A 57,671-nucleotide genomic window follows, 5' to 3' on the forward strand; every position below is an offset into this window, starting at 1 on the left:
ATGAACATTCTTGCGCTTGGGCATAAGCGTCTAGCTGTAGGAATCACCTCCGTTTAAGGGAGGTGAGGATGTCAAGATCAATGCAAAATAAATGACTTCGGTATATGATGATGAAAAATTACGCCGAAACTCGGTGATCTGAAATTTCAGTGAAGCTTTTATGAACCAATCCCAAACCGTAACGACCAGCCAGATGAATATTTTTTCAAAACTTTACCTGTATTGCAAAAAAGTTAGTGCAGCGACGGTTGCGGTTTCTCAGGGATTTTATTTAGTCTATCGTCATCAACTGTATAAAAATCCCAACAATCCTCAAAATACCCGTTATGTACAGTATTTTTGCCGCAAGTTATGCAAGGTTTTTAATATTGATGTCAAAGTGCATGGCGACATTCCGCGCCAGCCGGCGCTTTGGGTCAGTAATCATATTTCTTGGTTAGATGTGGCGGTCTTGGGCTCTGGTGCGCGGGTATTCTTTTTGGCCAAAGCTGAAATTGAAAAATGGCCTGTAGTGGGTAATTTAGCCAAAGGGGGCGGTACTTTATTTATTCAGCGGGGTTCAGGCGATTCCATCAAAATTAAAGAACAAATCACCGACTTTTTAAAACAGGACAGCCCGGTATTGTTTTTCCCAGAAGCAACAACGACCGATGGCAGCAAAATTAAAAAAGTCCATGGCCGACTTTTAGGCGCTGCGATTGAAGCCAATCGTCCGGTACAAATTTGTTTGATTTGTTATGTAAATCAGGACGGACAACTGGATATGGTGGCTCCTTATATTGGCGAAATTAGTTTTGATCGACATGTGCGTAATGTCTTGGAAATGCCGCATGTCACTGCGCATTTAATGACTTTACCTGCAATTGATTCGACAGGGTATACAGTTGAATCTTTGACGCGTGAAGTGCAAGAGAAAATGACGGAAGGCTTAAAACAATTACATGCACGCGTTTTAAATACGCCTCTCGTCGATTAAGCGAAAGGTGTAATTTTACTCAATTACGCCTTTAGTCATTTTACATAAAGCCTTCAATTGGTAGCCATGAGATCACTTTGATTCCGGCTTTTTGCCACCATTTCATTTTAGGTTCATACATATAGGTACGAGTATTGCCATTGGAGAGTTTAATTTCCCAGTTAATATTTTGCTCGGCGTTTAATACCAGTTTATAGGCATATTTACTGAGATTTTCATCCATGGTGTAGTGCACGGCTTTGGCAAGACGTGGGCTATTCAGTAAGACCCCAATTTCAGTATTCAAATAAGCCGAGCGTGGATCGAAGTTAAATGAGCCAATAAACACCTGTTTTTCATCCAAAGCCATCAGTTTGGCATGTAAACTCGAACGGCTGAGCCCTTTCATACTGACTTTGGATTTTTCCGAAATTTCTTTGGTATTGGTATTCAGATTTTCTGAATCCGGTGTGGATAAAAACTCATATAATTGAACATCATGTTCCAATAAATCATGTCGGTATTTACTATAAAACGCATGCACCAAAGGCACGTCATTGGCCTGGAAAGAGTTGGTCAATACGCGAACTTGAACGCCATCTTCACTGAGTTTTTTTAGTCGATTGGCCCCGATTTTTTCAGGTACAAAATAGGCCGAGACAATATCAACACTCTGTTCCGGTTTATCTAATCGATTGAGCAGCTGAAAATTAAGATGTTCTTCCTTTTTAGCTTTGGCTTTAATTTTACTTGGGGAATCTTTGACCACTTCAGCTTTGACCCAGTCAAATTGAATTTGGTTATTTAACCAGTTTTCAAAGGCATGTGAGCGATTGGCTAAATCCAGATAATTCACTACCGTTGCTTCTTGGTTATAGTCTTCCAGTTGTTGCTTTAAGCTGTCATAACGCAAGGTGTAATGGCGTGGGTTGACCAGTTGGCGCACGGGATAGGCATGGTCATCATTCCAGTATTCATCAAAAGAATGAATAATTTCGTCAGAGGCTGCACCGACTAACATCACGTCCACATCAGAAAACTGATAATTGTCACTGACGTTATAATATTGGTTGCTCATATTGCGCCCACCAATCAGTGCAATCTGATTATCGGCAATAAAGCTTTTGTTGTGCATACGGCGGTTGATACGTTTTAAATCCAATACCATATCCATGGCACGAAAATGACGGAAACGGTAGGGGTTATAAAGTCTGACATCGATATTGGTATGTTGATCGAGCGCCATATAAATGCCTTCCATTTTCTTGGCATTATTATCATCCACCAATAAGCGAATTTTAACGCCACGATCTGCGGCTTGAATCATGGCATGTAGTGCCAAAGAACCGATTTTATCGTTATCCCAAATATAATATTGTAAATCGAGGCTTTTTTCGGCTTTGTTAATCAGTTCGATGCGTGCTGCCAAGGCTTCTAAGGGATCATACAGCAGGTGATAACCCGTCAAATCTGGATTTTGTTCACGCAGCGGCAGCACAATTTTAGCCAAAGTGGTTTGTTCTGTTGGGGTGTTGAATGCGTATTCGATAGGCTGAGGCTGCTGTTTCGGTAAGGTTGTACACGCCGGCAAAGTCAAAAAGAGACTACTGCTTAGCAAAATAGCTTTATAGTGGGGCTGAAGCAAAGGTATCTTTTGCTGAAACTTTGGGGCAGAGTTCATACTACAACGATACTGAAAAAATTGATTTGAGTATAAGTGTCAGCTGTGAAAAGATAAATATAGAGACAAAATTTCTAGTCAGATAAATTGTAGAGCAAATGTATGTGGGAATTAAATTCCGTAGTGATGTATTTTTATATTGGTCTGGCTGTGCTTGGGATTTGGGCCATTTCTCAAGCGTGGTTAAGCCAGTCGCGTACGGAAACCATTCATCCCTTTAAAGCCTTTGTTCACTTGTTGGCTTTTTATCTGTCTTATTTACTCATTCCATTGTTCTTCTTTAGTTTTTATGCTGGCTGGAGTGGTTATTACTCACTGCATGAGGCTGTATTTGTGGCATTGGTTACGGGCGTTTTATGTTATGCACGTTTTATCGAACCGCATTTTGTTCGGGTGCATAAGCTGCAATACAAGTTACATGAAGATCGCGCCTTATTAAAACCTGTACGTGTGGCCTTAATTGGTGATTTACATATTGGGTTATTTTCAGGCCATGAACGTCAACTGAAAATTATCGTTGAAAAAATTAATGCCCAAAATCCAGATCTTGTAGTCGTTGCAGGGGACTGGACTTATGAGCCTGAAAATAAACTGGTAGAAGAATTGGCGGTGCTGAAAAAAATTGTGGCACCCATTTATTCTGTCAATGGCAACCATGATGAACAGTATCCGGGACCACCGATTCAAGAACTGCTAAAAAATGCCCTGAGTTCTAACAACGTGGTTGATATTGAAGGGCAAGTGGTCGAATTTAATGAGTTTCGCTTACTCGGTGTTGGTGATTTATGGGCAGGTAAAGCTGATATGCGTTATTTACCTGAACTACCGCAAGATAAACCTTGGCTGATCCTTTCACATAATCCCGATACCGTGGATATGGTGCCTAAATTGCCGGGTCGTCCACTGATGTTGTCTGGGCATACCCATGGCGGGCAAGTCGAATTGCCATGGTTAACCGACTATGTGATGAAAAAAGTTTCCATTTTAGGTCACAAAAAGGGCTTATATCAGCATGAAAATGCCGATGTATTTGTGACGGTTGGGACTGGGATGGTTGGTGTGCCATTTCGTTTTCGTGTACCACCGACGATTGATATTATTGAATTAATTTAGCAAAAAACTATCTTGGAAATGCCAGAGAATTGTTTTTTGATTGAGATCATTGCATTTCAAAAAACGATATCCAAGCCATAAAAAAGCCAGCATCAATTTGCTGGCTTTTTTTGTATTAAATGAGAATTAAACCTGATTGTTTACATCATCATTTTTGGTTTCACGAATCAGCAAGAAGGCGAACAGTGAAAGAATCGATGCGGCTGTTAAGTAGTAACCTACTGCATATAAACCATAACCTGTTGCCAGTTTAGTCGCGATCAATGGAGCAAAAGACGCACCAAAAATACCCGCCAAGTTAAAGGTTAGAGCTGAGCCAGTATAACGTACTGAGGTCGGGAAGATCTCGGATAATACCGTACCAATTGGACCATAGGTTAAGCCCATAATCGCTAAACCGATACACAGGAACAAGAACACAAGGATGGTGCTGCCAGATTCAAGCATACTGGAGAATACCAGACCGAATAATGCTGATATGACGCAGACTGCAACAGATGTTGCTTTACGACCAAATTTTTCAGCAAATACCGCAGACAATGGAATAAATGCGGCAAAGCAAAGGGTAGCCACCAATTGAAGTTTTAAGAACTCTTCACGGGTGTAGCCTAACTCGGTTGTGCCCCATTGTAAGGCGAATACCGTGGTGAGATAGAACACAACGAAGGTACAAATCGCGGCAATCGTCCCGAGTATCAACATTCCCCAGTGTTTTACAATCACTTCTTTAAATGGAATGTTCACTTCTTTTTGCTTGTCCAAAACTTTTTGGAATGCCGGCGTTTCATGTAATTTTAAACGAATCCAAAGACCGATAATCACCAGTAAAGCACTAGAGATGAATGGAATACGCCAACCCCATTGCATGAATTCAGCTTCAGACATGAAGTGGCCGAGAGTCAAGAATGAACCAGTTGCAAGAATGAAGCCAATCGGTGCACCCAGTTGTGGGAACATGCCATACCAAGCGCGTTTACCTTCAGGCGCATTTTCAGTTGCTAGCAGGACGGCACCTGACCATTCGCCACCCAGACCTAAACCTTGGCCTAAACGACAAAGCGCAAGTAATAATGGTGCGGCGATACCAATTTGTGCATAAGTTGGAAGTAAACCAATACACACGGTGGAAATACCCATGGTGAGCAATGCGGCAACAAGGGTGGCTTTTCGACCAATCCGGTCACCGAGATGGCCGAAAAATGCAGCACCAATTGGACGGGCAATGAACGCGATCGCAAAAGTCGCCAGAGACTGAATAGTTGCTGTGGTTGGATCGGTACTTGCAGGGAAGAACAAATGTGGGAAGATAATGACTGCCGCAGTTGCATAAATATAGAAATCGAAGAACTCGATTGTTGTACCTACAAGACTTGCTGTAAGCACGCGGAATTTTGAATTTGTTGGTTGCTGTTCCGATACAGCAGCACTTGAAGACGCCATGGTAGACCTTACACTTACTAAAAATAATTGAACTTAGTTTTAATAGCGTAATCTTTTTAAAAAAGGCGTAATTTCTTAAAAAAACACGAAATACCTACTTACAGTCTGCGGAATTAGGGTCACTAAAGAATGCAGTGTGAGCGGTTTATATCACGTAGAGATAAATCGACAGGAAATGTGATCCTGCACCTATCAATACAAAAATATGCCAGATAGCGTGGGTATATCTTACCTTTTTTAGGGCATAAAACAATGCACCAATTGTATAAGATAGCCCACCAATGATCAGGTAGGTTAAAGCTTGATCGGATAAAAAGCGTTGCATATCATCGATGACTAGCACTGCAAGCCAACCCATAACCAAATAGGCGAGGAGTGAAATTTTCTGAAAACGATTAATGAATATTAACTTGAATAGTGTTCCAATTGCCGCAATCACCCAAAGTGCGATCAATAAATAGTGTGCTTTTGCGGTGGGAATGGCGATGGCCAAAAATGGGGTATAAGTACCAGCAATCAAATAATAAATGGCAGTATGATCCAGTTTTTTATATAAACCACGACGTTCAGGGGACTCGGCAAAGTGATATAAGCTCGAAGCTGAGAATAATAAAACCATACTCAGCGCATAGACCCACAGCGCAATCCATTGTCCAGTCGGTAAATAAGCACCTTTTATAATCAATAAGATACCTGCAATGACAGACAAGGCAGCACCGAAAGCATGGGTATAGAAATTCAGCTTTTCTTCAGCGGGATCATAGTGTGCAACAGGGGGAGAGTTCATACGGTCTCTTTTATAATAATCTAAATATACATGTGTATAGTAATTTAATTTTGCTTTTGGTGTAAGAAGATTTAAAATTGTTTTGCAAATTTATGTAGGTTTATATTATGTCATCTTTGGCTTCTCCCTCTACGCAAGAGCAGCAATTTTTAGCGGCCTTTCAGCAAGCCATTGAAACACAGCGTTTTGATCGCATGATCTTGAGTCAATATAAAGGTGAACTTGAGCATTTGGAAAAAATAACCTTGAGAGTCATTTCATTGCAAGGGGAGTCATTTTTAAGTTGTTTATATCGGTATAAGACTCAAGATATTACTAAAAATTACCCTATAGCTTCAGCCTTGTCACAGGTGGAGAGTCTGCTGGCATGTTGTAAGCAAGCCAATCTCATCACGGCCGATGAAGAGTTACAGCTAAAGAAAAATAAAAAGAAAGTCATGTTGACAGTCAGTAAAGTCAAACCTGTGCTGAGTAAAAATACCGTAACTGAGCATCAAGGACATGATCGTGCCAAACATCGTTATGTTGATCAAGACAGCTACTTTTTACAGCCGCTGGGTATTACCGATGCCAAAGCACAAATTATTCCGAGCATGGCACGTAAATGGAAACAGATTAATAAATTTGTCGAAATTTTCTCAGGTGCTTTAAATCAGATTCAACATGATCAGGCGTTGCGCATAGTCGATTTTGGTTCAGGCAAAGGTTATTTAACGTTTGCCTTGTATGATTATTTGGCCAAACAGGCTCAAACGCCGTTTGTGACTGGGGTTGAGCTCAATCCGAAAATGGTTGAGTTCTGCCAATCGGTTGCGGCACGTTCGCAGTTTACCCAACTGGACTTTTTCCAAGGAGATGTGCGGACCTATGCACCTGAACGTTTGGATGTGATGATTGCCTTACATGCCTGTGATGTGGCAACCGATTTTGCCATTCATACCGGTATCCGGCTGAATGCGCAAATGATCATGTGCGCGCCATGTTGTCATAAAGAATTACGCCCGCAGCTGACAGCACCGAAAGTATTGGCACCAATGTTGCAGTTTGGCATACATGCCGGGCAACAAGCGGAAATGCTGACCGATACCATTCGTGCCTTGTTACTCAAAGCCTACGGCTATGAAACCAAAGTCTTTGAATTTGTGGCATTGGAACATACCAGTAAAAATAAAATGATTTTGGCAACCAAACGTCAAGATTATCAACAACCTGATCAGGCTGTTTTGGCACAAATACAAGCATTGAAAGACATGTATGGCATTCAAAAACATTCCTTAGAGTTGTTGTTGAATGATCAATGGGATCAGCAAGATATTGGCTGTAAATGCTGATGGAGAGACAAATGCAACAGCTACAAATTCTTTCGGGCAGTTGGGAACAATTTGCACAAGATGCCAAACTGATTCGTGAGCAGGTCTTTATTCAGGAACAGCAAATTGCAGCTGAAGATGAATGGGACAGTGAAGATGCTGTGTCACTACATTTCATTGCCTATGATCAGGGGCAAGCCATTGCCACAGCACGTTTGCTTGAAAATAACAGTATTGGTCGCGTGGCTGTGCTCAAAGAGTATCGTGGGCAGGGTGTCGGTCGTGTATTGATGCAAAGCATTATTCAATTGGCTCAGCAACAAGGCAGATCGTTTGTCAAACTCTCCTCACAAGTTCATGCGCTGCCATTTTATGCCTCTCTTGGCTTTATAGCTGAGGGTGAGGAATATTTGGATTGTGGGATTCCACATATGGATATGCGATTGTGCTTTTAAATTAAATGCAACGATCAATCCTCTGGACATAAAAAAACGCTTAAATTATTAAGCGTTTTTTTATGCGTGGAAGCTTAGTGTTCGTTGCTTGATGTTGGCTCAGGGCTAGTATCATCCATATGTGCATGTTGCTCTGGCGTCATGTGCATGTCTTCAACTGCTGCTGCGTGACTTGCCGATTGTTCACGGGTCGCTTTATCTGCTTGGGCTTGTTGTAACGCTTCCTCTGACATCACTGGCGCATTTTTAAACGCATGCTGTTGGGTATTGTTTTTATTTTGCTGACTTGGCATATAGTCTGGTTCATTGGAGATTGCAAGCCAGAAAATAAACATAAACAGACCACCTAAAATACAAAAGATAATCAGTGCTTTCCAACCCCAAGGTGATTTTTCAGGAGAAGAATGATCAGTCATAACAACCTACCCAATTCAAAAGATAAATTAAAATAATGTTACTTTATAACATGAAATTACTGAAATAACGTGTAAATTTTAGACTTGTTGTCGATCAACAGGTTGAGACGTACGAAATAAGGAGCGCTCGGCTCCTTATTTAATTTGCATTGGATGGATCAGATCAACTCATTTTTTGCGACTTTATCTTTCAGCAATTGCGGTGCTTTAAAGCGTTCACCGTATTTCGCTTCCAGTGTATTTGCACGCTCAAGCGCTTTTTCCAAACCATATTGATTGAGGAATTGCAGCGCGCCACCTGTCCATGGGGCAAAGCCAATACCGAAAATTGAACCGACATTGCCATCTACAGTCGATTCCAACACGCCTTCTTCTAGGCAGCGCAGGGTATCTAAAGACTGCACAAACAGGAAGCGATCAATCATTTCCTGTTCAGAAATATGGGTATCCTTTTGCCATTTGCTTAAGCCTTCCCATAAATGCTTTTTGCCACCTTCAGGATAGTCATAGAAGCCTGCGCCCGCCGCTTTGCCTTTGCGGCCAAACTCATGAATCATGCTTTGAATCACTTCATCAGCGCCTGAGTACGGCAAGTCTTTGCCTTCTGCTTGCAGCGCTTTACGAGTCTCATGCGCAACATGTTCAGACAGCGTCAGCGAGACTTCGTCTTGAATGGCAAGCGGGCCGACGGGCATGCCAGCTTTCAGCGCTGCCATTTCAATCCTCGCAGGAGGAATGCCTTCGTGTAATAAGTGTAAACCTTCCTGCACAAAAGTGCCAAACACACGGCTAGTAAAGAAGCCGCGGCTATCATTGACCACAATTGGGGTTTTACCAATTTGCTGTACATAGTCATAGGCTTTGGACAAGGTTTCTGCCGAAGTATTTTTCCCTTTGATGATTTCTACCAGCTGCATTTTATCGACTGGACTAAAGAAATGCAGGCCAATGAAATGCGCTTGATCTTTTGATGCGTCCGCTAGACCTGAAATCGGCAAGGTTGAGGTATTAGATGCAAAAATGCCACCATCTGCCAAATAGGCTTCGGCTTCTTGAGTGACTTGGGCTTTCAGTTGCTGATTTTCAAACACAGCTTCAATGATCAGGTCACAGCCTTGCAAATCCGCTGCTTCCGCCGTGGTATGAATCAATCCTAAAACCTGATCACGCTGTTCTGCACTGAGGCGACCTTGCGAAACTTTTTTATCTAGCAATTTTTGACTATAGGCTTTGCCTTTTTCTGCATTTTCAAGTGATACATCTTTCAGCACAACGGCGATGCCTTTGGATGCAGTTGCATAGGCAATGCCTGCACCCATCATGCCTGCACCTAAAATGCCGACTTTAGTGGCTTTCCATTTCGCCACATCTTTGGGACGGCTGGCGCCTGATTTAATCGCATTGAGTCCATGCCAGAAGGTGCCGATCATATTTTTAGAAATTTGACCGGTGGCCAAATAGGTAAAATAGCGTGATTCAATGGTCAGTGCGGTATCTACATCAACCTGAGCGCCTTCAACAGCAGCAGCCATAATTGCTTCAGGTGCTGGGTAGCAGCCTTTGGTTTTATCGCGCAGTATTGCAGGGGCAATTGCCAGCATTTGCGCCACAGCAGGCGTAGACGGTGTACCGCCCGGAATCTTATAGCCTTTGACATCAAAAGGCTGTACCGATTTGGGATTGGCTTTGACCCAAGCCATAGCTTTATCCATTAGTTCTTGTTCGGTTTCTGCTGTGTCATGAATGAGGCCTAATGATTTGGCTTTTTCGACACCAAATTGTTTACCTTCCATCAAGAGTGGAAAGGCATTTTGCAGACCCAATAAACGCGTCATACGGACAATACCTCCACCGCCCGGCAGTAAGCCTAAGGTCACTTCAGGTAAGCCAAATTTTGCTTTAGGATCATTGAGTGCAATACGATAATGACAGCCAAGTGCCAGTTCCCAGCCACCGCCAAGCGCTGTTCCATTTAAAGCAGCGACAACTGGAATGCCGCGCGTTTCGATATAACGTAGTTTGGCTTTCATCTCTTCAATCATGTTGAAGAATTCGGTCGCATGTTCAGGTGTGGCTTGAATCAGTTCGTCTAAGTCACCGCCGGCAAAGAAGGTTTTTTTGTTCGAGCGGAAAATAATCCCTGCAATATTTTCATCGGCTTGCAGTTTTTCGACTGTTGCGCTCAGTGCCGTGCGGAAATCGGCATTCATGGTATTGGCAGACTGGTTTGGAGAATCCAGTGTCAGGATCACGATGTTGTCGGCATTTTTTTCAAATTGAATTGCGCTCATTTTTATTCTCCTTATACCAGCTCAATAATGGTGGCGATGCCCATGCCGCCGCCGACACACAGGGTAGCAAGGCCGCGTTTTTTGCCTTGGCGTTCCAGTTCATCCAACAGCGTGCCTAAAATCATTGCGCCTGTTGCCCCTAGTGGATGACCCATGGCAATTGCACCGCCATTGACGTTGACTTTGGCTGGATCCACTTGAAGCTCGTTAATGAAACACATCACTACCGCAGCAAAGGCTTCATTCACCTCAAACAGGTCAATATCCTCAATCGTCAGGCCAGCTTTGGCTAAGGCTTTACGCGCAGCGGGCGCAGGGCCGGTCAGCATGATGGTCGGATCTGCGCCGACCAATGCCGTTGCCAGTACTTTGGCGCGTGGTTTTAAACCTTGCTCTTTGATTGCTTTTTCAGATGCCAATAAAACCACGGCAGCACCATCGACAATACCGGATGAATTGCCCGCATGATGCACATGATGAATCGCGCCTACTTCAGGGTATTTTTGCAAGGCAATGGCATCAAAGCCCATTTGCCCCATCATGGCGAAACTTGGATTCAGTTTGCTGAGACCTTCTGTTGTCGTGCTTGGTTTAATAAATTCGTCTTGAGCTAAAATCGTCACGCCTGCTTTATCTTTGACAGGTACGACCGATTTATTGAAATAGCCATTGGCTTGGGCCGTAGCTGCTTTTCTCTGAGAATTTGCGGCAAAGGCATCGACATCAGCACGGCTATAGCTATCAATCGTGGCAATGAGATCGGCACCAATGCCTTGCGGCACAAAATGTGACTTTAAATTAGTTTCTGGATCCAGCGCCCAAGGCCCGCCATCAGAACCCATGGGTACACGCGACATGGATTCAACACCACCGGCAACCACTAAATCTTCCCAGCCTGAACGGACTTTTTGCGCAGCCAGATTTACCGCTTCCAAACCGGACGCGCAGAAACGGTTAATCTGAACACCCGCCACATCATTGTCCCAACCCGCAGCAATAGCTGCAGTTTTGGCAATGTCTGCCCCCTGATCGCCAATAGGTGTGACGCAGCCTAAAACAATGTCATCGACTGCAGAGGTGTCAAATTTATGACGGCTTCGCAGTTCATTCAGCAGGCCGGTGAGCAGGCTGATCGGTTTAACCTCATGCAATGAACCGTCTTTTTTCCCTTTGCCGCGCGGTGTGCGAATGGCATCAATGATGTAAGCCTCGCTCATAACTCTATCCCTTTATTTATGTATTAAAATTTTTATGTGTTTTTGAGTGTACGCATTAATTGGGCGAGTGCAATGACGAGAACGGGTCAGATCAAGTGATATTTTTAGCCAATAAAAAAGCCCAAGTTGTTCACTTGGGCGAGGATTAAAGAGCGATGTTTATTTCTATGCTTTACACAAATTAATGATAACCGTGTAATTGGCGATACAGGCCTGGGGTCACGCCTGTCCATTTTTTAAATGCACGGTGGAAGGTACTGGTTTCACTAAAGCCCACTTGTTGTGCTACATCTTCAAGAGTTAAATCTGGGTTGAGCAATAAATGAATCGCTGCATCACGACGCAATGCATCTTTTACACCTTGATAACTTTTTCCTTCGGCTGCGAGACGACGGCGAAGCGTTTGAGGGGATAGATACAACATTGATGCCACGTCATTTAGCGTTGGCATTTCTTCACCAATTTGACTCTTTAATACATCACGAATACGTGAAGTCAGTGAGTTGGTATTTTTAAACTTCACCAATAACTGTGCAGGTGCGGCTTTTAAGAACTCTTCTAAAGTTTCTTCATTTTGACGAATTGGAAGATCTAAATAGTCGGCTGCAAAGGTAATTTCGGTACGCGGCATATCGAATTGCATCACGGGTGCAAAGAATAATGCATCGTACTCATCGGCATGATCAGGGCGTGCATAACCAAAGTGTACGCGCTCAAGCGGCAGTCGGCGTTCAATCAGCCATGATGCCAAACCATGCCAAATCATCAACATACTTTCAGTAATGAAATGATCGGGATCCATAGTTTTTGGAATCTGTGGAACTAAACGCGCTTCGTGTTTATCACGTTCCAGCGTTACAGCCCAGTCATCACCAAATAATTTGTAGAATTGAGAAGATAATTCAAGTGCTTCACCCAAAGTTTTGGCATGAATAATCAATTGGCACATGATGGCAAACGTACCCAAACGACGTGGTTGAATATCAAAACCAACGTGTTCGTCTTGAGTCACCATCCACAACATTTTAATAAAACGTGTGTACTGTTCAGGTGAAATACGTGCTTTGGGTTGGCGTAAAAGTTCCGCCTCAATGCCAACGTGAGACAATAAAGTTTCGACATCCATGCCGAGACGTTTCACACCAGTTAAGGCTGCGTTGACGAAATGGATACTGATCGTATCACGACTCATGTTTAATCCTTCAGTCTCTTTAATGTTCACAAATGTTTGACCTAAATGACGCTAAAAAAGTAATTATGGCAATTTACAACAGGTATTTTACCATTTTTACATGGTAGATTGCCGAAACTATCAAGGTAAATGGCTGAACATGACATTGTTTTAATCTTTTTATATTTTTACCATGGATGAAAAATCAACACAATTAGAGAAAAACGACTTATGGATGCAGCTTTAAAAGGATTGAAAGTTCTCGATTTTTCGACATTATTACCTGGGCCTTTTGCAACAATGTACTTGGCGGACTTAGGTGCAGAAGTGATCCACATTGAGTCACCAACCCGACCAGACCTGATCCGTTTAATGCCGCCCTATGCCCATGGGCAGGCCACAGCACATAGTTATCTGAATCGAAACAAGCAGTCTGTTGCGTTGGACTTAAAAGATCCGGCCAATATTGAACTGATTAAAGCTAAAATTTCAGACTATGACATCGTGATTGAACAGTTTCGTCCCGGAGTGATGCAAAGACTGGGGTTGGACTATCCGACCTTATCTCAAATCAATCCGCGTTTGATTTATTGTTCCATTACTGGCTATGGGCAAACAGGTCATTATCAAAATAAGGCAGGGCACGATATCAATTATGTGGCTTTGTCAGGCATTGCTGGGCATAGTGGTCGACAACACGGTGGGCCACCACCGATGGGGATTCAAATTGCAGATATTGCCGGCGGCTCTTTACATAGCGTGATTGGTATATTGGCCGCAGTGATTGAAAGGCAACGTAGCGGACTTGGGCAATATATTGATATTTCGATGACCGACTGTGTGGTCGGACTCAACAGTATGGCTGCTGCGGCAAGTTTGGCAGGACAGGAAAAACAAGGGCCTGAGCAAAGCTATCTGAATGGCGCGACTTTTTATGACTACTATGAGACCCAAGATGGGCGTTATGTGTCGATTGGAAGTTTAGAGCCGCAGTTTCTGCAAGGGTTAGCACAGATTTTAGAGTTGCCGATTGTGGCTGAAAAGGGGGCATCACTCACGACTGAAGACCGTCAAGTCGTGAAACAAGCGATAAAAGATAAAATTAAAAGCCAAGATTTTGCGGTATGGAACACCATTTTTCAGCAACAAGATGTTTGCGTTGAGCCTGTATTAAAGTTGGACGAAGCACTTGATTCACAGTTGGCACAAGACCGCGCATGGGTAGTATCTGTGCCGTTAACCGAAGGGAACGCACAACATGAACAGCAATTGGCTTGCCCCATCAAGTTTTCGCGTTCAACTCTAAGATACGACTTTATCGGAAGGCCTTTGGGTGCTGATTCTTTATAAATGGCAGATATTTATGGTCCATTTGAGAACCAAATGGATAGAGTTTTGGCGGTGTATGCTGTATAGAGATAAATCGATGTATTGAAATTAAGGTGAAAAGAAGCCTAATTACTCAAGCTTCTTTTTATTATGAAAATAAATGCTAAGGAATGAATAAAATAATCAATATTGGTAAAAATAAAGTAAAAACCGCTGAAAGGCTTTATATCAGTGAACTCTACATCGCCTTATCAATAAAATCGTTATAAAGTATGTAAAAAACGCATTTTGTTGATAGATCAAATCTGGTTATGCTGTGCGCCGTTATAATAGAAATGACTAGCTGTACGCCATGTATTTATATACTGATTTTGACCAGCAACTGGTTAATGAACGTGTTGCACAGTTCCGCGATCAAACGGAACGTTATTTAGCAGGCAAATTGACGGAAGATGAGTACCGTCCACTGCGCCTTCAAAATGGTTTGTATGTTCAGCGCTATGCGCCGATGCTGCGTATTGCAGTGCCTTATGGTCTGATGAATTCCAAGCAGCTGCGTAAAGTTGCGGATTTGGCGCAAAAATTTGACCGCGGCTATGCGCACGTATCCACCCGTCAAAATATTCAGTTTAACTGGTCTGCACTAGAAAATGTACCGGACATGTTGCAAGAGCTTGCATCTGTTCAAATGCATTCGATTCAAACTTCAGGTAACTGTATCCGTAATACCACGACTGACCAATACTCAGGTGTAGTTGCGGGTGAAATTGCAGATCCGCGTCCAACGTGTGAATTGATTCGTCAGTGGTCAACTTTCCATCCTGAGTTTGCTTTCTTGCCACGTAAGTTCAAGATTGCAGTCTCAGCACTTGAAGAAACGGATCGTGCTGCAACCGCATTCCATGATATCGGTGTATATATCGTAAAAAATGAAGCGGGTGAAATTGGCTATAAAATTAAAGTCGGTGGTGGTTTAGGTCGTACCCCTGTAATTGGTAGTTTCATTCGCGACTTCTTGCCACGTGAAGATTTGATTGCCTACCTTGAAGCGGTGCTACGCGTCTATAACTTGCATGGTCGCCGTGACAACAAATACAAAGCACGTATTAAAATTTTAGTGAAAGCATTAACGCCAGCAGTATTTGCTGAAAAAGTTGAAGCTGAATTTGCGCATACCATCAAAACCTTAAAAGTTGATGCAGACACCTTGAAGAAAATGGATGAGAACTTCACGCCATTTGATTATCAAGATTATGCAGATGAAGATTTTACTACACAGTTCGCTGCGCATCCGAAATTCAAACAGTGGTTCAATATCAATACCAATGCGCATAAAGTGAAAGGCTACCGTATTGTGACGATTTCACTGAAACGTGCAGGGATTGCACCGGGTGACATGTCTACAGCAGAGATGAAGCTGATTGCAGACCTTGCAGACCAATATACTTTTGGTGAACTCCGCACCACGCATGAGCAAAATATTGCGTTGGTGGATGTGCCACAAAAAGACTTATTTGAGCTTTGGAGCATTCTTGAGAAAAATAACCTCGCGCGTGCACATATTGGTTTCTTAACCGATATTATTTGCTGCCCAGGCGGTGATTTCTGTTCATTGGCGAATGCGAAATCGATTCCAATTTCAGAAGCGCTTTCACGTCGTTTTGATGACTTGGATACTATTTATAACCTCGGCAAATTGGATTTGAATATTTCAGGTTGTATGAATGCCTGCGGTCATCACCATGTCGGCAACATTGGTATTTTGGGTGTGGACAAAAAAGGTGCTGAGTTCTACCAAATTACTTTGGGTGGGAATGCAGACCATGATGCTTCGATTGGTGACATCTTAGGTCCATCCTTTGCAGCGGATGTGGTTCCAGACATCGTTGAAGAAATTTTGAATACCTATCTTGACCTTCGAAATGACGGTGAAGAATTTATCGAAACCTATCGCCGTGTTGGCATTCAACCGTTTAAGGAGCGCGCATATGCTTAATCCAGCACGACAAGTCCTCTCTAAAGATGGCTCGATTGCAGACAATACCTATCAATTGGTCGGTGAAGATGGCGTGTTACCGCAAGGTGATGTGGTCTTAACGGCTGAACAATTAGATCAATTGGCTCAAGTTTCAGGTAAAAAAGCACTTTTGGTTACTGTTGATGTTTCACCTGAAACCCATGAATTTCCTCTAGATCAATTGGATGCCATCTTTATTGACTTTGCAGGCTTTAATGATGGCCGTGGTTATTCATTTGCAGCGTTATTACGTCGTCAAGGTTTCCAAGGTGAACTGCGCGCAACCGGCGATGTGTTTAAAGATGTCTTGAACTATATGAAACGTGCTGGCTTTGATAGTTTCGTGATCAAAGAAGGCAAGGATGTTCTTGAAGCTGCGGCAGGTTTGGGCGATTTTACCCATCCTTACCAAGCATCTACCGCAGTTGCGCAAGCTAGTTATCAAACGGGCGCTTAAGGTTTCAAGTAAATGAAAAGCTGGACTTCGGTCCAGCTTTTTTGTATTTATACGCAGCATTTTGATGAACAGATTTGAGACAAAGAGGAAGGTAAATTGGCGATGATGGCACTGTTTGCAAAAATTAATCCGGGTGTCATTTGGCTATTGGTCGCCATCGTCACAGATGTACTCTCAACGTTTTATTCAGCCAAGGGCAATGGTCTGGTCAATAAATTGGACCAAGGTATTGCCTTAGTGCTTTACATCATTTCCTTTGCTTGCGCAGCCTATGCCTTGAAATTTATGCAAGCAGGCATTTTATATGTGCTGTGGTCTGGCATTGGGGTGATTGCTACAGCACTATTGGCTAAAACCTTTTTAGGGCAAAATATTGATTTAGCGGGATGGGTGGGGATTGGTTTTATTACTGTTGGGCTTACTATTATTGCGCAATTTTCAAATATTGATGTTTAAAAGTAGGAACATTTTATCCCTCTTCTAATTGGCAATTCACCATCCATTGAATACCAAATTGATCGGTAAATGCGCCATAAAGTGCACCCCAAAACGTTTTATCGAGAGGCATTTCAATTTTCCCATTAACTGAAAGTGCATCAAATAAGCGTTTTGCATCGGCTTGTTCATGAGCTTCCAAATTGATTGAAATATAGTGATTATTGCCTAGCGTAAATACAGTATTGGTTTGGGCACAGAATTGATCATTGGTGTCCGATGCCATGAGTACCGTTGTTGCGTTGATGGGCAGTGAAATATGCATAACTTTTTGTTGATCAGCTTCGGAAAGTGTGGAACCTTGCTCTGAAGGTATGTCGCCATAACGCATGAAAGCTGCAAACTCTCCACCAAAGACGGATTTGTAAAAATTAAAAGCGGCTTCGGCTTGACCATCAAAGTTGAGGTAGTGATTCAGTTGCATAGTGCTATCCTCGTTGTTTTTTCGTTGTTATTTTAACAAGGCACACTCACTCACCATAATATAGTCTTGTAATAAAAATCCCTCAATGCAGAGGGATTTTTATAAATGCTGTTTTTATATCAGCAAAATTTTCGATCTTTTATTGTATAAAAATATATCAATAACAGATCATGCTTGAGGATTAAAGTAATTCGAGGGCTACCGCAGTCGCTTCACCACCACCGATACATAACGCAGCAATACCTTTTTTACCGCCTGTACGTTTTAAGGCATGAATCAAGGTCAGAATAATACGCGAACCTGTTGAGCCGACAGGGTGACCGAGTGCACATGCACCACCGTTAATGTTCACTTTTGCCGGATCAAGTTTGAAATCATCCATTGGACACATGGTCACCATGGCAAAGGCTTCATTGATTTCCCAAAGGTCAACGTCTTGAGCATCCCAACCAGTTTGGTTTAAAACTTTTTGAATCGCACCGACTGGTGCAATGGTAAATTCAGACGGATGCTGCGAATTTGAAGCATACGCTACAATTTTGGCTAAAGGCGCTAAGCCTTTATTACTGGCATTCTCTGCTGAAGTTAAAACTAAAGCCGATGCACCATCTGAAATTGAACTTGCATTCGCCGCAGTGATGGTTCCATCTTTAGCAAAGGCAGGGCGGAGGCTTGGAATTTTGGCAATGTTGGCGTTGAATGGTTGCTCATCTTTATCTACAACCACATCGCCTTTACGGGTTGAAATGGTTACTGGCACGATTTCATCGGCAAAGTAACCTTCATTGACCGCTGTTTGTGCGCGTTCTAATGAACGAATTGCGAAAGCATCCATTTGTTCACGAGTATAGCCACGAGTATTGGCCATGTCTTGTGCAAAAGAACCCATCAAACGACCTGTTTCAGCATCTTCTAAACCATCTAGGAACATATGGTCTTTAACATCACCATGCCCCATACGGTAACCCGCACGTGCTTTGGTTAAAATATAAGGTGCATTGGTCATCGACTCCATGCCACCTGCCACGACGATATGGGCTGATCCTGCTTTGATCATATCCGCAGCTTGCATCACTGCTTTCATGCCAGAACCACAGAGTTTGTTAATAGTCACGGCACCTGTTGAATCAGGCAAATCTGCTTGACGCATGGCTTGACGTGCTGGGCCTTGTTTTAAACCCGCAGGTAGAACACAGCCCATAATGACTTCTTCTACATCGTTTGCTTGTAGACCAGCACGTGCAACGGCTTCTTTAATGGTGATTGCACCGAGTTCAGGTGCAGTTACAGAAGCAAGGCTCCCTTGAAATCCACCCATAGCAGTACGGGCACCATTGACGATGACAATCTCAGTCATTATGAATCTCCAATTCCATGTGCGTTAATTTTTAAAATGCTTTAGCAGTATATGTAAAACGAATCAGGAATAAAGAAAATTTAAAGCTTCCTTGTAGACTCATGGGTTTCCTGTTTTTAACAACTGGCAGGATTTTCAAAACGTATCTGTCCCATTTTACTCAGGAGTATACGTATATGTTGGACAGAAGTTTTAGAGCAATAATAAAAGCTGCCATTTGAGCCATTTGGTAAGCCGTAACCTGCTTGAAAGGTGAGACTGGGAATTCTTAGTGTGCCGCGCCAATTTAAATCTCCATATTTAAGATTGAGTTGCTCCTGATGTAATATTTTTTCATTGGCATCCACACGTCTATTTTTATTGGTGTCTATAAATAGGATGAAACCTGTATTCCAACTGTTTGCGAGGCATTGCTGCTGATCTACACTGGGGCAAATCACCACATTAGAATGATATAAAGCTGCATTATTTCGCGCCAAATGGTTCATGCTTAATAAGGTTGCCTTGACGTTTTTGGCTTCTCGCTCTGCCATTAAGTTATTGAAATGTGGTAAAGCAATGGTGGCGAATATAGCAATGATGGTAATGACGACAATAAGTTCAAATAGTGTGAACCCATTTTTTGTTGAATAAGGCATTGATTTAATCCTGATTTTAATATTATTTTTATAAATGTTGTGTTATAGGTATCATTAATCGCAATATAAATTTTGGGTATTGAATTTTATTACTCAATTTTTAATAAAGCTGTTAAAATGAAAATAGCAAGTGACAATAGGCGATTCACAGCTCAAAATTGAGTAGAAATTTACCGAATTACAACGGAAATTGTAAGTAATTTTGTCAATAATTTACTTGATTAAATTAATCAAGCACTTGGAAAAAGAATAAAGTGTTTGTATGATTCAGCGTGAATAGCTTACAAAAAAAACTGGGGTATTTAGAAAGCCTATCTCAGGATAGCCAATTTTTCGGCTTGAGCTTGAACAACAATTGTTATCTCTGGAGGATAAATCCATGAAAATGAGTCGTATTGCATTAGCAATGCTCGTAGCTGCTCCTTTAGCTGCTGCAAACGCAGGCGTAACTGTTACTCCATTAATGCTTGGTTACACTTTCCAAGATTCTGAACACAACAACAGCCGTGGCAACCTAACTGAAGGTCCTGAGCTACAAGACGACTTGTTTGTTGGTGCAGCACTTGGTGTTGAATTAACTCCATGGTTAGGTTTCGAAGCTGAATACAACCAAGTTAAAGGTGATGTTGATCCGCTTGACAGCGAATACAAACAAACTCAAATCAACGGTAACTTCTATGCTACTTCTGATTTGATCACTAAAAACTATGACAGCAAAGTTAAGCCATATGTATTGTTAGGTGCTGGTCACTACAAATACAAATTTGACGAAGCTGATGCTCGTGGTTTAGGTGCTGACCGTGGTACTACTGAAGAAGGTACTTTGGGTAATGCTGGTCTAGGTGCTTTCTGGCGCTTAAACGATGCTTTATCTCTACGTACTGAAGCTCGTGCTACTTACAACATTGACGAAGATTTCTGGAACTATACAGCTTTAGCTGGTCTTAACGTAGTTCTTGGTGGTCACCTTAAACCAGCTGCTCCTGTAGTTGAAGTTGCTCCTGTAGCTCCAGTTGCTCCAGTTGCTCCAGCTCCACAAGAGTTGACTGAAGACCTTAACATGGAACTTCGTGTGTTCTTTGATACAAACAAATCAAACATCAAAGATCAATACAAACCAGAAATCGCGAAAGTTGCTGAAAAGTTAGTTGAATACCCTAACGCTACAGCGAACATCGAAGGTCACACAGATAACACTGGTCCACGTGCGCTAAACGAACGTTTATCATTGGCTCGTGCTAACTCTGTTAAATCTTCACTTGTTAACGAATATAACGTTGATCCAGCTCGTTTATCGACTCAAGGTTTCGCTTGGGATCAACCGATCGCTGACAATAACACTAAAGAAGGCCGTGCTATGAACCGTCGTGTATTCGCGACTATCTCTGGTAGCCGTACTGTTGTAGCTGAACCAGCTGCTCAATAATTTGAGTTTACAACGGTAAAAAGAAAGCGACTCTTATGAGTCGCTTTTTTTATGCTTATTTTGGGTAGAATAATGAGCTTGAATCAACTTGAGCTGGACCATGAGTATGGAAATTCCAAAAGACTTACAAAATTTACAAGCCAATGGTGGGGTGTTTGCGATTTGGATGGTGTTTCATCACTATGGTGTGGATTTAGATATTTCTGATTTAGCTCAATTATGTAAGCATAATGATCAGGATGGAACTTTTGGTATTTCACTTGCTGCGGCACTGAAGAAACTTGGTTTGGATGTGGAGTTTTATACAGCACATGACCCAGCACCGCATTCGACTGAGGTACAAAGTTATCTTGAAGCGCAGGCCCTAAATATTTCATTACACGCCGCGTTAAGTTATGAGCAACTCCAAGAGTTTGTGGCGGCGGGACGCTTTGTCATAGTGTATTACGATACCTTGGAGGGTATAGGCAACCATTCTTTAATTTATTCTATGGATGATCAAGAAGTTTGTTTCTTTGATAGTTTTGATCCAATGTCCGCTGAAGTATTTGAGCAGCAACGCAAGAAACCAGGTATATGTCAGCAGGCTATTGTCATTGATGACCGTAATTTTGTGATGCGTGAAGATGAAGTATTAGAAGAATAAATCAAAGCCAAAAAGTTAAAATTTCAAGCATAAAAAAGCAGCTCTAAAGCTGCTTTTAAATTTCTAAACATTAATCTTGATCTGGACTCATGGGTTTTACGTCCATGTTTTGGTAAGAGACTAACTTCGTTTTGTTTTTCCATTTATAGCCTAGCCAAATCATCAAGAAGAGTGGCAGACTGATATAGGTTGATAATACCCCCATCCAATCTCCAGCAGTCACTGCTTGATAGTTTTGACCGAGAACCACAATGGTACAAAGAATAAATGCAAACCACGGTGCAAACGGGAAAAATTTTGCGCGATATGCCAAATCTTCTAGCTTGTAACCTTGTGCCAAGTAGCCTTTGCGGAAACGATAATGAGATATCGCTATACCGAGCCATACAATAAAGCCACACATACCTGACATATTTAGCAGCCAGTTAAAAACTTCTTGTTCACCTAAAAAAGTGGTTAAGAAGCAAAGCGCGGCAATTGCTGTTGTAGCATAGAGTGCATTCATTGGTACACCGCGTGGATCTAAGCGTGCGAATAGCTTCGGTGCACTGCCTTTACGCGCCATATCAAATAGCATACGTGTTGATGAATACATGCCTGAGTTACCAGCAGACAAAATTGCAGTCAAAATCACTGCATTCATCAAACTGGCTGCGAAAGCAAAACCTGCTTTTTCATATAGCAAGGTAAAGGGCGACAGCGCAATATTATCCGTTGCTGCAGCTTGCAGTAAGCGTGGATCATCGTAGGCAATCAGAGTGCCAATAATGAAAATACATACCACATAGAACAATAAAATACGCCAGAAAATTTGCTTGATTGCAACAGGAATTGTTTTCTTCGGATCTTTCGATTCACCTGCGGCAACACCAACCATCTCAGTCCCTTGGAAAGAGAATCCCGCAATCATTGCAACCCCAATCAAGGCTTGTAAGCCACCGACAAAAGGTGCTTCACCTTTGGTCCAGTTGGCAAAAGCAGACACATCAGAAGTTAGCATGATTTTCCCAATCATGAATAAACCAATAATGATAAAGGCGATAATGGCAACGACTTTGACCAAAGAGAAGAGAAATTCACTTTCACCAAAACCCTTCACAGTTAAGGCATTAATGGCAAAAATAATCGCCAAGAACAGCGCACTCCAGTAAAAACCTGGAATGTCAGGGAACCAGAATTTCATAATGAATTGAACAGCAACCAATTCAAATGCAACAGTAATGGCCCAGTTGTACCAATAGTTCCATCCTAAAGCGAAGCCGAAACCACCCTCAACATACTTGGTGCCATAGGTAAAAAAGGCACCAGAGCTCGGGTTGTGTGTAGCAAGCTCGCCTAAACTGGTCATCAAGAAGTAAATCATGATGCCAATTAAGCAGTATGCCAGTAGCGCGCCGCCTGGGCCCGCATTGGCAATCGTTGCACCAGAAGCAAGGAATAAACCTGTACCAATAGAGCCACCGATTGCAATCATATTGAGATGGCGAGCACCCAACTTACGCTGAAGTTGAGCTGGTTTTTGAGTTTCGCTCATCATTATTCCTTAAGATTTTTTTGCGTGCTCGCAAACAACACTTTAAAGCCTTGTTGGTCTGCTTTGATGGTACATTGACCGTAATGTTGCTCAATTAAGATTGGATAATTGAGGAAACGGTTAGCAACAATCCAAAGCTCCCCCCCAGACTTTAAGTGTCTGCGCGAAGTTTTGCATAGATTTTCACTGGCATTGTAGTCGGTTTGAATCCCTTGATGGAAGGGTGGGTTGCTGACAATGGCATGTAAAAATAGCGGAGCGTCTTCAATTCCTGATACTGCTTTGATCTCAAGCTGTTCAGGTTCAAGGAGATTTTTCTCAAAGGTCATTTGCGTAGAGGCCAATGCAAAGGCATCTACATCCATCGCAAAAATACGATTTTTCGGATTGAGTTTGGCTAAATAGGCACTGATGACACCTGCGCCACAACCAAAGTCAGCAATTTTGCCGGAGGTCACTTGGGATAAATAGGGTAATAAAGTCGCAGTACCGACATCCAGTCGATTTTGACTAAAGACACCAGGTAGGGCACAAATAGTAAGATCGCCATTTGGGGTTGCCACGGTATATTGCTGTACCCAATCTTTTAATGCTTTGGTGCTGACGGTTTTTTCTAATTGGGTTTGCCACATTTGGCAATGACGCGCACTGTCGAGTTTTAAAGTTTTGCCATAGGGCTGCATTTGTTTGGCAGCACGTTCAACCCCGCCTTTTTTCTCACCCACTAAGAAAATTGAAGCGCCTTGAGCAAGATGGCTTGCGACATTATGCAGTAGGTAATTGAGTAATTCTTTTGATTTGGGTACAAAAATCACAGCTTGGTCAAATTGTGCTTCTGGAAATTCGACGCCAAAATGTACATCCGACTGTTGTGATTGAAAGTACTGATAATCATTAAAATTCCAGCACCAAATGGATGGCTGGACGGATTCGTTGAATTGACTGAGTAATTCATCTGTCGGTGCGTTGACGAATAGCACACGGCCTTTCAAAAAATCGATCTGTCGAATGACGACTTCACTTGTTAGATCCATTGATCTCTCCATCATAAAAAACACTGCCTAGGAATTCCTAGGCAGTGTTTTTAGACAAATGAATTTACTTCTTCACTTCAGGAAGAACAATATTCAAAATAAGGGCAGCAATACCGCCAGTAGCAACACCTGAACTGAAAATGTTGCGGAATAATTCAGGTAGATGTTCCAAAATTTGTGGAACTTGTGCAACGCCTAGACCCAAAGCCAATGAAATTGCAATAATCAGCAGGGCACGGCGATCCAGATGAATACCTGACAAAATGTTGATCCCAGAGGCAGCAACTGCACCAAACATCACCATGACAGCACCACCAAGCACAGCTTGAGGAACTGCCTGAATCACCCCAGCAACCGCTGGAAGTAGACCTAGAATCACCAATAATGCCGCAATCCAAATACCGACATAACGGCTGGCAACACCAGTCAGTTGAATCACGCCGTTATTTTGCGCAAACACAGAACTTGGGAAAGTATTGAAAATACCTGCGAGGAATGAGTTGGCACCATTGACCAAGACACCGCCTTTAATACGCTGCATCCATTCAGGACCATCTACGGCTTGGTTAGACAGCTTGGAGGTTGCTGTGATATCACCAATCGCTTCTAAAGATGTAACGAGGTAAATGAATGCCATTGGAATAAATAAGCTCCAAGAGAAGCTTAAGCCAAAGTGCATAGGAGTTGGCAGTTGAACCAGTGGCGCATCTTTTAGACCTTCAAAGTTCAAATGTCCCATAAAGCCAGCAAGGATATAACCAATTACCAGTGCAATCAGGATCGCTGAGCTTTTGACCCACGTAATGCGTACACGGTTGAGTAAAATAATCAGAGCCAAAACGGTGCATGACATAATCAGGTTGTCGGCATTGGCAAAGGTTTTATCGCTCATGGCTTGATAACCACCGCCCATACTGATTAAACCTTCTTTAATCAGGGTTAAACCAATTAACAGCACCACAATACCTGTGACTAATGGAGTAATTAGTTTTTTCACCCATGGCAAGATGCGTGATACGCCCATTTCAATAAATGAGCCTGCAATCACGACACCAAAAATCGAAGCCATAACCGCTTCGACCGGTGTGCCTGCTGCAACCATGGCAGAACCAATACCAATGATGGGGCCGATAAAGTTAAAGCTAGTGCCTTGTACAATGAGAAGACCCGCGCCGAATGGACCGACTTTTTTACATTGTAAGAAAGTTGCAATGCCTGAAATTACTAAAGACATGGATAGAATCATGTTGGTGTCTTCTTTCGATACACCAAGGGCCAAACAAATCAACAAGCCCGGCGTCACAATCGGGACAATAATGGCGAGAAGGTGTTGAAAAGCAGCGAGGAAAGCAATGATCGGGCGAGGGCGGTCGTTTAAACCATAGACCAAATCAAGTTGATTGGATTGATGAGGAGGGAGATTTTGATCGGACATAAGTCAAAAGGTATTTGCAAGATGGCGCTATTCTAATCGCTTTACACAGCTTTACAAAACCTAAAGAACGTCCATCGTTAAAAAAATTCTCATTGTCAAGAAACTGTCACTACTAAAAGTTTAGTTTTTTCTGTATAATTTGCCCTCAAATTTAAAGCGTATCGAATTTACATGTCAGATATTAAAACTCTCCGTAATATTGCCATCATCGCGCACGTCGACCATGGTAAAACGACTCTAGTCGACAAACTTTTACAACAATCAGGTGCTTTGGGTGAACGCGCGGGTGAGATCGAGCGTGTTATGGATTCAGGCGCTATTGAAAGCGAACGTGGGATTACCATTCTTGCAAAAAACACTGCAATCAAATGGTTAGACAAACGTACTGATACTGAATACCGTATTAACATCGTGGATACCCCGGGACACGCCGACTTCGGTGGTGAAGTTGAACGCGTAATGTCAATGGTTGACTGCGTATTGCTTCTTGTCGATTCTCAAGAAGGCCCAATGCCACAAACTCGTTTTGTGACAGCAAAAGCCTTTGCGAGCGGTCTAAAGCCAATCGTGATCATTAACAAAGTCGACAAGCCAAATGCGCGTCCAGACTGGGTAATTGACCAAGTATTCGATCTTTTCGATAACCTTGGTGGTACTGACGAACAGTTAGACTTCCCAGTAGTTTATGCTTCAGGTCTTCGCGGTGTGGCTGGTCCATCTCCAGAAGAGTTGGCTGAAGACATGACACCATTGTTCCAAACAATTGTGGACATTGTTGAACCACCAGCAGTTGACGTTGATGGTCCATTCCAAATGCAAGTATCTTCACTTGATTACAACAGCTTCGTGGGTGTAATTGGTGTGGGTCGTATTCAACGTGGTTCAGTGAAGTTGAATACACCTGTAACTGTCATCGACAAAGATGGTAAAACACGTAACGGTCGTATCTTAAAAATCATGGGTTACCATGGTCTAGATCGTATTGATGTTGAATCAGCATCTGCAGGTGATATCGTTTGTGTAACGGGTATTGATGAACTTCATATCTCTGACACAATCTGTGATCCTAAAGCGGTTGAAGCTTTACCTGCACTTTCTGTAGATGAACCTACAGTATCGATGACTTTCCAAGTCAACAACTCACCGTTTGCGGGTAAAGAAGGTAAATTCGTAACTTCACGTAATATCCGTGAACGTCTTGACCGCGAATTGATTCACAACGTAGCTTTACGTGTTGAAGATACTGACAGTCCTGACCGTTTCAAAGTGTCTGGTCGTGGTGAACTTCACCTTTCAGTATTGATTGAAAACATGCGTCGTGAAGGCTTCGAGATGGGTGTATCTCGTCCGCAAGTGATCATGAAAGAAATCGACGGTGAAATGCAAGAACCGTACGAAAACGTAACGTTTGACGTTGAAGAGCAACACCAAGGTTCTGTAATGGAACAAATGGGTCACCGTAAAGGCGAAATGACCAATATGGAAGTTGACGGTAAAGGCCGTATCCGTATTGAAGCAACTGTTCCTTCACGTGGCTTGATTGGTTTCCGTTCTGAATTCATGACAATGACTTCAGGTACAGGGATCATGACATCAAGTTTCTCTCACTACGGTCCTGCAAAACAAGGTACTGTAGCGAAACGTCAAAATGGTGTGTTGATTTCTATGGTTCAAGGGACTTGCTTGGGCTATGCATTGTTCACACTTCAAGACCGTGGTCGTCTATTTGCTAAACCACAGTTGGAAGTTTATGAAGGTATGATCGTAGGGATTAACTCACGTTCAGACGACATGACTGTGAACCCAACGAAAGCTAAACAGTTAACTAACGTACGTGCTTCTGGTACAGATGATGCTTTAACCCTAGTGCCTAACATCGAATTTACACTTGAACAAGCGCTTGAATTCATTGAAGATGATGAGCTAGTTGAAGTAACACCGAAATCAATTCGTATTCGTAAGCGTTACTTGACTGAGAACGAACGTAAACGTAACCGTTCTGGTAAATAAGATTGAATAATGCTGTTGCTCCTGATGGGGCAACATCATTTAAAAATGTCATCAAGTGATTGATGACATTTTTTTTGTTTCAAATTAGCAAAGCTATGTATAAAAGCAGATGATTTCTGAGTAAATTACAAGGAATTAATGATGCTTATACATTATAATTTGTGATGTATGTCACTAAAATATTTTAATAAAGAATAGTTGTGAATATTCGCTGGAGATTTAGATGAGTATTATTCAAGAATTTAAAGAATTTGCCGTAAAAGGCAATGTGATGGACCTTGCTGTGGGTGTCATCATTGGTGGTGCATTTGGCAAGATCATTGACTCGATGGTGAAAGACATCATCATGCCTTTTATCTCATGGATTTTAGGCGGTGATGTTGATTATTCAAATTGGTTCTTGGTATTAGGTGATAATCCGAATAATGTGACGACCTTAAAAGCAGCACAAGATGCAGGTTTGAATGTATTGGCTTATGGTAGCTTCCTGACCATTTTAATTAACTTCCTGTTATTGGCATGGGTAGTATTCTTGCTGGTGAAAGTGATGAATAAAATGCGTCGTCAAACAGTGGAAGAACCAGCACCGGCTGCAACACCAGAAGATATTGAATTACTTCGCGAAATCCGTGATGAATTGAAAAAACGCCCGTAAGCGTAATTTAAATGGGTCATAAAAAAACGGCACTTAATGTGCCGTTTTTTCAGCATTTTCTTTGAAATGAGAAATGCTTGCTTTGCAAGGGATGGGGGCTTAAATTCCCTTTCCTTTGCGGCATATATTCCTTATTTGCTTTAAGGCGAGGAAGTATCCATTTAGTACTTGGTGGGTTTAATCCATCCGAAACTTAATTTCCAGTAAATGCCAACCGAATTGGCTTTTGATTGGGCCATGCAACTCACGTTCGGGCAGGGTAAAGACGGCTTTATCAATCGGACCAACCAGTTGGCCTTTTTTAATATCACCGAGTTCACCGCCTTTTTTACCAGACGGACAGGTCGAATGTTGTTTGGCGATTTTGGCAAAGTCAGCACCGCCTTTAATTTTCTTTTTCAGTTGTTCGCACAGTTCTTTATCTTTGACTAAAATATGACGGACGATGGCAGATTTCATGCTTTAGTTCCTTTTGAGACTTTTTTGGCAGTCAGTTTTACTTGCTTTAAGGGTTGGCATTCAGGGCAGAACACGCTTGCTCGTTGCCCCAATTTTAAATTTTCCAAGGTGGTTTCGCAGTTTACGCACATTTCACCTGCGCGTCCGTAGGCCAATAAGGTTTGTTGAAAATAACCATTTTCCCCCATAGCATTGCTGTAATCACGTAAGGTTGAGCCACCCAAATCAATCGCTTGTTTTAATATGCGTTTAATCTCAATGACCATCTTTTCAATTTGGTCAAAGCTCAGACTTGACGCGGGCTGTGCAGGATGAATGCCTAAATTGAATAGGCTTTCAGTCGCATAAATATTACCGACACCGACCACGACATGGTTATCCATAATTGAAACTTTAATGCCTGTTTGCTTTTTCTTAAATTTATTGAATAAATAATCTGCATTAAAAGCATCACTTAATGGCTCAGGGCCAAGTGTGTCGATCAGTTTAGTTTGTGAATTGGCATCCAACCACAGAATACAACCAAAGCGACGCGGGTCATGATAGCGTAATTGTAGGTCTTCAAACTGAATCACCAAGTGATCATGCTTGCGCAATGCTTCATGTCCATCACAAATACGGAAACTCCCTGACATACCTAAGTGCCAAAGCATCGTGTCGTGTTCAAATTCGGCCAAAATGTATTTAGAACGACGACTCAGTTTGAGCAGTTTTTGCCCGACCAGTTTTTGGATATCAGAGGGAATCGGCCAACGTAGACTGGATTGAAAAACCTCAACTTTTAGGACTTTTTCATTCAGTAAAGGCAGTAAACTGGTTTTAGTGGTTTCAACTTCTGGTAATTCAGGCATACAGGTGACAGAAAGACAGGTTAAGGATCTTGCGCATAATATTGGGTTTAGCCAAGTGGATTGCAAGCTGTTTGAAAGCAGGATCAATATGAGGGAGTGTAAAAATGAATCAAAACAGCAAGGTGAAAATAAACCAACAAGTCAAATAAAAAGTCTTTGATTTTTAATTTTAAAAATGAATTATAAAGTTATGTTTTTAAGACATTGAAAATAAATGAATTAAATTTTAATTTAATAAAAATTATTTTATAAAATTTAATATTTTATAAATAAAAGTTTAATAAGTAATAAAAAATATGCTGAGATAAAATATGAAAAATTATGTAATTTTTATAATATTAATTTTAAGCCATTCGGCTCATATCTGAACTCTCTCCAGATTTAGGTTTTCCAATGAAAAAAATCAGTCTCGCTGTTATGCCGACTTTAATAATGGCCGCAATGACTCAAGTTCACGCAGCAAATATATTTGATCCTCAAGGTCAATATATGTTGGGTGATTGGGACGGTAAACGTAGCGCCCTTGCTGACCAAGGGGTGAAATTTGAAGCCAATATTGCAGCCGATGCGGCGTATTTGGCGGATGGCGGACGAAATCCAGATCACTCCGCCACCATAGCCAGCCAGCTTTGGCTGGGTACACAATTAGATTTGGAAAAACTGGCAGGCTGGGATGGGGTGACTGTTCGTGCAGTGATGACAGCACGTCAAGGTCAAAGTACTTCTGTTCGTGATTTGCAGGATCCGTCTGCACCACAATTGGCCAATGTTCAGGCCAATTACGGCCGCGGCAATCAAAAAAGCCGTTTAAGCGAACTGTCGATCGAAAAGAATTTTAAAAATCAAGACATCAGTGTCAAAGCCGGGCGTTTAGGCTTAGGCATGGACTTTAACGTGATGGCCTGTGATTTTGAAAGCACTGCATTTTGTGCAGCACAAATGGGCAAATGGCAAGGCACGATGTGGATGAACACGCCAGTATCGCAATGGGGCGGACGTGTGAAGTATCAGGTGAATCCAGAATTGTTTACCCAAGTAGGGGTATATGAATACAACCCTGAAAATGCATTGGAACGTCACGGTTGGAATCTTGATACTGACAAAGCCGATGGGGTTACGATTCCTGTAGAATTGGTATGGACACCAAAATCATCAGTAAATGGTTTACCGGGCAGTTACCGCGTCGGGGCGATGTATAACAGTGCAGATGAAGTACAAAATCAAAAAGATATTGCCCATCCTGCAGATGCGAAAAATCGTACCTTTGGTGGTTGGGTTGCAGTTGAACAACAATTAACTTCAAGTGGCGAAGGTCGCCGTGGCTTACACAGTTTCGCGAACTTTACTTGGCATGATCGCATCACCACAAAAGTAGATAACTCACAACAATTGGGGCTGAAATATATTGGTCTTGTCGACCGTTTACCAAATGACATGATTGGTTTAGGCGTGAACCGTGTGCATGTGAATAATCGACTTTCCTCAACACAGTTTGATGCTAGCGCAGAATATAACGTTGAATTAAATTATAGCCATCATGCAACTCCATGGTTAATGCTTCGTCCAAGTTTGCAGTATGTGGTGAACCCGGGTTCAACCAATCGAGTGGATGATGCTTTCGTCATGGGCTTTAGCTCTAAGTTAGTATTCTAAGGCGCTGATCGGTTCATCCATGTAACGTAAATCGAATGTTAAAACATGACTGACGTATTTACTTTAGTTCATGCTGTGTATTCGCCAGCAACTTGATACAGAAGCAGGTTCTACGGAACCTGTTTAATTTTTTGGAGATTATGATTTTCTAAGGCTTTAGTTTCCAAGATCAAGGTTTTTCCTCTCTAGAGGATTTAGTGAAAACCTCAACCCACAACTCAATACTGAACTAGATTTAATCTAATTATTTGAAGTTTATAGCTATTTATAAAAACAACAGATTCAAGAAAATACTGGAAGAAAATGTCTTGGCGTGATTTAACACTACAAGTCAGTAATGACCTAGTTTTGGTTAATGCAGGCGATGTATGACAATAATAAGAAAATGAGCACGTTAAAAGAGATGTTCATGCTGACAATGTATTGGATGAAAAGTATATTGTTCTATGATTGTGAAGGATCGTCATGGCTGCTTCTTTGAACCTGCAGATAGGGGGAATGGGAGTATTGGCCAAAGTGTGACTCAAGCCATTTAATAAGGAGATTCTCGTGGCATTGCTATTTCAACCCATTCAATTTGGATCATTGGCGCTTAGTAATCGCATTGTGATCGCCCCGATGTGTCAATATTCTGCCAATGAACACGGTGAGCTGAGTTATTGGCATGAACAACAATGGGCAAATTATGCTTTGTCTGGCGCAGGTTTATGTATTATTGAAGCGACCGCTGTGCAAGCGGAAGGGCGTATTAGTTATGCAGACTTAGGTTTATGGAATGACTTGCAGCGTGCTCAGATCAAAGCTTTATTGGCAAAAGTCAAGTCGATTTCACCTATGCCTTTTGGTATACAACTTGCACATGCAGGCCGTAAAGCCTCAACGGATAAACCATGGGATGGGCGAGGTCAATTTGCACCGGAACATGTCAATGGCTGGCAAACGGTTTCTGCAAGTGAACTGCCTTTTAATGTAGATGATCATGTCCCTCATGCTTTAAGCAAAGCAGAAATCCAGAAGATCATTGATGACTTTGCTGAATCAGCAAAACGTGCTGTGGATGCTGGCTTTGATTTGATTGAAGTCCATGCTGCGCATGGTTATTTATTACATCAATTTATGTCTCCATTATCAAATCAGCGCACAGATGAATACGGCGGTAGTTTTGAAAATCGTATTCGTTTAACTCTTGAAGTTTTTCAAGCCATGAAAAATGCGGTACCTGAGGATTATCCAATTGGAGTCCGTATTTCAGCCACGGACTGGATGGAATCTACAGGTGAAATGAGTTGGGATATTGACTCTACTGTGGGCTTATCCAAAGCACTTGAACAATTGGGTGCAGCGTATATTCATGTGTCGAGTGGTGGTTTATATGCGGCACAAAAAATTGAATTACAGGCCAATTATCAAGTGCCATTTGCAGAAGCCGTAAAAAAGGCAGTTACCATCCCTGTGATTGCTGTGGGGTTAATTACTGAAGCGATGCAAGCCGAAGGTATCTTACAATATGGAATGGCGGATGCCATCGGTCTTGCACGTGCAATGTTATACGACCCACGTTGGCCATGGCATGCTGCAGCAGAGTTGGGTGAAAATATTCAAATTGCACCGCAATATCTTCGCTGCCAACCGCATGCACAGCGCAGCCAATTTTCAGCGTTCTAACTAGCTTGTTCAGCAATGATGATTACATTCAAGTCATCTTAAATCGATGGCTTTGAATGGTATTGTTGTTTTTACAAAGGATATTTCAATATGGTTTTTGAGGTCATCGGACCGATCTTTTTGCTATTGGCATTGGGATATCTTTCAGTCAGATTAAATTTACTCAACAAAGAACAGGTCGGCACGATTGGCGGCTTTGTGATTAAAATTGCTTTACCCGCATTATTTTTCCAATCTCTTTCCTCTAAAGACTTACATCAAATTTGGTATCCCGGATATTTCTTTGTTTATACCAGCGTGACTTTTTTGTTATTTGGGATCGCGTATTGGTTGATGAGCACGCATTTTAAAAACACGATGTCACAGTCTGCTGTTTTGTCCCTTGGGGCTGGGATGTCTAATACGGGGCTAATTGGAACGGCGGTGCTGAGCTTATTGATCGGTCAAAAAGCCATGACCTATACCTCGTTGGTGGTGATCATTGAAAGTGTTTTGCTGATTCCGACGGTTTTGATCCTTGTGCAATTGGGTATGCAGCAAAAGGCCAATGTTGCTGAAATTGTTAAAAAAACGGCATTCACGCTCTTCAAAAATCCTTTATTTGCAGGGGTAATGTTAGGGATTATTTTTGCTATTTTCCAAATTCGCTTGCCCCACCAAATTAGCCATGTCCTGTTGATGTTAGGTCAAACTGCTTCACCGCTGGCGTTGTTTGCAATTGGTGGTGGCATCGTGGGAATGAGTTTGAAATATGTCAATGCACAGAGTTTTTATCTGGTATTTTCTAGCAATCTTGTGATGCCGCTTCTGGTGTATTTGGGGCTGCGTTATTTCACCGATGTTAGCCAAGAAATGTTGCATGCAGGGACAATTATTGCATCACTTCCGATGCCAACCATTTTTGCCATACTAGGCCAAGCCTACGGCTTAAATGAAAAAACTCTGACACCTTTATTGATGAGTACCATTCTCGGCTTTATTGTTTCGGGTACTTTAATCAGTATTTGGTGGGCTTAAGTTTATAAAAATCGGCAACAATCTTTTATTGTTCATAATTTGGTTGTTCACAGCAAATAAAACGCCCTGCAATCACAGTAATGTCAGTCAGTTAAGGATTTAAAAGTTAAAAATAAGGCCAATAAGACGTAAATTTAGCTTAATTTAAATCCAAATATAAGGACGGTTAGGTTAAGAAATAACCTGAATTTCCTTAACTGATCAGCATTATCGCAAGAGCAGGGCTTTTTATCATTTTAGGGTTAACTTTTTTTCGCACTTGCTGCTTTCGGTGCCTTGGCTTGTTCAGCAATCAGTTTGTCCACCGTAGCTAAAGATTCTTTGGCTTGCGGTACGTTTTCCTGTGCCAATGCTGAGAAGATTTTTTTCGCTTCAGTTAAGTTTTGCGGAATGATATTGCCGTTCGCAAACATATTGCCGACGGCCATTAATGCAGGAATATAGCCTTTTTTCGCGAGGTCTTGAATACTGTTCAAACCCTGTTGAATCGGCTTTTCATTTTTGGCTTTAAAACCTGTACTAATGTCATATAAGGCTTTGGCATGAATGGCAGGGTAGTTGCTTTTTTTAATCAGTGGATCCAGTTTGCTGAGCGCCAGTTTGTCTGAGGCTGGTTTATTTTCAGAAAATAATAGCACGGCATAATCAATGGTCGCGTCATCAAAACCCGAAGATGATGCGCGCTCTAAATGTTGTTTGGCTTTGGCAATATCTTGTTTTAACCCTAAAGTCCCTGTAACGTAATTTTTGCCTAAAACATAATTGGCAACAGGATAGCCTTTTGCAGCTGCTTGCTCATAGAGCTGAATGGCTTTTTTCTCGTCTTTGGCTGCGCCTTGTCCGGTTTGGGTTAAGTAACCAAGATTATAGATAGCTTGAGCATTGCCTGTAGCAGCAAGTGTATTGAGCGCTTGATAAGCACCTTTCATATCTTTGGCTTTGACCATGGCTTCAATTTTGGCAAATTCGGGATCAATCGTCGCAGGTTTAGTTTCAGCGGCAGCAAATTGAGCGGTCATGGCTAAAAGGCTTGCAAGGAGGATTTTTTTCATTTTAAAAACCTTTGTAAATCATTCACATAATTCCATTTATGTGCTTTAGTGGATTATTTTTCTGTTTTAACATCATAGGTCGATTTATGGAAATGTAAAGTGCGGATTTGTGATTTTAACGGCGAAATTTAAAAAATATTTGTTTGGATATTTGAGATGATGGCTTAAATTTCAAAATAGATGCGTTTTGACTTTGCAAAATATCTGGACTCTGTTCTAATCGCGCTTTGTTTATTGGTCAGGAGCTACGCGATGTTTATTAAGGGCATTAAACGTAACTACGATAAAATTAATGCAGATGAGTCGATTGCGGATGAAGATAAAATTGATGCGCTGTTGATGAAACTTGGTGCAGAATTTTTAGTCAGTCAGGAAGACCGTGTTTACCTGTTTAAAAAAGGTGATCTGGAAGCAAAATTTGATGCGAAACATGCGCGTGCATATCATTTTAAAGACTATGTATGTAAAGACATGAACAAATTGTTTCATGGCTTCTAATCAAAAAACCTCCGCTTTTGAACTGAACCCTATAAGTTGGACACAACTTATAGGGTTCAGTTCACTTTCGGAGGTTTTTTATGAAGTTATATTTGTAGTTTTACTGAATAATCTCAGTTGTTACTGCGGACGCGCCACATCACCATTTAATGCTTCAGGCAAATCCAAAACTTGTACATCGAGTTCAGCCAGTGCTTCTGGACGTGCCACGACCAAGGCCACATAGCCATTTTCAACCGCGGCACTATTCACCACTTGTACGCCTTTATTTAATTGCTCCGCTTGAGCAGGCGCAGCACCAGTACCTGAAATTGCATGTAACCATGCTTTCGGTTTGGCTTTAAACCAGAGACGTGCAATCACTTCCTGACCCAAGTAACAGCCTTTGTCGTAGTGAACGCCGCCGCGTTGATGCAAACGTAATTCTTGCGGTTGGAATACATGCTCAATCGCTTGGTTAATATAGGCTTGACCGGCTAGAATCGCTTGAACTTCCCAAGCGGAAACATCGGTTGTTTCTGTAGCAAAAGTAGTTTGGTCGCCAGCTAGTGTTGGATAAACTTGAGCAGCGTCTTCAAGTTTCATTTTTGAAAAAGCACCAAATTTTTTAATATGTTTGGCCAACTCTACAGCTTGATCTTGTGTGGTAACAATCACAAAGTTTTCAGAGCTTAGTTTAGTGAGCCATAAACCAAACTGAATACGACCTTTTAAGTCGCAAATTGCTGTATATTGCGTTGTATTTTCAGCCAAAGCTTCAACGTTGACAGTCACTTGCCCTTGAAGAAATTTTTGTGCATCGACACCATTTAAAGTGAAAGATGTAAATGCCATAGACGTTGTCATGATAAGCCTCAGTTTCAATACCACAAATCAATCCTGCTATTGTGCAGCAAGCGCCAAACAGAGGCAAATAAAAAAGCCAACAAGATCAATTGTTGGCTTTTGTAGCGTTAAGACAAATTAATGGTGAGACGAGCCCGGTAATGGAGAATCACAAGGGAATTTATCACCACAGATCCGTACTGTTTCCATCATGCCCTGATCTTCATGATCTAGAATATGGCAGTGCTGAACAAAATCACCTTCAAATTTTTTGTAGTGACTTCTCAAGATCACGCGATAGTCCTGTTTGACAAAAATCGTGTCTTTGAAGACGCCTTTCAAACCGCGATATTGGGCATCAACTACACCACCATCTTCATCTTTGACACTGTTGTCGGCCACACTGACATCGATACCATTAGGATCTAAAATTTTGACAATTTGAAATGGGTTAACGTGGATATGGAATGGATGTCCACCGAGTGTACTGGTGAGTTCCCACTCATCTGTTTTACCAATTTTAAGCTGACGAACATATTGACCATCGATAGCCTCAGGACCTTCAAACAGATCTCCAAAACTAATGGGTGTGCGCGGGTTCTTGATATCATGACTGAAGCCAAATTTAAGACCCTTGCTAAAATCAATAATAAATGAATTAAATTGAAGTGGTCTTTCTGCAACTTCTTTATCTACTTTGGGAGTCATTAGAGATTCATGATCCGTAAAGGCTAAAAGATTCAGTTGAGAGAGCTGAGTTTGAATTTCTTTGCTTAGTCCAATTTTTTTCGCTTGGGTTTGCAAGAACTGAGCTGCTGTTTGTACAGGTTGCTTAGTGGCTTTAACATTGACCCATCCAATCAATTGGGCATTCAAAGGATTACTTGGTGCGATTCTTGGCTGATTAGGCAAGGGCGCATTAATTTGATCATCCACATTTAACGTGGTGTCATAAATACAGTATTTATTGGTTGTCGGGAAGGCCAGCATAGCATCTTGACGATAACCCGGATGAAAGACCGAAAGTGTTCGGGTTTGTACATGATTCATGGTTAAACCATCTTGCGCAATAGTGTGAACCTGTAAACTTTTCAGCCGATCAAAGGCTTCTTTTTGGTTTTTTTCTTGATAAGACGAACAGGCTTGAATCGTTTGTGCAGCGGTATAGTTTTTAGATTCTGGCAGTTCTTTAATCATTAAACCAACAGTATCGCGTACACCACCATGAATCATACGCCAACGATTAAATTCATTTTGCCCGACTTTCATCTCGCCCAAAACTTTGCCATTGATCGATGTGTAATACTTGTTTGTTCCCCAAGAGATTGGAGAGTTCAGGCCAGAATTAACATAATCCTCCAGAACTCCGACACAATTTTTAGGGTCGGTATTGTTGTTGTCTGGATTTTTACATTTATATTGGATTTGTTGGAACAACAGGATTTTTTCATTTGAATCACTGTTTTTGCTTTTATCTTTCCACAGAATGTCCATATCTCCAGTTTCGGTGATTTTTCCTTGTTTGTATTTAGGTACTCGAGAACCTTCGATAATCAGCGGGCCAGCCATACCACTGGAGACTTGAATAGCCGTTGAGCCATGTACATGTGCATGGTACCAAAAGGTGCCTGCCGGATGATTTTTCTCAATTTTGTATTGATAATCAAATTTTTCTTTTGGTGCAATTCTTAAGAAAACATTATCACTGTTGCCTTGAGGGGAGACCCAAAAGCCATGCGTGTGAATATTGGTGGTATTAAAACAATGGGGATCGTTCATGTTTTCAATATGATGTGGACAGGTTTCCTTTGATTCGTCTGGCAGCTGGTTATTGACGTGCAAATTCAGTGTTTCACCTTGTTTAATGCGAATTTGTGGGCCGACCAACACATCCTTGACGTAATCACCAGCTTGTTTTTTATGAAATAAACGGGGTTGGGTTAAATAACCGCGTAATAAGACGTGATCCCAAGTTTGAGTGTTGGGGTTGTAGAGTTTGTTGAGCTTATAGGCAATGATCAGTTCATGTCGCCCCTTGTTATTTTTATACAACATCGGTGGATTGCTAATTACTGTGTCCGAATCTATCGGGGTTGGATGTAAAGGATGATTGGGGTTAGATGGATAAGCGGGATGTGAGGGATGATTAGGATTGGCTGGATGAGAGGTATGTGATGGATTTTCACGTTCATTCCCGCCCTGCACCCATAGCACTAAAATTGCTGCGATGATTCCAATAATGGCAAGTTGTATCATGATATTTCACCTTTATTAGTTTTGTGCAATGAATCTTTTTTTGTGAAGCGGTTCTGGTGGACTTAAATTTTATTAAATTAAAAAACAAAGAGATATCCCTCAAAATAAGGATAGATTGATCATAAGTGGTGCTTGAGAGCAGGAATAATTAAGTGAAATAAGTATGAAAATTATTTCTTAATGTTTTGATTAGTTAAAATAAATGTTAAGAATAATTAAAAAATGTAAAGAAATAAAAGTAATAAAAAGAGATTATAGACATCAAGATAAATTAAACACTTCTAGGCTGTTTTTTGTTCTGCTATGTGCATCTACTACTAAAGAATTAGGGTGGTTCCGCATTGTTTTCTGAAAAAAAGAGCAATTAGAGCAAATATTTTAAAAATAATGTAACTAAGTGTTTCAAAAACCCCTGTTTTCATATCTAACTATATGAAATATAAGTGATTTGGGAAATGGCTTTTCGACAGTGTAGTATGCCTACCAGATAAAGATGAATTGTCTCGCAAAGACAATGAAGAAAAAACGAAAGACCGAGGGCAGGAACGCTATGAACAACAATTACCGTAAACCACTGCAAGGCACCCAGCTAGAATTTTTTGATGTGCGAGAAGCCGTTGAAAGCATTCAGCCAGGCGCGTATGCCAAACTTCCATATACATCTAAAGTCCTTGCAGAACAGTTGGTACGTAAATGTGACCCTGCAATCTTAGAGCAATCTTTAAAGGAATTAATTTTCCGTAAACAAGACCACGATTTTCCTTGGTATCCTGCGCGCGTAGTGTGCCATGACATCTTGGGTCAAACAGCATTGGTTGACCTTGCAGGCCTGCGTGATGCGATTGCAGATCAAGGTGGTGATCCATCTAAAGTCAACCCTGTCGTGCCAACACAATTGATTGTCGATCACTCTTTGGCTGTTGAATATGGTGGTTTTGACCCAGATGCGTTTGAGAAAAACCGTGCGATTGAAGACCGTCGTAACGAAGACCGTTTCCATTTCATCGAATGGACCAAGACTGCGTTTGAAAATGTCGATGTGATTCCTGCGGGTAACGGCATCATGCACCAAATTAACTTGGAGAAAATGTCTCCAGTGGTGCAAAACCGTGAAGGCGTGGCATTCCCAGATACTTGCGTGGGTACAGACTCACATACACCACATACCGACGCGCTTGGCGTGATTTCGATTGGTGTAGGTGGTTTAGAAGCTGAAAACGTGATGTTGGGTCGTGCATCTTGGATGCGTCTTCCAGACATCATTGGTGTTGAGTTTGTCGGTCAGCGTAAACCGGGTATTACCGCAACCGATATCGTATTGGCATTAACTGAATTCTTGCGTAAAGAACGTGTTGTTGGTGCGTATTTAGAATTCTTCGGTGAAGGTGCAGACAGCATGTCTGTGGGCGACCGCGCGACCATTTCAAACATGACGCCTGAATATGGCGCAACTGCGGCAATGTTCTATATCGATCAAAACACCATTGATTATCTAACTTTAACGGGCCGTGAAGCTGAGCAAGTGAAATTGGTTGAAACCTATGCCAAAGAAATTGGGCTTTGGGCATCGGAAATGAAACAAGCAGAATACCCACGTGTATTACGCTTCGATCTTTCAACAGTGACACGTAACATCGCAGGTCCATCAAATCCGCATGCACGCGTTTCAACGGCTGATTTAAAAGAAAAAGGTATTGCAGGTAATTTAGAAGCAGCTCGTGCGCAAGAAGCTGAAGGCTTAATGCCAGATGGTGCGGTGATCATTGCAGCAATTACGTCATGTACCAATACCTCAAACCCACGTAATACCGTTGCAGCAGGTTTGTTGGCACGTAAAGCCAATGAACTGGGCTTAGTGCGTAAACCTTGGGTGAAATCATCATTTGCACCGGGTTCTAAAGCAGCAGCGCTATACCTTGAAGAAGCAGGCGTATTGGGCGATTTAGAAAAACTTGGTTTTGGTATTGTCGCGTATGCATGTACCACCTGTAACGGTATGTCGGGTGCGTTAGATCCAAAAATTCAGCAAGAAATTATTGACCGTGATTTGTATGCGACTGCGGTACTTTCAGGTAACCGTAACTTCGATGGTCGTATCCATCCTTATGCAAAACAAGCGTTCTTGGCTTCTCCGCCTTTAGTTGTGGCGTATGCGATTGCCGGTACGATTCGTTTTGACATCGAAAAAGATGCATTGGGCACAGACAAAGACGGTAATCCAATTTACCTCAAAGACATTTGGCCATCAGATGAAGAAATTGATGCACTGGTAAAAGTTGCGGTTAAACCTGAGCAATTTAAGAAAGTTTATATTCCAATGTTTGATTTGGGCGAACGCGAAAAAGCAGCAAGCCCGTTATACGACTGGCGTCCACAAAGTACTTATATCCGTCGTCCACCGTATTGGGAAGGCGCTTTGGCTGCACCGCGTACTTTGTCAAATATGCGTCCGCTTGCGATTCTTCCTGACAATATCACGACAGACCATTTATCGCCTTCAAATGCAATCATGATGGATTCGGCTGCGGGTGAATATCTGCATAAAATGGGCGTACCTGAGGAGGACTTCAACTCATATGCAACGCACCGCGGTGACCATTTGACGGCACAGCGTGCAACATTTGCCAACCCGAAACTGTTCAATGAAATGGTGGTGCGTTCTGACGGCACGATCAAGCAAGGTTCGAAAGCGCGTGTTGAACCAGAAGGTGAAGTGATGCGTATGTGGGAAGCGATTGAAACTTACATGAACCGTAAGCAACCGCTGATCATCATTGCGGGTAAAGACTATGGTCAAGGTTCAAGCCGTGACTGGGCTGCTAAAGGTGTGCGCCTTGCAGGTGTAGAAGTAATTGTCGCAGAAGGTTTTGAGCGTATTCATCGTACTAACCTTGTGGGTATGGGCGTGTTACCGCTTGAGTTTAAAGCAGGTACTGACCGTAAAACCTTGAAGCTAGATGGTACAGAGCTGTATAGCGTGATTGGCAATATTGCACCGCGTTCTGACTTAACTTTGGTGATTGAGCGTTCGACTGAGAATGGTCAAAATGAAATCATTAAAGTGCCAGTAACTTGCCGTTTAGATACGGAAGAAGAAGTCTCTGTATATGAAGCGGGTGGTGTATTGCAACGCTTTGCACAGGACTTTTTAGAAGCGAGTGCGGCTTAAAGAGTTTAAGTCGATATAATTTATTTTGTTGTAAAAAGGCCCTATCGTTGTGATGGGGTTTTTTATAAGTAAATACGCGAATCTTAACTTTCTAAACTCTTGAAATAAAAAGTTGAGATTGGCATATACAATACATAAATATTTGTGAAGTGAGAGGTTATATTTGACGATTAAAGCATGCTAAAAGACATCAAAAATAAATTGAAACAAATGCCATAAATAGGAAATTCGAATTATTTTGAAAATTTTGAGAGAATAAAACGTATAAAAATGTAAATTGTATCACGAAATCATAATCTATCTGATAGAAAAATTAGTTTTATTATTTATTGCAATTATGCCCATATCATTTGTCGAAATGACCAATAGACAATCATCATGAGAGGTGTATACTCAGTTTTACCATTTCTAAAACACATGGAGAACAAAAATGGTTACTGCTGGTCAAAAACCCGGAACAGGCTTCTATTTTTGTGTCAAATGCGGACACCGCACCTACTTAGAAATTGGTACTGATCGTTTACCACCGTGTACCAAATGCCAAGGCAATCAATTTAACAATAAGAATGCCTAAGCTGCAAAACACTAACAGTTACCCGCTGTTTAGAAAGAAAAGCCCTATCACTCGATAGGGCTTTTTGTTAACGTATCATTAAATTCGACATAACAATAAAAGATCAAATCAGCCCACCGCGGAGATCAGCATGGAAACAATATTAGGTTTATGTATTGGTATTGGCTTAAGTGCGGCCAGTGGTTTTCGTGTGTTTGTTCCTTTATTGGTTATGAGTGCGGCTTCACTTCTCGGTTGGTTTGAACCAATGAAAGGCTTTGAATGGCTTTCCATGCCAGCAGTATGCATTGGCTTAGCCATCGCAACGATATGTGAAATCGGCGCATACTATATTCCTTGGGTCGATAACGCACTCGACACCATTTCCACGCCCGCAGCAATGGTAGCAGGCACAATTGCGACTATGGCCGTCAGCAGTGGGGAAATGTCGCAGTTTGCTAGTTGGGCAGCAGCCATTATTGTCGGTGGTGGGACTGCAACAGCCGTACAAATGAGTACCGTTGCTGCACGTGGTGTTTCAACGGCAACTACTGGTGGCATTGCCAATCCTGTACTTTCAACCGGTGAGTGGATTAGTGCTGCCGTCCTTTCTGTTTTGGCATTTTTAGCTCCAGTATTTGTGGTGATCTTAGTCTTGAGCATCGTGATTTGGCTTGTACGTCGCATTCGTCAGAAAAAAACAATGCATGTCGATACACCACTTTAAGAATATTTAAAACAAGAAAAAAATTCAAAAATGATTGATTTTCAACCTCTAAAGGCATAATTTTAATAGGTGATTAATAATCACATAATTTTTTTATGGATTTAACTAGCACCTTGAACTTTATAAAAAATATTCTTAGAGGAACTATACATGATTAAATTTATTGTGGATGAAAATGAACACAGCAATGGTTCACACCTAATACACAATGGCAGCCGTGGTTGTGAAGATATGCCAGTATTTGATGACCAAATTTTGATTGGTTACTTTGCCAATTATGAACTTGCTTATAAACGTGCACGGATGAATTGGCCGAGAGAAAAAGTCGTGGCTTGTCGTAAATGCTGCGAGCCTTGAAATGACTTATGTCATTCGTGGAATTTAAATTTTGCTGTTTCAAAATAATCTCATTCAAAAAATAAACTGAGTAAAGCTCTACCTGCGGGTGGAGTTTTTTAGTATTGAGCGCTAAGTTGGATAATTTTGACTATTGATGTTGACACCCAAACCAGTATCAATTTTTTAACCCATAAAAAACTTGATCGTGAAAACCTGAATAAAGATTTAGATAACGATCATGCAAATTTTAAAGAGACATAGGGGCCGTGTGAATGTCGCTGCTATTTATCTATCAACAATCAAAGACTTTGATACCTTGGATTGTTCAAAATGGTAAAAATTAATCTGAACTTCAGCTCAAAGGCATAAACTAGAAGTTAAGATCCTTCTTGGAGCAGCGTTATGAATATGATGCAGTTGAGCGATTTTTTGCTATATAGCCTATTGATTAACTACGGCATACTCATCATTTGGTTTGTGGTTTTCGTCTTTGCCAAAGACTGGATGAAAAGGCTGCATGGACAATGGTTTAAGCTGAGTGATCAACAGTTTGACGCTGTGCATTATGGCGGGATGGCAGTTTATAAAATCGGTGTCTTGCTGTTCAATCTTGTACCGTTTATTGCCTTGAAAATGCTGAGTTAATATAAGCCAAACGTGTATGAAATGCTGAGATAAATTTAAAGACCAGATCTTTACACAAAAAAATGATCTACATCACTAGGCTCAGAATAATGGATTAAATGGGAGCAGGCTGGAATGAATGGAAAAACAGAATGCCATGCGTGTTTGGTGTGCAAAAAACATTATCCCCTGAAAAATTTAATTCCACTGGGGACTGTACGTAAAGTTATTACCGAAGCTATTGCTCAGGACTATCCAGACTGGAATGTAAAGGACTATATCTGCCAGTCCGATCTGACCAAATATCGGATGCAATATGTGCAGTCCATTTTGAGCTCGGAACAGGGTGAGGTATCGAGCTTAGAATATGAAGTGCTGCACAGTATGCAGCAGCATGAGTTGATCAGTAAAAATGTAGAAGATCAGCTAGACCAACAGTGGAGCTTTGGCGAACGGTTGGCCGATAAAATTGCTACCTTTGGCGGTAGCTGGGCCTTTCTTATTTGCTTCACTTTATTTTTAGTCATGTGGATTTTAGTGAATACCATCGTGATGGTGAAACAACCTGCCGATCCTTATCCGTTTATTTTACTCAACTTGATCCTCTCATGTCTTGCGGCAATACAAGCACCGATTATTATGATGAGTCAGAACCGTCAGGAGGCTAAAGATCGGATGCGTTCGGAAAATGATTATCAGGTCAATTTAAAAGCTGAACTGGAAATTCGTCATTTGCATGAAAAAATGGACCATTTACTTATGCACCAATGGGACAGACTGGCCAAGATTCAGGAAATTCAGCTGGATTTGTTGTCTGAAATGAGTAAAAAGAAACAATAGTATTTTTAGGTTCAAAACTTAGTTAGATGATTTACTATTTTGAAGAAAATATTCCTTTTAAAGTGGATTAAAATGCAATAAAAATAGTAAAAAATTGGATGAAAGGGAAAAAATACTTGGTTTTTAAAGCCAAACGAAAAATATTCCTTAAATTAGTGAAAATTGCCGAATCTTCGGAAATTAATCCCTGAATGTATTGGCTACTATAAATCTCAAGGGTGTGATAGAGATTGAAAAGAGTAGCATGCTGTCAGTGGTGCAAAACACGCGTACAGTACTCACCCAAAAGGTCTCGATTCAGCTTAGGACGCTATAAACCAGAAGTTTATAGGCTATAAGATCATGACTTACAAAGTGATGATAGTTGAAGTAAACAATATTGTTTTCTCTTATACCACCCTAAAAAATTCGATAATGATAAATACTTAAAATCCACTGTATTCAAAAATAAAGCATAAAAATTTAAACAACACTCAACCGCTCCTAAACCTAAATCGAAAACTTCTTTAATCCTCCAATTTTCTATATCAATTTCTTCAGTCCACTCTGAAAAAATGCTCGCATCTTTTCAGCTTATTTTATGCAAAAAGCAGTGAGGAGGAATTAGTGAAATCACAGCATACTGCTAATAAAAAATTCCATATATACGCCATAGTTGATGAATAAAAATGGATTCATTGAGGTAAATGGGAAAAAATATTCACATATTAATTATTTATGAAAAATATTTTTATAAATGGGTGAAATTAACTGAATTGGGGAAAACAATCCCTCAGCGACATGACTATTATATCTCTCAAGGGTGTTACAGAGATTGAAAAGAGTAGCATGCTGTCAGTGGTGCAAAACACGTGTACAGTACTCACCCAAAAGGTCTCGATTCAGCTTAGGACGCTATAAACCAGAAGTTTATAGGCTATAAGATCATGACTTACAAAGTGATGATAGTTGAAGTAAACAATATTGTTTTCTCTTTCACCCTAAAAGATTTTCAAGAATAAAATTTAATAAAAATTCATTCACTAAAAACCAAGCGAATCAAAAAACAGCATTTCCTCTCATTAAAACTGATCCACGATTTTATTTTCTAATAACGTTCAACTTGTTATGTGACGACTAATATTTAACGTGTAGGTAATTGTTTTTATGCGCTATATCGATCAATTAATTCAATATTGTGAGCAAGCCAAACGTACTCAACCTGAGTGTATATTTCAATTTTCCACCTTTGAACAGGTTCAGCCAAATGCACATTATATTTATGTGATTGAACAAGTCGGTGGCGATATACAGCGTAGTTTTGCAGATTTTTCGGCATTTAAGGCAAAGAAAACGCATGCCTGCGCCAAACTGAATCAACCGAGTTCGATTTTATATGTGGGTTCATCGCGTACAGGTGTTGGAAGCCGTTTGAAACAACACTTTGGTTTTGGTCCAAAATCGACCTATGCTTTGCATTTGAATCAATGGTTTCAAGGGGAATATCAAATCACTTTAAGACAATATCCATCGACGACTACACCGCAAGTTTTACAGTTACTAGAAGATGATTTAGCGCAAAGCTTAAAACCTGCATTTGGTAAGCTGGGTGCAAATCATTAATACCTCGTGTTTAAGCTTAAACGTGAAGATTGACAGCAAACCATGCTGTTGTTATGTTGCCGACTTTCTCTCGTGATGCTGTCTGTTCATGCCTTTAGATCCCCATTTTGTCTATGCACCACCTCAAGGTCCACTTCAAATTTTGTATGAAGATGCAGACTTGGTGGTGATTGAAAAACCTGCGGAACTCTTGTCAGTCCCGGGACGTTTACCTGAACATTTCGACAGTGCTTATTTTCGTGTGTTGGAAAAATATCCTGAAGCCAAGATCACCCATCGTTTAGATATGGCCACTTCAGGAATTTTGATGTTTGCCAAACATCGTGATGCTGAAGTTGCAGTCAGTAAAATGTTTCAAGCGCGCACGGTGCAGAAAAAATATGTGGCTTTGGTACAAGGCAAGCTTGAAGGTGAGGGCAGTATCGAAGTGCCATTAATTACCGATTGGGAAAATCGCCCTCGGCAAATGGTACATTTTGAATTGGGTAAACCCTCAAAAACGCTATATCGCGCGGTCAGTTATGATCCAGAGCATGATATTACCCGTGTTGAACTAACGCCTATTACTGGACGTTCGCATCAATTACGTGTGCATATGATGCATATCGGTCATCCCATTACGGGCGATCAACTGTATCACCCCAATGCAAAACAGAGTGCTTTAGGGCGCATGGCACTGCATGCTTGTGATTTAGCCTTTACTCAGCCCTTGAGTCAACAAACGATTCATATTCACTGTACACCTGAATTTTAATCATTTAGGTCGCATCTATTTATCAACATAAAACATGATGAATAATAATGAAGATTAAAATCCCCTGTTTGGGGGATAGGATCGATTGATCATCTCATTTATAAATGTTGTATTAGATTGGGATAATTATAATCATAAAAATATTATTGAATGTTTAAGTGCATTTATCATCTTCATTTAATTTTATGTTGTTTATTTTGCTTTGAAATTTTTTGTCTATTTGTTTAGTTAGGTTTAATAAAAAATAATATCTTGTTTGGTTTTTTACCTTTGCTTTTGGTCGGAAATGATTATTTTATTTAAATAAATTTGATAATATGGATACATGTTGTTTAGTTTTTAACTTTTATAATTTTTAGTTTTAATTAAAGAAGCTGTTCATTATAAAAGCCTAAATTGGGGGAGTGCATATGTTAAATATTACGTTGATCTGCCTTATCGTTATATTGGTTGTGGTGTTATCTATTTTAGTTCATCGTAAGTCTAAACATGATCAAAATTATCGCTCACTGCAAGAAAACTTAGACCGTGCGCGAGTCAAGCTTGCAGAGACTGAGGCACAGCAAGATGATCTGAATTTTGAAATTAGTCAATTGCGTATTCAAAATAGCGGGCTGAAAGTTCAAATCGATAAAGTGAAGAAATACCAAGATATTGTCGATATTGAACAATATGTTGAGCATCGTACTTTACAGGCCAATGGCTTGCTTGAAGTGACTAAAATTAATGCAGATATCATGTTGCAAGATTTGAAGGCTCAGATTGCACAAGTTCGTCAGTATTTACAGCACTTTCAACAACAGGTAGAACAGCAGACTCAGGAAAATGCACGCACAGAATTAAAAGGGCTGTATAACCAAGTGATCGGTCAACATCAACTCGAACAAACTTCTCAAGCCTTACAGCATAAAATTCAAGGTTATAAAGACAAATTCTTTTTGTCTATCCCAAGTTTGCTGGATCAATTGATTGAGGGTTTTGATGAGCATGCTGCGGCACAAAGTTTGTTGGCGATCCGTTGCAAAATGATTGATGTTATTGAGCAACAGGCAACAGCTACCTGTAATTATGTTGATGAAGACCGTCGTCGTGCCTCAATCCAGTTGTTTACCTTGGTTTTTAATAGTCGTGCAGATTTATATTTGGCTCAATTGACCTTAGATAACTTGGGCGAATTGATCCAAGCTTTAAAAGATGACTTTATTTTGCTGAATATGCATGGGGCACATTTTAGTCAGGCTCAACTTTTTGAAAGCTATCGCGATTTACGTTTGGAAGAACTAAAAATGGCGGCGATCTTGCTACAATTAAAACAAAACAGCAGTGTCATGAGGACTGCAGTCTAAACAATGATACTTGAAGTAAAAAGGGCCATGCATTCAATGGTCTTTTTATGCTGAAAAATTCATTTTAATGCTGCAAATTGCCACAATTATCCGTTAATCTATCCAAACAGAATAAAATTGATGAACCATAAGGAAAGCAGCATGTCGCGTGATTTTAAACAGTTTCCCGATGATGATAACGGTAATGTGCTTTGGCAAATGCAGGAAGACGGAGACGATCTAACTGTACCGCATGAAATTGAATATTCAATTGCATTTTCGACTCAAGAGCTTGCAGAACAATGTGCTTTATATTTATTGAAAGAAGAGCAAAAAATTTCACTGTTCCAAGATGAAGAATCCGACCGTGTGGAATGGATTATTACCATTTATGTCTATATGGAACCGGACTATGAAGACGTTGTTGATTTAGAGCAATGGTTTATCAAAATTGCCGAACAACATTCTGGTGAATATGATGGTTGGGGTTGCATGGCCTATATCTATGAAGATGATGATTTGGATGATGAAGAACAATTAAGCTAATGCTTTGAATGACTTAATTCATACCTTAAAAATAAACCCAGTTGTGATACTGGGTTTATTTTTAAGGTCGGTACAAATTACACTTTATGCCGTTGGGTTGTATTTCCTTGATCGGCTTTCAATTTATAAATATTTGATAATCATAAAAATAGAATATTCGGTAGTACACAAATTTAAACAGGCTTTAATCATGCTGAAATAGGATTTATTTCCAAATTTGGCTATTATTTAATCATTGTGTGTTTAAGTTATCTGTTTAGTGAAGGAGTTCGCTATAAGCGGCTCAACGATGTATTTCATATTCCAAAACAATTAAAAAGGAATAAATCTAATGAGCAATACAGTTCGCTTGCATCGCGTTTTTAGCGCGCCACCAGAACGGGTATTTCGGGCATTTGTCGAGCCCGATGCCTTAGTCAAATGGATGGCGCCCCATGGTTTTACCGCCCATGTTGAACATTCAGATGTTCGTTCAGGCGGTTCATATCGTATGTCATTTAAAAATTTTTCCACAGGTATGCAGCATTCATTTCATGGGGATTATCATGAAGTGGTTGAGAATAAATTACTACGCTATACCGATCAGTTTGATGTACCAGAACTGGCTGGTGAAATTGAAGTCACAGTTGAATTGAAAGAAGTTTCAGTTGGAACTGAAGTCACGATTGTTCAAGCTGGATTACCCAGTGTGATTCCTGTCGATGCCTGCTATTTAGGTTGGCAAGAGTCTTTGCAATTATTGTCTTTTTTAGTCAATCCAGATATTCCGGATGAATAGAAATTGATAATAAGCCCTGTGATGGAGGACAATAAAAGATGTCTATTCAAATTAAAAGAATTTATGACGATATAACAAGTAGCGATGGTACTCGTGTTCTAGTTGATCGCTTATGGCCACGCGGTGTGAGTAAGGCTTCGGCGCATTTAGACCTGTGGCCAAAAGAGCTCACGCCATCCACTGAGCTGCGCCGTTGGTATCATCAAGATGCAGCGATGGATGAGCGTTGGACTGAGTTTAAGCGACGCTATTTACAAGAGTTAAAAACGCATCAGGATGGTTTGGAGGAATTACGTCAGTTAGCACAAGATGAAGAATTAACCTTGCTCACAGCAGCAAAAAATATGAAGCAAAATCATGCGCATATCTTGAAAGCTGTCTTAAGTGAGAAAAAGTAAAACTTTAAGATTTGTTATCATCCCTACATTTTGAATATTGTTAACGCTAAATAGTAAAAACCTTATTTAAAATAAGGTTTTCAGCTCATAACATCAGGATCAATGTTATATTAGGATCTTTATGGCATTTATGCGCCATTTATTTTTTTGAGGTCTTTTATGTCTTTACCAAATTGTCCCCAATGTAACTCAGAATATACTTATAACGATGGTGATTTACTGATTTGTCCTGAATGTTCACATGAATGGCGTGAGGGTGAACTCGCGGCAGAAGAACAGGTTGTGATTAAGGATGCCCATGGCAATGTATTGGCCGATGGCGATACCGTAACTGTGGTTAAGGATTTGAAAATTAAAGGTTCATCTTCAGTCGTGAAGGTTGGAACCAAAGTGAAAAATATTCGACTTTTGCTTGATGCCGCTGATGGACATGATATTGATTGTAAAATCGATGGCGTTGGTGCTATGAAATTAAAATCTGAATATGTGAAAAAAGTTTAATCTGAATTAGACTTTTTTAATGCAATGATTGAGATCTACCTAAACACGGCGCTGCTTGGTTTAGGTAGGTTTTTAGATTGAGTTTATTTTGAGGCTAGGTCAATTTTAGTTTAAGTCGATTTAAAAATAAGAAGAAGCTTTAAGGTAAAATAGAGTCTTTTGCTTGCTCAAGGCATAATATAAAAATACTTTTTCAAATGGTCTTTTAACCATGCCTCATATTCATGTGGAATATTCAGATAATCTTGAAATTCAAGCACGACCATTACTTAAAGCGTTGAACAGTGCTTTATTTGCAACGGGATATATAAACTCCATCCATGACATTAAAAGCCGAGCAGTTATACAACATGAGTTTGTGGTTGGTTTGGATGATCAATCAACCCAAGCCTATGTGCATACGAAAGTTTCATTGCTGACCGGACGCAGTATTGAAGTTCAAAAACAGATCTCCACAGTTTTACTGCAAGTATTACAGCAATATGTAAAAAGTACTGTAGATTTACAGCTGTGTGTTGAAATACAAGAAATGAACAAGCAAACCTATTCTAAGGTGTTCGTGAGCACAAAAAACCATAATGATGTAGATATGTCTGTGCAATAACCACAGTGAATTGAAATTAAGATAAACAACCAGCACCGTCCGGTTTTTTTGTTGACAGCATTTTATTTGTTTTATTCAAAATAATTTCTTAATTATTTTACTTGTAATTTTGTGTCGTGATTAAAAATGCTATTGAAAAATGTGACGTGGTTCATTTATATTCGAGCAATCGGGATGATTTTTAAACAATAAATCCTGATGAAAAATAAGAGCTAAAAACAACGATTAATAAGGGGATACGCATGGCAGGTTGGTACGAAATGAGTCAATCAAATGATCAGCAATACCGTTTTGTGCTAAAAGCGGGAAATGGCGAAATTATTTTAACCAGTGAGCTTTATAAGGCCAAAGCCTCTGCACAGAATGGAATTGAATCTGTGCAAAAAAATAGTGTGGATGATCGTCGTTTTGAACGGTTGACGGCCAAAAATGGCAAGCCATATTTTAATTTGAAAGCGGCCAATCATCAGATTATTGGAATCAGCCAATTTTATGGCTCTGAGCAATCGCGCGACAAAGGTATTGAGTCGGTGAAAAGTAATGGGTCGAGTACGCAAATTAAAGACTTAACCAGTTAAAGATTTAGCCAACTAAAAATGACACAACTAAAGAGACCAATAAGACAGTTGGCACGGTGTGGATTGGCATTTGCAACGTATGGGGGAAGAGTTCTGTGTCGGGATGAAATATTTTTGAATGATATAGGTGCTTGAAAAGGTGGCAAAGATGCAGAGCAAAATCAAGATTTTTGGGGATCAGCAAGCAGGGGAAGAAATACAACAGTTTTTAGCACGTTGGGATGAGGTGATTTGTCAGTTAAATATTCAAAATATTGCTGAACTTTGTGCAGCTGATGTGTGTTTTTTTGATGTCAGTTGTGAAATGCAAAGCTTGATGGCCTATCAAAAAATGTGGGAACGTTATCAGAATTATTTTCGGGAAGGGTTAAAAGTGTATCGCCGTGATTTGGTCATACATGCTGATTCAACCTTGGCCTTTGTGCACTGTTATTCAAAGATTGATAATCTGAATGGAATTGCAACGCCAAGCATCACATGGTGTCGTACAACGATTGCATTACGTAAAATCCAATCACAATGGAAAATTGTGCATCAACACATTTCTGTCCCTGTTGATGTGGTAACTCATCGTAGTAAGCCGCTGACATTTTCTTGCTGATGTCTCAGTTGATAAAAAGAACTGGCAATTGATAAAAAACACTGGCTATGCATGTAATACAAGCCAGCAATGTTGAAAATAGTAAATTTAAGAAATGAAAAAAAATCTATCAACCTGATGGTTTTTTAGCATAAAAATAGATGGACCATTTGAGGTTGGAGTTTCCTGTTCAACAGATTTAAGATGGAGTAAAGATCATGTTTAAGGGCCAAGGACGTGAAAAATAAGCAAGTCATCTGGCAGATCTTATTCGGCCTTACTGCTGTTTCTTCGAGTATTTCGAGCCATGCTCAGATTCAGGGTAACTACTTTGCCCATAAAGACTGGGAAATTGCTTGTGATAATACCGGAACCTGTCGAGCTGCGGGCTATCAGTCAGATGAAGCCCATCATGCGATTTCAGTGTTGTTACAACGTGCCGCAGGTGCAGAGACACAGGTCAATGCACGGGTCAAAGTTGATCATGAGGGTGATGGTGCTGAATTAACACAACTGCAATTGCTGATTGCAGGGCAAAATCAGGGCATGGTTAAAATTGATCCAAAAACGGCTGAAGGACAGTTAAGTCACCTGCAAACACAAAAATTGATTCAGGCATTGCAAGGGACGCAGCCGATTATCTGGACGTTAAAAAATAAACAATGGAAACTTTCAGTTCAGGGTGCGAGTGCGATATTGTTAAGGATGGATGATTTTCAAAAACGTATAGACACCGATTCCGCATTGGTCAGGAAAACCACCGCTTCATCTGATCAAGTCTTGAAAGCAAAAACTATCCCAAAGATGAATATTAAAAATTACATCAAGGGTATGCAAAATCGGCATGCAATTCAGTCACCGACAACTCAGCAATTATTCTCTCAGCTTAAAAAGCAAACCAAAACTGAAGACTGCCCACAACTATTTGATGGAAACTTTTTAGCCGACGATCGTGTCATTGTGTTTCCCTTAAATCGCCAGAATGTGCTGGTCGAAGTGCCGTGTTGGCGTGGGGCATATAATGAGGGCCATGGCTATTGGGTTATGGATCGAAGTTTAAAACAGATCAAACAAACTGTAACCTTTACTGGCAGTAGTTTTAGTGAAGGACAGATTTTCTCAAACCAACGCGGTCGCGGTATTGGGGATTGCTTAAGTGTTGAGGAATGGGCGTGGAACGGAAAAGGTTTTATCAAAACCTATAAAGCACAAACGATTTTATGCAAAGGTTTCGCAGGTGGTGCTTGGGATTTGCCGACTTTGCTGTATCGGGTGCAACCTGAGTCTTAAATTTAAATATTTAATACAACGACAACGATAAAAAGCCCTGATGAGGATCAGGGCTTTTTATTTAAGGATCTTAAGCGCTTTAGAAACGTTTTGGAATTTTTTGTCCGCCTTCCACAGGGGAGTCGGCAACTTTTAACACACCAAATAACCAAGCTTCTGCATGATGTACAGCAGTTTTTAACTCTTCGCCCAAGGCTAAACGACCAGCAATAAAGCTGGCTAAAGAACAACCTGAACCATGATATTCACCAGCCAAGCGTGGGCAGCGACTCTTGGAAACCAACTCACCCTTCACGTAGAGTGCATTTTGAATATAGTCGGGTGTATCTTCATGACCGCCTTTGACTAAAACTGCTTGTGCACCCATTTCAAAAAGTTTTGCGGTGGCTTTTTCAAGATCATCTTCGCCAGCGAGCGCACGAAGCTCAACGGTGTTTGGGGTTAACACGGTTGCCAAGGGAATCAATTGAGTAAAGGCTTTAACTAAGGTGGCTTGATCTCCCAAAGAACCGCCACTATTTGCAACTAATACAGGATCAAGCACATAGGCATATTCAGGGTGTTCCTCTAAAAACTCAGCCAATGCTGCAATATTTTCTATCGTACCCAACATACCCGATTTGACACAGCGAATTGGTAAATCACCGACCACTGCATGAGCTTGGGCGAGTAGCACTTTACGTGAAGTTGCGCTAAAACCAAAGACTTGCTGCGAGTTCTGAATGGTCAGCGCTGTGCAAGCAATGGCGGCATGCGCACCACTTTGACCAATGGCTTCAATATCGGCTTGAATCCCCGCACCACCTGATGGGTCGAGACCAGAAAAGCAAAGTACAGTCGGGCGCACAATGATGTCCTTATTACACAGAATTTGCGATAGTATAGGCAACTTTTAACGAACACTCGATAGCATTTTTGCCGAAGTGAATGGATAAGGGGCAGTCTGTGATTAAGAATATATTGATCGACCTTGATGGCACATTAACCGACCCGAAAGTAGGGATTACCACTTCGGCACGTTATGGCTTGGCAAAAGTTGGTCATCCCATTTCAGAAGATATCAATATTGACTGGATTATTGGCCCACCACTAAAAGCATCGTTGGCGAAAATTTTAAATGTGGATGCGCATGATGTTTTGGCTGAGCAAGCGGTAATGGGCTATCGTGAACGTTTTGCGGTGACGGGGTTATTTGAAAATAAAGTCTATGCGGGAGTGGCAGAGACTTTAGAACAATTACAACAATTGGGTTTTAAACTGTTTGTCGCGACAGCAAAACCAACTGTGTATGCACGTCAAATTTTAGAACATTTTGACTTGGCGCAGTATTTTACCGTGATTTATGGCAGTGAGCTGAATGGCGAGCGCACCAATAAAGGCGACTTGATTGAATATATCTTGCAACAAGAGCAGCTAAGTGCAGACGAATGTGTGATGGTCGGTGACCGTGAATATGACATCTTGGGTGCACGTCGTCATGGTATTCAGGGGGTTGCTGTCAGTTATGGTTATGGCAGTGTTGAAGAATTGAAACATGCAGCTCCTGCACAAAAAATTGCAGCATTTCCTGATTTAATTGCCTGCATCGAAAGCTTTCAACGACCCAAAGTAGCATCTTCGTAAATACTGCATAGCATGACGGGGTACAGTCGTGCCCCAAGTGTATTGCAAATTTATTTCCTGAATAGGTTGATCGAAATTCTGTTCAGCCATATTGAAAATGTGAGCGAAATTTCCCAAATCCATTAATGAAACAGAGAGATCTGTTTGAGCGATGATTTGATCGTCATGGGTAAAGTTACATCGGTTGATCACTGATTTTCATCTAATAATTTTGTAAGCCTGCTTGTCACCGAGATATAGATTTGAAAAAATCGATGAAATAAAACAATAAAGCTGATTGAGCATGCCAAGTTCATTTTTATTCCCTCGTGAATGGCTCAAACCACTGTTGCCTCGTGATCCTCATGAAAAGCACCGCGTTGCCACTTCTTTAGAGCTTTTATTTGACTTGATTTTTGTGATTGCCATTGCGACAGCAGGGCAGCAATTACATCACGCTTTGATTCAGAATCATATTGCCCAAGGCCTAACTCTATATGGCATGGTGTTTTTTGCCTTGTGGTGGGCATGGATGAATTTTAGCTGGTTTGCTTCGGCCTATGATAATGATGATGCACTGTATCGAGTGTTGACCTTTGTACAGATTATTGGCTCATTGGTGATCACGGCGGGCATTCCAAGCGCATTTCAGCAGCAAGACTTTGATGTGATTATCATTGGTTATGCCATCATGCGTTTAGGTTTGGTCACCCAATGGTTTCGGGTCGCCAAAAATGATCTTGCGAGAAGGGCAACTGCACTGGGTTACGCCTTTGGCATTATTCTTGTGCAAAGTGGCTGGCTATTGTTTCATTTCACACCGATTCATTTCAGTATTTATCTGTTTATTTTGTTGGTCATTGCTGAACTTTGTGTGCCAGTTTATATCTCCTCCATGAACTGCATCATCAGCGTGAATTAAAAAAATTACTCTATCCGCTGACTGTGGTGATTGTGCTGTGTATTCCATTGGTCATAGCGCCTGCGGGTTATGCGATTTTTGCGATGGCTGTGGTGTATGCGCTGCGGTTGATATTTTCTAAATGCTATTTAGCACAATAAGTTAATGGTATGATTTGTCGAATATTTCGTTGCGTATATTCATACCGCAACGATATGTAAAAATATAAAAGTATTAAAGAAAGAGGGTAGGATGAAAGGGCAAATATTAGATTTTTCTGTACAAACAAATACAGGGGTGATCAGTGGGGATGATCAAAATCGTTACCAATTTTCTGGTGGTGATTGGAAAGGACAGAATGCACCTGCACGTGGACAGTTTGTCGATTTTGAAATTAAAGGAATAGGTCAAGCATCGAATATTTACTTGATATCAGTGCCTTCGGCTTTAGGTAATCAATATGGTCAAAAGAATCGTATTGTGGCTGCAATTTTGGCATTTTTCCTTGGTGGTTTTGGTATTCATAAGTTCTATTTAGGTCGTATAGGGTGGGGTATTGTCTACCTGTTATTTTGTTGGACCTTTATTCCTTCAATCGTGGCATTTATTGAATTCATTATTTACTTATGTACTTCTGATGAAGACTTTGCTCGTAAATATGGCTAATGGTATTGAGGCAAAAGAAAAGGCGCTTTTTGCGCCTTTTTTATTGTTGTAAGTCTCGAGCAGGTAGTCCCCATTGATTATTTTCGGCTTTGGTATCTGTTGCCCACCAAATAATAAGTGGAATGATGCCAATAATTGTAAAGATTAAAAGCTGCCACCAACCTGAACGTCCTGTATCATGCAGTCGGCGCGCACCAACAGCTAAACTTGGAATAAGTAAAATAATGCTAGAAATATTTTCTAACCAAGGTTCACTGCCAATGATTAAGTCGCAAACTGATGCCAGTATGCTGATCAATATACAAAATAGCCAAAAGAACCAGAACTCTTTACGTCGAGCACGTCCTTCAAACTCAGCAAAATTTTTAAGCGGTTTGAATGACCACGCAAAGAAGTCATAGTTTTCCTCTTCTTCATTGTAGTTCGCTCGTGTATTGCTTACAAAGCTCTGTTGTTGCAATGCGATATATACTTGTACCGCCTGCCCAGTTTCATCTAGAGCAAAGTCAACTTGATCGCCGCGTGCAGGTGGTCTTTGACCTCGCCATTCATGACCAGTAAATTGATAGTGCTTTTCATCTTCAGCACTAATCACCCCTGTATTAGTTTGAATCGAAAAATCTAGAATTTGTCCTTTCATATTTTTCCCGAGTTGATGTGCTGTTGATTAGCTGGCTACCTGAGAAGTAGCCACTATCTTTCAGTTATTTTGCAGGTTGTCCCCA

Annotated in this window: 56 protein-coding genes and 1 pseudogene (1 of these 57 running past the window's edge); 36 read left to right on the plus strand and 21 right to left on the minus strand. The window is 40.9% G+C overall.

Going from position 1 to position 57,671, the window contains the following annotated elements; genetic code table 11:
* Nucleotides 1-160 precede the first annotated feature (160 nt).
* Nucleotides 161-976 carry a lysophospholipid acyltransferase family protein gene (locus ACN6OV_RS01200; RefSeq protein ID WP_427948938.1) on the plus strand — a complete coding sequence of 272 codons (816 nt, stop codon included), beginning with the start codon at nt 161-163 and terminating at the stop codon, nt 974-976.
* Between the two features lie 40 nt (nt 977-1,016).
* On the opposite strand, the gene ACN6OV_RS01205 is transcribed toward ACN6OV_RS01200, so the two are convergent.
* The gene (locus ACN6OV_RS01205; protein ID WP_427948940.1) at nt 1,017-2,636 is read right to left on the minus strand and encodes a phospholipase D-like domain-containing protein; all 1,620 of its coding nucleotides are present in this window, start codon (nt 2,634-2,636) and stop codon (nt 1,017-1,019) included.
* Between the two features lie 102 nt (nt 2,637-2,738).
* On the opposite strand from ACN6OV_RS01205, the gene ACN6OV_RS01210 reads away from it, so the two are divergent.
* Nucleotides 2,739-3,749 (plus strand): metallophosphoesterase, encoded by a 1,011-nt coding sequence (locus ACN6OV_RS01210; RefSeq protein WP_427948941.1) that lies wholly within the window; start codon nt 2,739-2,741, stop codon nt 3,747-3,749.
* 126 nt (nt 3,750-3,875) lie between these two features.
* Here the strand turns inward: ACN6OV_RS01210 and ACN6OV_RS01215 are convergent, their stop codons facing one another.
* Nucleotides 3,876-5,189, minus strand: coding sequence for an MFS transporter (locus tag ACN6OV_RS01215; RefSeq protein WP_427948942.1), 1,314 nt, complete (start codon nt 5,187-5,189; stop codon nt 3,876-3,878).
* A 145-nt stretch (nt 5,190-5,334) separates the two neighbouring features.
* On the minus strand, nt 5,335-5,976 hold the full coding sequence (gene trhA / locus ACN6OV_RS01220) for a PAQR family membrane homeostasis protein TrhA (protein WP_427948943.1): 642 nt from the start codon (nt 5,974-5,976) through the stop codon (nt 5,335-5,337).
* A gap of 107 nt (nt 5,977-6,083) precedes the next feature.
* On the opposite strand from trhA, the gene ACN6OV_RS01225 reads away from it, so the two are divergent.
* A complete protein-coding gene (locus ACN6OV_RS01225; RefSeq protein ID WP_427948945.1) occupies nt 6,084-7,307 on the plus strand; it encodes a class I SAM-dependent methyltransferase in 1,224 nt (407 codons plus the stop codon).
* 11 nt (nt 7,308-7,318) lie between these two features.
* Nucleotides 7,319-7,741: a GNAT family N-acetyltransferase gene (locus tag ACN6OV_RS01230; RefSeq protein ID WP_427948948.1), complete on the plus strand. Its 423-nt coding sequence runs from the start codon at nt 7,319-7,321 to the stop codon at nt 7,739-7,741.
* Nucleotides 7,742-7,815: 74 nt separating this feature from the next.
* Here the strand turns inward: ACN6OV_RS01230 and ACN6OV_RS01235 are convergent, their stop codons facing one another.
* The 4 genes from ACN6OV_RS01235 to ACN6OV_RS01250 form a co-directional block, all read right to left on the minus strand.
* Complete coding sequence (locus ACN6OV_RS01235; protein ID WP_427948950.1) at nt 7,816-8,157, minus strand: hypothetical protein; 342 nt, start codon at nt 8,155-8,157, stop codon at nt 7,816-7,818.
* A 158-nt stretch (nt 8,158-8,315) separates the two neighbouring features.
* Complete coding sequence (locus ACN6OV_RS01240) at nt 8,316-10,448, minus strand: 3-hydroxyacyl-CoA dehydrogenase NAD-binding domain-containing protein (RefSeq protein WP_427948952.1); 2,133 nt, start codon at nt 10,446-10,448, stop codon at nt 8,316-8,318.
* Nucleotides 10,449-10,459: 11 nt separating this feature from the next.
* The gene (locus ACN6OV_RS01245; RefSeq protein ID WP_427948954.1) at nt 10,460-11,665 is read right to left on the minus strand and encodes an acetyl-CoA C-acetyltransferase; all 1,206 of its coding nucleotides are present in this window, start codon (nt 11,663-11,665) and stop codon (nt 10,460-10,462) included.
* Nucleotides 11,666-11,846: 181 nt separating this feature from the next.
* Nucleotides 11,847-12,857 carry an AraC family transcriptional regulator gene (locus tag ACN6OV_RS01250; RefSeq protein ID WP_427948956.1) on the minus strand — a complete coding sequence of 337 codons (1,011 nt, stop codon included), beginning with the start codon at nt 12,855-12,857 and terminating at the stop codon, nt 11,847-11,849.
* A 210-nt stretch (nt 12,858-13,067) separates the two neighbouring features.
* Here ACN6OV_RS01250 and ACN6OV_RS01255 point away from each other — a divergent pair, with 210 nt between their 5' ends.
* From ACN6OV_RS01255 to ACN6OV_RS01270, 4 genes are all read left to right on the plus strand, one after another.
* Nucleotides 13,068-14,186, plus strand: a complete 1,119-nt coding sequence (locus ACN6OV_RS01255; protein WP_427948958.1) for a CaiB/BaiF CoA transferase family protein — start codon at nt 13,068-13,070, stop codon at nt 14,184-14,186.
* A gap of 331 nt (nt 14,187-14,517) precedes the next feature.
* Nucleotides 14,518-16,161, plus strand: a complete 1,644-nt coding sequence (locus ACN6OV_RS01260; RefSeq protein WP_427948960.1) for a nitrite/sulfite reductase — start codon at nt 14,518-14,520, stop codon at nt 16,159-16,161.
* On the plus strand, nt 16,154-16,639 hold the full coding sequence (locus tag ACN6OV_RS01265) for a DUF934 domain-containing protein (protein ID WP_427948962.1): 486 nt from the start codon (nt 16,154-16,156) through the stop codon (nt 16,637-16,639). The genes ACN6OV_RS01260 and ACN6OV_RS01265 overlap by 8 nt, the downstream gene beginning before the upstream one ends.
* A gap of 102 nt (nt 16,640-16,741) precedes the next feature.
* The gene (locus tag ACN6OV_RS01270; RefSeq protein ID WP_427948963.1) at nt 16,742-17,095 is read left to right on the plus strand and encodes a DMT family transporter; all 354 of its coding nucleotides are present in this window, start codon (nt 16,742-16,744) and stop codon (nt 17,093-17,095) included.
* Nucleotides 17,096-17,108: 13 nt separating this feature from the next.
* On the opposite strand, the gene ACN6OV_RS01275 is transcribed toward ACN6OV_RS01270, so the two are convergent.
* The 3 genes from ACN6OV_RS01275 to ACN6OV_RS01285 form a co-directional block, all read right to left on the minus strand.
* Entirely contained in the window at nt 17,109-17,558 is a 450-nt protein-coding gene (locus ACN6OV_RS01275; RefSeq protein ID WP_427948965.1) for a VOC family protein, read from the minus strand.
* A 181-nt stretch (nt 17,559-17,739) separates the two neighbouring features.
* Complete coding sequence (locus tag ACN6OV_RS01280; RefSeq protein WP_427948967.1) at nt 17,740-18,915, minus strand: thiolase family protein; 1,176 nt, start codon at nt 18,913-18,915, stop codon at nt 17,740-17,742.
* 116 nt (nt 18,916-19,031) lie between these two features.
* Nucleotides 19,032-19,553, minus strand: a complete 522-nt coding sequence (locus ACN6OV_RS01285; protein ID WP_427948968.1) for a GspH/FimT family pseudopilin — start codon at nt 19,551-19,553, stop codon at nt 19,032-19,034.
* A gap of 379 nt (nt 19,554-19,932) precedes the next feature.
* Between ACN6OV_RS01285 and omp38 the strand changes: the two genes are divergently transcribed.
* Nucleotides 19,933-20,979, plus strand: a complete 1,047-nt coding sequence (gene omp38, locus ACN6OV_RS01290; protein ID WP_427948970.1) for an outer membrane protein Omp38 — start codon at nt 19,933-19,935, stop codon at nt 20,977-20,979.
* A gap of 100 nt (nt 20,980-21,079) precedes the next feature.
* Nucleotides 21,080-21,625 (plus strand): cysteine peptidase family C39 domain-containing protein, encoded by a 546-nt coding sequence (locus tag ACN6OV_RS01295; protein WP_427948972.1) that lies wholly within the window; start codon nt 21,080-21,082, stop codon nt 21,623-21,625.
* Between the two features lie 70 nt (nt 21,626-21,695).
* Here ACN6OV_RS01295 and ACN6OV_RS01300 read toward each other — a convergent pair whose 3' ends face one another.
* The 3 genes from ACN6OV_RS01300 to ACN6OV_RS01310 form a co-directional block, all read right to left on the minus strand.
* Complete coding sequence (locus ACN6OV_RS01300) at nt 21,696-23,159, minus strand: amino acid permease (RefSeq protein ID WP_427949041.1); 1,464 nt, start codon at nt 23,157-23,159, stop codon at nt 21,696-21,698.
* A gap of 2 nt (nt 23,160-23,161) precedes the next feature.
* On the minus strand, nt 23,162-24,193 hold the full coding sequence (locus tag ACN6OV_RS01305) for a methyltransferase (protein WP_427948974.1): 1,032 nt from the start codon (nt 24,191-24,193) through the stop codon (nt 23,162-23,164).
* Nucleotides 24,194-24,257: 64 nt separating this feature from the next.
* Nucleotides 24,258-25,628, minus strand: a complete 1,371-nt coding sequence (locus ACN6OV_RS01310; protein ID WP_427948976.1) for a uracil-xanthine permease family protein — start codon at nt 25,626-25,628, stop codon at nt 24,258-24,260.
* Nucleotides 25,629-25,799: 171 nt separating this feature from the next.
* Here ACN6OV_RS01310 and typA point away from each other — a divergent pair, with 171 nt between their 5' ends.
* A complete protein-coding gene (typA, locus tag ACN6OV_RS01315; RefSeq protein ID WP_427948978.1) occupies nt 25,800-27,638 on the plus strand; it encodes a translational GTPase TypA in 1,839 nt (612 codons plus the stop codon).
* A gap of 223 nt (nt 27,639-27,861) precedes the next feature.
* Nucleotides 27,862-28,293 carry a large conductance mechanosensitive channel protein MscL gene (gene mscL, locus ACN6OV_RS01320; RefSeq protein ID WP_427948980.1) on the plus strand — a complete coding sequence of 144 codons (432 nt, stop codon included), beginning with the start codon at nt 27,862-27,864 and terminating at the stop codon, nt 28,291-28,293.
* Nucleotides 28,294-28,470: 177 nt separating this feature from the next.
* On the opposite strand, the gene ACN6OV_RS01325 is transcribed toward mscL, so the two are convergent.
* Nucleotides 28,471-28,752, minus strand: a complete 282-nt coding sequence (locus ACN6OV_RS01325; RefSeq protein ID WP_067764891.1) for a peptidylprolyl isomerase — start codon at nt 28,750-28,752, stop codon at nt 28,471-28,473.
* Complete coding sequence (gene mutM, locus ACN6OV_RS01330; RefSeq protein WP_427948981.1) at nt 28,749-29,603, minus strand: bifunctional DNA-formamidopyrimidine glycosylase/DNA-(apurinic or apyrimidinic site) lyase; 855 nt, start codon at nt 29,601-29,603, stop codon at nt 28,749-28,751. Before mutM ends, ACN6OV_RS01325 begins: the two co-directional genes overlap by 4 nt.
* Before the next feature lie 393 nt (nt 29,604-29,996).
* Between mutM and ACN6OV_RS01335 the strand changes: the two genes are divergently transcribed.
* The 3 genes from ACN6OV_RS01335 to ACN6OV_RS01345 all read left to right on the plus strand — a co-directional run bounded on the left by ACN6OV_RS01335 (nt 29,997) and on the right by ACN6OV_RS01345 (nt 33,938).
* Nucleotides 29,997-31,256: a carbohydrate porin gene (locus tag ACN6OV_RS01335; protein ID WP_427948982.1), complete on the plus strand. Its 1,260-nt coding sequence runs from the start codon at nt 29,997-29,999 to the stop codon at nt 31,254-31,256.
* Between the two features lie 549 nt (nt 31,257-31,805).
* On the plus strand, nt 31,806-32,921 hold the full coding sequence (locus ACN6OV_RS01340; protein WP_427948984.1) for an NADH:flavin oxidoreductase/NADH oxidase: 1,116 nt from the start codon (nt 31,806-31,808) through the stop codon (nt 32,919-32,921).
* A gap of 90 nt (nt 32,922-33,011) precedes the next feature.
* A complete protein-coding gene (locus tag ACN6OV_RS01345; protein ID WP_427948985.1) occupies nt 33,012-33,938 on the plus strand; it encodes an AEC family transporter in 927 nt (308 codons plus the stop codon).
* Between the two features lie 242 nt (nt 33,939-34,180).
* On the opposite strand, the gene ACN6OV_RS01350 is transcribed toward ACN6OV_RS01345, so the two are convergent.
* Nucleotides 34,181-34,990 (minus strand): tetratricopeptide repeat protein, encoded by an 810-nt coding sequence (locus ACN6OV_RS01350; RefSeq protein ID WP_427948986.1) that lies wholly within the window; start codon nt 34,988-34,990, stop codon nt 34,181-34,183.
* A gap of 252 nt (nt 34,991-35,242) precedes the next feature.
* On the opposite strand from ACN6OV_RS01350, the gene ACN6OV_RS01355 reads away from it, so the two are divergent.
* Nucleotides 35,243-35,488, plus strand: a complete 246-nt coding sequence (locus tag ACN6OV_RS01355) for a hypothetical protein (RefSeq protein ID WP_427948988.1) — start codon at nt 35,243-35,245, stop codon at nt 35,486-35,488.
* Between the two features lie 120 nt (nt 35,489-35,608).
* On the opposite strand, the gene ACN6OV_RS01360 is transcribed toward ACN6OV_RS01355, so the two are convergent.
* Complete coding sequence (locus tag ACN6OV_RS01360; RefSeq protein WP_427948990.1) at nt 35,609-36,334, minus strand: YgfZ/GcvT domain-containing protein; 726 nt, start codon at nt 36,332-36,334, stop codon at nt 35,609-35,611.
* A gap of 117 nt (nt 36,335-36,451) precedes the next feature.
* Nucleotides 36,452-38,569, minus strand: coding sequence for a multicopper oxidase family protein (locus ACN6OV_RS01365; protein ID WP_427948992.1), 2,118 nt, complete (start codon nt 38,567-38,569; stop codon nt 36,452-36,454).
* A gap of 550 nt (nt 38,570-39,119) precedes the next feature.
* Here ACN6OV_RS01365 and acnD point away from each other — a divergent pair.
* From acnD to ACN6OV_RS01450, 17 genes are all read left to right on the plus strand, one after another.
* Complete coding sequence (gene acnD / locus ACN6OV_RS01370) at nt 39,120-41,738, plus strand: Fe/S-dependent 2-methylisocitrate dehydratase AcnD (RefSeq protein ID WP_427948993.1); 2,619 nt, start codon at nt 39,120-39,122, stop codon at nt 41,736-41,738.
* 430 nt (nt 41,739-42,168) lie between these two features.
* Nucleotides 42,169-42,312, plus strand: a complete 144-nt coding sequence (locus ACN6OV_RS01375; protein WP_081410307.1) for a zinc ribbon-containing protein — start codon at nt 42,169-42,171, stop codon at nt 42,310-42,312.
* A 130-nt stretch (nt 42,313-42,442) separates the two neighbouring features.
* Entirely contained in the window at nt 42,443-43,018 is a 576-nt protein-coding gene (locus ACN6OV_RS01380; RefSeq protein WP_427948994.1) for a DUF4126 domain-containing protein, read from the plus strand.
* A 150-nt stretch (nt 43,019-43,168) separates the two neighbouring features.
* Nucleotides 43,169-43,375, plus strand: a complete 207-nt coding sequence (locus ACN6OV_RS01385) for a hypothetical protein (protein ID WP_427948996.1) — start codon at nt 43,169-43,171, stop codon at nt 43,373-43,375.
* 384 nt (nt 43,376-43,759) lie between these two features.
* Nucleotides 43,760-44,002, plus strand: coding sequence for a DUF6868 family protein (locus ACN6OV_RS01390; protein WP_427948998.1), 243 nt, complete (start codon nt 43,760-43,762; stop codon nt 44,000-44,002).
* A 114-nt stretch (nt 44,003-44,116) separates the two neighbouring features.
* Nucleotides 44,117-44,821, plus strand: a complete 705-nt coding sequence (locus tag ACN6OV_RS01395; protein WP_427949000.1) for a DUF1003 domain-containing protein — start codon at nt 44,117-44,119, stop codon at nt 44,819-44,821.
* 1,146 nt (nt 44,822-45,967) lie between these two features.
* Entirely contained in the window at nt 45,968-46,423 is a 456-nt protein-coding gene (locus tag ACN6OV_RS01400; RefSeq protein WP_427949002.1) for a hypothetical protein, read from the plus strand.
* A gap of 88 nt (nt 46,424-46,511) precedes the next feature.
* Complete coding sequence (locus ACN6OV_RS01405) at nt 46,512-47,177, plus strand: RluA family pseudouridine synthase (RefSeq protein WP_427949004.1); 666 nt, start codon at nt 46,512-46,514, stop codon at nt 47,175-47,177.
* 410 nt (nt 47,178-47,587) lie between these two features.
* Complete coding sequence (locus ACN6OV_RS01410) at nt 47,588-48,523, plus strand: DUF4041 domain-containing protein (protein WP_427949005.1); 936 nt, start codon at nt 47,588-47,590, stop codon at nt 48,521-48,523.
* A gap of 141 nt (nt 48,524-48,664) precedes the next feature.
* A complete protein-coding gene (locus ACN6OV_RS01415) occupies nt 48,665-49,048 on the plus strand; it encodes a ribonuclease E inhibitor RraB (RefSeq protein ID WP_427949007.1) in 384 nt (127 codons plus the stop codon).
* 331 nt (nt 49,049-49,379) lie between these two features.
* Nucleotides 49,380-49,826, plus strand: a complete 447-nt coding sequence (locus tag ACN6OV_RS01420; RefSeq protein WP_427949009.1) for an SRPBCC family protein — start codon at nt 49,380-49,382, stop codon at nt 49,824-49,826.
* 38 nt (nt 49,827-49,864) lie between these two features.
* Nucleotides 49,865-50,224 (plus strand): DUF488 domain-containing protein, encoded by a 360-nt coding sequence (locus tag ACN6OV_RS01425; protein WP_427949010.1) that lies wholly within the window; start codon nt 49,865-49,867, stop codon nt 50,222-50,224.
* A gap of 159 nt (nt 50,225-50,383) precedes the next feature.
* Nucleotides 50,384-50,725, plus strand: coding sequence for a zinc ribbon domain-containing protein YjdM (locus ACN6OV_RS01430; RefSeq protein WP_427949012.1), 342 nt, complete (start codon nt 50,384-50,386; stop codon nt 50,723-50,725).
* Between the two features lie 211 nt (nt 50,726-50,936).
* Entirely contained in the window at nt 50,937-51,329 is a 393-nt protein-coding gene (locus ACN6OV_RS01435) for a 5-carboxymethyl-2-hydroxymuconate Delta-isomerase (RefSeq protein ID WP_427949014.1), read from the plus strand.
* Between the two features lie 242 nt (nt 51,330-51,571).
* Nucleotides 51,572-51,907, plus strand: coding sequence for a YegP family protein (locus ACN6OV_RS01440; RefSeq protein ID WP_427949016.1), 336 nt, complete (start codon nt 51,572-51,574; stop codon nt 51,905-51,907).
* A 148-nt stretch (nt 51,908-52,055) separates the two neighbouring features.
* Nucleotides 52,056-52,508: a YybH family protein gene (locus ACN6OV_RS01445; RefSeq protein ID WP_427949018.1), complete on the plus strand. Its 453-nt coding sequence runs from the start codon at nt 52,056-52,058 to the stop codon at nt 52,506-52,508.
* A 216-nt stretch (nt 52,509-52,724) separates the two neighbouring features.
* Nucleotides 52,725-53,777, plus strand: a complete 1,053-nt coding sequence (locus ACN6OV_RS01450) for a DUF1176 domain-containing protein (RefSeq protein WP_427949020.1) — start codon at nt 52,725-52,727, stop codon at nt 53,775-53,777.
* Nucleotides 53,778-53,856: 79 nt separating this feature from the next.
* Here the strand turns inward: ACN6OV_RS01450 and ACN6OV_RS01455 are convergent, their stop codons facing one another.
* On the minus strand, nt 53,857-54,624 hold the full coding sequence (locus ACN6OV_RS01455; RefSeq protein WP_427949022.1) for a hydroxymethylpyrimidine/phosphomethylpyrimidine kinase: 768 nt from the start codon (nt 54,622-54,624) through the stop codon (nt 53,857-53,859).
* Between the two features lie 98 nt (nt 54,625-54,722).
* On the opposite strand from ACN6OV_RS01455, the gene ACN6OV_RS01460 reads away from it, so the two are divergent.
* The 3 genes and pseudogenes from ACN6OV_RS01460 (at nt 54,723) to ACN6OV_RS01470 (ending at nt 56,946) form a co-directional block, all read left to right on the plus strand.
* The gene (locus ACN6OV_RS01460; protein WP_427949024.1) at nt 54,723-55,400 is read left to right on the plus strand and encodes an HAD-IA family hydrolase; all 678 of its coding nucleotides are present in this window, start codon (nt 54,723-54,725) and stop codon (nt 55,398-55,400) included.
* Nucleotides 55,401-55,683: 283 nt separating this feature from the next.
* Nucleotides 55,684-56,265, plus strand: a pseudogene (locus tag ACN6OV_RS01465) (low temperature requirement protein A); the annotation flags it as partial.
* A gap of 267 nt (nt 56,266-56,532) precedes the next feature.
* Nucleotides 56,533-56,946 (plus strand): TM2 domain-containing protein, encoded by a 414-nt coding sequence (locus ACN6OV_RS01470; RefSeq protein ID WP_427949026.1) that lies wholly within the window; start codon nt 56,533-56,535, stop codon nt 56,944-56,946.
* Between the two features lie 40 nt (nt 56,947-56,986).
* Here the strand turns inward: ACN6OV_RS01470 and ACN6OV_RS01475 are convergent, their stop codons facing one another.
* Together ACN6OV_RS01475 and ACN6OV_RS01480 are read right to left on the minus strand one after the other, a co-directional pair.
* Nucleotides 56,987-57,586, minus strand: coding sequence for a DUF805 domain-containing protein (locus tag ACN6OV_RS01475; protein WP_427949027.1), 600 nt, complete (start codon nt 57,584-57,586; stop codon nt 56,987-56,989).
* Between the two features lie 64 nt (nt 57,587-57,650).
* Nucleotides 57,651-57,671, minus strand: the final stretch of a protein-coding gene (locus tag ACN6OV_RS01480) for a DUF805 domain-containing protein (protein ID WP_427949029.1). 588 nt of this gene lie beyond the right edge of the window; the window shows 21 of its 609 coding nt (coding positions 589-609); its start codon lies off the right edge, out of view; its stop codon occupies nt 57,651-57,653.

The organism is Acinetobacter sp. (assembly GCF_050285345.1).
Taxonomy (GTDB): domain Bacteria; phylum Pseudomonadota; class Gammaproteobacteria; order Pseudomonadales; family Moraxellaceae; genus Acinetobacter.

Bases quoted from the DNA above. Each gene is read 5' to 3' on its own strand.
- ACN6OV_RS01360 (WP_427948990.1), bottom strand. From the start codon at position 36,334: ATGACAACGTCTATGGCATTTACATCTTTCACTTTAAATGGTGTCGAT.
- ACN6OV_RS01400 (WP_427949002.1), top strand. From the start codon at position 45,968: ATGCGCTATATCGATCAATTAATTCAATATTGTGAGCAAGCCAAACGT.
- ACN6OV_RS01270 (WP_427948963.1), top strand. From the start codon at position 16,742: ATGATGGCACTGTTTGCAAAAATTAATCCGGGTGTCATTTGGCTATTG.
- ACN6OV_RS01380 (WP_427948994.1), top strand. From the start codon at position 42,443: ATGGAAACAATATTAGGTTTATGTATTGGTATTGGCTTAAGTGCGGCC.
- ACN6OV_RS01395 (WP_427949000.1), top strand. From the start codon at position 44,117: ATGAATGGAAAAACAGAATGCCATGCGTGTTTGGTGTGCAAAAAACAT.
- ACN6OV_RS01345 (WP_427948985.1), top strand. From the start codon at position 33,012: ATGGTTTTTGAGGTCATCGGACCGATCTTTTTGCTATTGGCATTGGGA.
- ACN6OV_RS01475 (WP_427949027.1), bottom strand. From the start codon at position 57,586: ATGAAAGGACAAATTCTAGATTTTTCGATTCAAACTAATACAGGGGTG.
- ACN6OV_RS01410 (WP_427949005.1), top strand. From the start codon at position 47,588: ATGTTAAATATTACGTTGATCTGCCTTATCGTTATATTGGTTGTGGTG.
- ACN6OV_RS01230 (WP_427948948.1), top strand. From the start codon at position 7,319: ATGCAACAGCTACAAATTCTTTCGGGCAGTTGGGAACAATTTGCACAA.
- ACN6OV_RS01310 (WP_427948976.1), bottom strand. From the start codon at position 25,628: ATGTCCGATCAAAATCTCCCTCCTCATCAATCCAATCAACTTGATTTG.
- acnD (WP_427948993.1), top strand. From the start codon at position 39,120: ATGAACAACAATTACCGTAAACCACTGCAAGGCACCCAGCTAGAATTT.
- ACN6OV_RS01285 (WP_427948968.1), bottom strand. From the start codon at position 19,553: ATGCCTTATTCAACAAAAAATGGGTTCACACTATTTGAACTTATTGTC.
- ACN6OV_RS01385 (WP_427948996.1), top strand. From the start codon at position 43,169: ATGATTAAATTTATTGTGGATGAAAATGAACACAGCAATGGTTCACAC.
- ACN6OV_RS01390 (WP_427948998.1), top strand. From the start codon at position 43,760: ATGAATATGATGCAGTTGAGCGATTTTTTGCTATATAGCCTATTGATT.
- ACN6OV_RS01415 (WP_427949007.1), top strand. From the start codon at position 48,665: ATGTCGCGTGATTTTAAACAGTTTCCCGATGATGATAACGGTAATGTG.
- ACN6OV_RS01225 (WP_427948945.1), top strand. From the start codon at position 6,084: ATGTCATCTTTGGCTTCTCCCTCTACGCAAGAGCAGCAATTTTTAGCG.
- ACN6OV_RS01240 (WP_427948952.1), bottom strand. From the start codon at position 10,448: ATGAGCGCAATTCAATTTGAAAAAAATGCCGACAACATCGTGATCCTG.
- ACN6OV_RS01210 (WP_427948941.1), top strand. From the start codon at position 2,739: ATGTGGGAATTAAATTCCGTAGTGATGTATTTTTATATTGGTCTGGCT.
- ACN6OV_RS01420 (WP_427949009.1), top strand. From the start codon at position 49,380: ATGAGCAATACAGTTCGCTTGCATCGCGTTTTTAGCGCGCCACCAGAA.
- ACN6OV_RS01355 (WP_427948988.1), top strand. From the start codon at position 35,243: ATGTTTATTAAGGGCATTAAACGTAACTACGATAAAATTAATGCAGAT.
- ACN6OV_RS01260 (WP_427948960.1), top strand. From the start codon at position 14,518: ATGTATTTATATACTGATTTTGACCAGCAACTGGTTAATGAACGTGTT.
- ACN6OV_RS01435 (WP_427949014.1), top strand. From the start codon at position 50,937: ATGCCTCATATTCATGTGGAATATTCAGATAATCTTGAAATTCAAGCA.
- ACN6OV_RS01250 (WP_427948956.1), bottom strand. From the start codon at position 12,857: ATGAGTCGTGATACGATCAGTATCCATTTCGTCAACGCAGCCTTAACT.
- ACN6OV_RS01265 (WP_427948962.1), top strand. From the start codon at position 16,154: ATGCTTAATCCAGCACGACAAGTCCTCTCTAAAGATGGCTCGATTGCA.
- ACN6OV_RS01350 (WP_427948986.1), bottom strand. From the start codon at position 34,990: ATGAAAAAAATCCTCCTTGCAAGCCTTTTAGCCATGACCGCTCAATTT.
- ACN6OV_RS01300 (WP_427949041.1), bottom strand. From the start codon at position 23,159: ATGAGCGAAACTCAAAAACCAGCTCAACTTCAGCGTAAGTTGGGTGCT.
- ACN6OV_RS01425 (WP_427949010.1), top strand. From the start codon at position 49,865: ATGTCTATTCAAATTAAAAGAATTTATGACGATATAACAAGTAGCGAT.
- ACN6OV_RS01335 (WP_427948982.1), top strand. From the start codon at position 29,997: ATGAAAAAAATCAGTCTCGCTGTTATGCCGACTTTAATAATGGCCGCA.
- ACN6OV_RS01255 (WP_427948958.1), top strand. From the start codon at position 13,068: ATGGATGCAGCTTTAAAAGGATTGAAAGTTCTCGATTTTTCGACATTA.
- ACN6OV_RS01200 (WP_427948938.1), top strand. From the start codon at position 161: ATGAACCAATCCCAAACCGTAACGACCAGCCAGATGAATATTTTTTCA.
- ACN6OV_RS01205 (WP_427948940.1), bottom strand. From the start codon at position 2,636: ATGAACTCTGCCCCAAAGTTTCAGCAAAAGATACCTTTGCTTCAGCCC.
- ACN6OV_RS01365 (WP_427948992.1), bottom strand. From the start codon at position 38,569: ATGATACAACTTGCCATTATTGGAATCATCGCAGCAATTTTAGTGCTA.
- ACN6OV_RS01215 (WP_427948942.1), bottom strand. From the start codon at position 5,189: ATGGCGTCTTCAAGTGCTGCTGTATCGGAACAGCAACCAACAAATTCA.
- ACN6OV_RS01280 (WP_427948967.1), bottom strand. From the start codon at position 18,915: ATGACTGAGATTGTCATCGTCAATGGTGCCCGTACTGCTATGGGTGGA.
- ACN6OV_RS01325 (WP_067764891.1), bottom strand. From the start codon at position 28,752: ATGAAATCTGCCATCGTCCGTCATATTTTAGTCAAAGATAAAGAACTG.
- mutM (WP_427948981.1), bottom strand. From the start codon at position 29,603: ATGCCTGAATTACCAGAAGTTGAAACCACTAAAACCAGTTTACTGCCT.
- ACN6OV_RS01440 (WP_427949016.1), top strand. From the start codon at position 51,572: ATGGCAGGTTGGTACGAAATGAGTCAATCAAATGATCAGCAATACCGT.
- omp38 (WP_427948970.1), top strand. From the start codon at position 19,933: ATGAAAATGAGTCGTATTGCATTAGCAATGCTCGTAGCTGCTCCTTTA.
- mscL (WP_427948980.1), top strand. From the start codon at position 27,862: ATGAGTATTATTCAAGAATTTAAAGAATTTGCCGTAAAAGGCAATGTG.
- ACN6OV_RS01445 (WP_427949018.1), top strand. From the start codon at position 52,056: ATGCAGAGCAAAATCAAGATTTTTGGGGATCAGCAAGCAGGGGAAGAA.
- ACN6OV_RS01245 (WP_427948954.1), bottom strand. From the start codon at position 11,665: ATGAGCGAGGCTTACATCATTGATGCCATTCGCACACCGCGCGGCAAA.
- ACN6OV_RS01235 (WP_427948950.1), bottom strand. From the start codon at position 8,157: ATGACTGATCATTCTTCTCCTGAAAAATCACCTTGGGGTTGGAAAGCA.
- typA (WP_427948978.1), top strand. From the start codon at position 25,800: ATGTCAGATATTAAAACTCTCCGTAATATTGCCATCATCGCGCACGTC.
- ACN6OV_RS01375 (WP_081410307.1), top strand. From the start codon at position 42,169: ATGGTTACTGCTGGTCAAAAACCCGGAACAGGCTTCTATTTTTGTGTC.
- ACN6OV_RS01470 (WP_427949026.1), top strand. From the start codon at position 56,533: ATGAAAGGGCAAATATTAGATTTTTCTGTACAAACAAATACAGGGGTG.
- ACN6OV_RS01405 (WP_427949004.1), top strand. From the start codon at position 46,512: ATGCCTTTAGATCCCCATTTTGTCTATGCACCACCTCAAGGTCCACTT.
- ACN6OV_RS01305 (WP_427948974.1), bottom strand. From the start codon at position 24,193: ATGGATCTAACAAGTGAAGTCGTCATTCGACAGATCGATTTTTTGAAA.
- trhA (WP_427948943.1), bottom strand. From the start codon at position 5,976: ATGAACTCTCCCCCTGTTGCACACTATGATCCCGCTGAAGAAAAGCTG.
- ACN6OV_RS01295 (WP_427948972.1), top strand. From the start codon at position 21,080: ATGAGTATGGAAATTCCAAAAGACTTACAAAATTTACAAGCCAATGGT.
- ACN6OV_RS01275 (WP_427948965.1), bottom strand. From the start codon at position 17,558: ATGCAACTGAATCACTACCTCAACTTTGATGGTCAAGCCGAAGCCGCT.
- ACN6OV_RS01430 (WP_427949012.1), top strand. From the start codon at position 50,384: ATGTCTTTACCAAATTGTCCCCAATGTAACTCAGAATATACTTATAAC.